The sequence below is a fragment of the Streptococcus parasanguinis genome, from assembly GCF_032163505.1.
Taxonomy (GTDB): Bacteria; Bacillota; Bacilli; order Lactobacillales; family Streptococcaceae; genus Streptococcus; species Streptococcus parasanguinis_V.
This window is the reverse complement of sequence record NZ_CP134147.1, coordinates 325,514-383,184: the sequence shown is the minus strand read 5'-3', so window position 1 is coordinate 383,184 and position 57,671 is coordinate 325,514. Positions and strand designations below refer to the sequence as shown.

At 38.3% G+C, this 57,671-nt stretch carries 49 protein-coding genes and 4 pseudogenes (1 of these 53 cut by a window edge); 9 read left to right on the top strand and 44 right to left on the bottom strand.

Annotated features, from left to right (window positions below):
- From RIN70_RS02005 to RIN70_RS01985, 5 genes and pseudogenes are all read right to left on the bottom strand, one after another.
- Positions 1 to 1,204: the 5' portion of a heavy metal translocating P-type ATPase gene (locus tag RIN70_RS02005; protein WP_002893754.1), read on the bottom strand. Its footprint begins 860 nt before the window's first position; the window shows 1,204 of its 2,064 coding nt (coding positions 1-1,204); its start codon is at positions 1,202 to 1,204; its stop codon lies off the left edge, out of view.
- Position 1,205: 1 nt separating this feature from the next.
- A complete protein-coding gene (locus RIN70_RS02000; RefSeq protein ID WP_002893755.1) occupies positions 1,206 to 1,484 on the bottom strand; it encodes a DUF6110 family protein in 279 nt (92 codons plus the stop codon).
- A 180-nt stretch (positions 1,485 to 1,664) separates the two neighbouring features.
- Positions 1,665 to 2,255 (bottom strand): annotated as a pseudogene (locus tag RIN70_RS01995) (IS256 family transposase); the annotation flags it as partial.
- 148 nt (positions 2,256 to 2,403) lie between these two features.
- Positions 2,404 to 2,737 (bottom strand): annotated as a pseudogene (locus RIN70_RS01990) (diacylglycerol/lipid kinase family protein); the annotation flags it as partial.
- A 3-nt stretch (positions 2,738 to 2,740) separates the two neighbouring features.
- Positions 2,741 to 2,884 (bottom strand): annotated as a pseudogene (locus tag RIN70_RS01985) (IS982 family transposase); the annotation flags it as partial.
- 350 nt (positions 2,885 to 3,234) lie between these two features.
- Here RIN70_RS01985 and RIN70_RS01980 point away from each other — a divergent pair.
- Both RIN70_RS01980 and RIN70_RS01975 read left to right on the top strand, forming a co-directional pair.
- A complete protein-coding gene (locus tag RIN70_RS01980; protein WP_002893760.1) occupies positions 3,235 to 3,843 on the top strand; it encodes a DUF1269 domain-containing protein in 609 nt (202 codons plus the stop codon).
- Between the two features lie 244 nt (positions 3,844 to 4,087).
- Positions 4,088 to 4,309, top strand: a complete 222-nt coding sequence (locus tag RIN70_RS01975) for a tyrosine-type recombinase/integrase (protein ID WP_002893762.1) — start codon at positions 4,088 to 4,090, stop codon at positions 4,307 to 4,309.
- Between the two features lie 375 nt (positions 4,310 to 4,684).
- Here the strand turns inward: RIN70_RS01975 and RIN70_RS01970 are convergent, their stop codons facing one another.
- From RIN70_RS01970 to pezA, 5 genes are read right to left on the bottom strand one after another with little or no spacing between them, the layout of a single operon-like run.
- Positions 4,685 to 5,275, bottom strand: coding sequence for a hypothetical protein (locus RIN70_RS01970; RefSeq protein ID WP_195228013.1), 591 nt, complete (start codon positions 5,273 to 5,275; stop codon positions 4,685 to 4,687).
- Positions 5,272 to 6,810, bottom strand: a complete 1,539-nt coding sequence (locus RIN70_RS01965; RefSeq protein ID WP_313790647.1) for a UvrD-helicase domain-containing protein — start codon at positions 6,808 to 6,810, stop codon at positions 5,272 to 5,274. Before RIN70_RS01965 ends, RIN70_RS01970 begins: the two co-directional genes overlap by 4 nt.
- Positions 6,803 to 8,560, bottom strand: coding sequence for an ATP-dependent nuclease (locus RIN70_RS01960; RefSeq protein WP_313790646.1), 1,758 nt, complete (start codon positions 8,558 to 8,560; stop codon positions 6,803 to 6,805). The genes RIN70_RS01965 and RIN70_RS01960 overlap by 8 nt, the downstream gene beginning before the upstream one ends.
- Positions 8,561 to 8,593: 33 nt before the next feature.
- Positions 8,594 to 9,355 carry a type II toxin-antitoxin system toxin PezT gene (gene pezT, locus RIN70_RS01955; RefSeq protein ID WP_313790645.1) on the bottom strand — a complete coding sequence of 254 codons (762 nt, stop codon included), beginning with the start codon at positions 9,353 to 9,355 and terminating at the stop codon, positions 8,594 to 8,596.
- Complete coding sequence (gene pezA, locus RIN70_RS01950; protein WP_175743795.1) at positions 9,355 to 9,831, bottom strand: type II toxin-antitoxin system antitoxin PezA; 477 nt, start codon at positions 9,829 to 9,831, stop codon at positions 9,355 to 9,357. The genes pezT and pezA overlap by 1 nt, the downstream gene beginning before the upstream one ends.
- 230 nt (positions 9,832 to 10,061) lie before the next feature.
- On the opposite strand from pezA, the gene RIN70_RS01945 reads away from it, so the two are divergent.
- Positions 10,062 to 11,054, top strand: a complete 993-nt coding sequence (locus tag RIN70_RS01945) for a hypothetical protein (protein ID WP_313790644.1) — start codon at positions 10,062 to 10,064, stop codon at positions 11,052 to 11,054.
- A 44-nt stretch (positions 11,055 to 11,098) separates the two neighbouring features.
- On the opposite strand, the gene RIN70_RS01940 is transcribed toward RIN70_RS01945, so the two are convergent.
- Positions 11,099 to 12,064, bottom strand: coding sequence for a polyprenyl synthetase family protein (locus RIN70_RS01940; protein ID WP_313790643.1), 966 nt, complete (start codon positions 12,062 to 12,064; stop codon positions 11,099 to 11,101).
- Between the two features lie 91 nt (positions 12,065 to 12,155).
- Here RIN70_RS01940 and RIN70_RS01935 point away from each other — a divergent pair, with 91 nt between their 5' ends.
- On the top strand, positions 12,156 to 13,055 hold the full coding sequence (locus RIN70_RS01935; protein ID WP_195228015.1) for a tyrosine-type recombinase/integrase: 900 nt from the start codon (positions 12,156 to 12,158) through the stop codon (positions 13,053 to 13,055).
- A gap of 906 nt (positions 13,056 to 13,961) precedes the next feature.
- Here RIN70_RS01935 and RIN70_RS01930 read toward each other — a convergent pair.
- The 12 genes and pseudogenes from RIN70_RS01930 to RIN70_RS01880 all read right to left on the bottom strand — a co-directional run bounded on the left by RIN70_RS01930 (position 13,962) and on the right by RIN70_RS01880 (position 27,805).
- Entirely contained in the window at positions 13,962 to 14,618 is a 657-nt protein-coding gene (locus RIN70_RS01930; protein ID WP_049492958.1) for an ABC transporter ATP-binding protein, read from the bottom strand.
- Positions 14,619 to 14,622: 4 nt separating this feature from the next.
- On the bottom strand, positions 14,623 to 16,809 hold the full coding sequence (locus RIN70_RS01925) for an ABC transporter permease (RefSeq protein ID WP_313790642.1): 2,187 nt from the start codon (positions 16,807 to 16,809) through the stop codon (positions 14,623 to 14,625).
- 21 nt (positions 16,810 to 16,830) lie between these two features.
- Entirely contained in the window at positions 16,831 to 17,124 is a 294-nt protein-coding gene (locus tag RIN70_RS01920) for a hypothetical protein (RefSeq protein ID WP_023919386.1), read from the bottom strand.
- 145 nt (positions 17,125 to 17,269) lie between these two features.
- A complete protein-coding gene (locus RIN70_RS01915) occupies positions 17,270 to 17,407 on the bottom strand; it encodes a hypothetical protein (RefSeq protein ID WP_313790641.1) in 138 nt (45 codons plus the stop codon).
- Positions 17,408 to 17,610: 203 nt separating this feature from the next.
- A complete protein-coding gene (locus RIN70_RS01910) occupies positions 17,611 to 18,483 on the bottom strand; it encodes a helix-turn-helix domain-containing protein (RefSeq protein WP_049496925.1) in 873 nt (290 codons plus the stop codon).
- 86 nt (positions 18,484 to 18,569) lie between these two features.
- A pseudogene (locus tag RIN70_RS01905) lies at positions 18,570 to 18,727 on the bottom strand (IS630 family transposase); the annotation flags it as partial.
- A gap of 176 nt (positions 18,728 to 18,903) precedes the next feature.
- Positions 18,904 to 20,445: a streptosactin export ABC transporter GggC gene (gggC, locus tag RIN70_RS01900; protein ID WP_313790640.1), complete on the bottom strand. Its 1,542-nt coding sequence runs from the start codon at positions 20,443 to 20,445 to the stop codon at positions 18,904 to 18,906.
- Positions 20,438 to 21,637 (bottom strand): streptosactin maturase GggB, encoded by a 1,200-nt coding sequence (gene gggB, locus RIN70_RS01895; RefSeq protein WP_023919393.1) that lies wholly within the window; start codon positions 21,635 to 21,637, stop codon positions 20,438 to 20,440. The genes gggC and gggB overlap by 8 nt, the downstream gene beginning before the upstream one ends.
- A gap of 57 nt (positions 21,638 to 21,694) precedes the next feature.
- Positions 21,695 to 21,802, bottom strand: a complete 108-nt coding sequence (gene gggA / locus RIN70_RS10375) for a streptosactin (protein WP_023919395.1) — start codon at positions 21,800 to 21,802, stop codon at positions 21,695 to 21,697.
- A 78-nt stretch (positions 21,803 to 21,880) separates the two neighbouring features.
- Positions 21,881 to 22,741: an Rgg/GadR/MutR family transcriptional regulator gene (locus RIN70_RS01890; RefSeq protein ID WP_313790639.1), complete on the bottom strand. Its 861-nt coding sequence runs from the start codon at positions 22,739 to 22,741 to the stop codon at positions 21,881 to 21,883.
- A 711-nt stretch (positions 22,742 to 23,452) separates the two neighbouring features.
- Positions 23,453 to 23,824, bottom strand: a complete 372-nt coding sequence (locus tag RIN70_RS01885) for a hypothetical protein (RefSeq protein WP_003004846.1) — start codon at positions 23,822 to 23,824, stop codon at positions 23,453 to 23,455.
- A gap of 141 nt (positions 23,825 to 23,965) precedes the next feature.
- Positions 23,966 to 27,805 carry an SEC10/PgrA surface exclusion domain-containing protein gene (locus RIN70_RS01880; RefSeq protein WP_313790638.1) on the bottom strand — a complete coding sequence of 1,280 codons (3,840 nt, stop codon included), beginning with the start codon at positions 27,803 to 27,805 and terminating at the stop codon, positions 23,966 to 23,968.
- Between the two features lie 160 nt (positions 27,806 to 27,965).
- On the opposite strand from RIN70_RS01880, the gene RIN70_RS01875 reads away from it, so the two are divergent.
- Positions 27,966 to 28,292 (top strand): helix-turn-helix domain-containing protein, encoded by a 327-nt coding sequence (locus RIN70_RS01875; RefSeq protein ID WP_003010093.1) that lies wholly within the window; start codon positions 27,966 to 27,968, stop codon positions 28,290 to 28,292.
- A 236-nt stretch (positions 28,293 to 28,528) separates the two neighbouring features.
- The gene (locus tag RIN70_RS01870) at positions 28,529 to 29,746 is read left to right on the top strand and encodes a tyrosine-type recombinase/integrase (RefSeq protein WP_195228018.1); all 1,218 of its coding nucleotides are present in this window, start codon (positions 28,529 to 28,531) and stop codon (positions 29,744 to 29,746) included.
- A 110-nt stretch (positions 29,747 to 29,856) separates the two neighbouring features.
- Here the strand turns inward: RIN70_RS01870 and rpsI are convergent, their stop codons facing one another.
- The 5 genes from rpsI to rlmB all read right to left on the bottom strand — a co-directional run bounded on the left by rpsI (position 29,857) and on the right by rlmB (position 32,989).
- Positions 29,857 to 30,249, bottom strand: coding sequence for a 30S ribosomal protein S9 (rpsI, locus tag RIN70_RS01865; RefSeq protein WP_002893764.1), 393 nt, complete (start codon positions 30,247 to 30,249; stop codon positions 29,857 to 29,859).
- A gap of 18 nt (positions 30,250 to 30,267) precedes the next feature.
- Positions 30,268 to 30,714 (bottom strand): 50S ribosomal protein L13, encoded by a 447-nt coding sequence (gene rplM, locus RIN70_RS01860; RefSeq protein ID WP_002876943.1) that lies wholly within the window; start codon positions 30,712 to 30,714, stop codon positions 30,268 to 30,270.
- Between the two features lie 152 nt (positions 30,715 to 30,866).
- Entirely contained in the window at positions 30,867 to 31,730 is an 864-nt protein-coding gene (locus tag RIN70_RS01855) for a DegV family protein (protein WP_003010076.1), read from the bottom strand.
- Complete coding sequence (locus RIN70_RS01850) at positions 31,730 to 32,242, bottom strand: NYN domain-containing protein (protein WP_014712893.1); 513 nt, start codon at positions 32,240 to 32,242, stop codon at positions 31,730 to 31,732. The genes RIN70_RS01855 and RIN70_RS01850 overlap by 1 nt, the downstream gene beginning before the upstream one ends.
- Positions 32,243 to 32,260: 18 nt before the next feature.
- Positions 32,261 to 32,989 carry a 23S rRNA (guanosine(2251)-2'-O)-methyltransferase RlmB gene (gene rlmB / locus RIN70_RS01845; RefSeq protein ID WP_003010074.1) on the bottom strand — a complete coding sequence of 243 codons (729 nt, stop codon included), beginning with the start codon at positions 32,987 to 32,989 and terminating at the stop codon, positions 32,261 to 32,263.
- Between the two features lie 96 nt (positions 32,990 to 33,085).
- On the opposite strand from rlmB, the gene RIN70_RS01840 reads away from it, so the two are divergent.
- Together RIN70_RS01840 and RIN70_RS01835 are read left to right on the top strand one after the other, a co-directional pair.
- A complete protein-coding gene (locus tag RIN70_RS01840; RefSeq protein WP_313790637.1) occupies positions 33,086 to 34,048 on the top strand; it encodes an aromatic acid exporter family protein in 963 nt (320 codons plus the stop codon).
- A 114-nt stretch (positions 34,049 to 34,162) separates the two neighbouring features.
- Positions 34,163 to 37,393, top strand: a complete 3,231-nt coding sequence (locus RIN70_RS01835) for an LPXTG-anchored zinc carboxypeptidase (RefSeq protein ID WP_313790636.1) — start codon at positions 34,163 to 34,165, stop codon at positions 37,391 to 37,393.
- A gap of 327 nt (positions 37,394 to 37,720) precedes the next feature.
- Here RIN70_RS01835 and RIN70_RS01830 read toward each other — a convergent pair whose 3' ends face one another.
- From RIN70_RS01830 to RIN70_RS01770, 13 genes are all read right to left on the bottom strand, one after another.
- Entirely contained in the window at positions 37,721 to 39,388 is a 1,668-nt protein-coding gene (locus RIN70_RS01830) for an alpha-glucosidase (protein ID WP_313790635.1), read from the bottom strand.
- A 66-nt stretch (positions 39,389 to 39,454) separates the two neighbouring features.
- Complete coding sequence (locus RIN70_RS01825; protein ID WP_048790010.1) at positions 39,455 to 40,585, bottom strand: ABC transporter ATP-binding protein; 1,131 nt, start codon at positions 40,583 to 40,585, stop codon at positions 39,455 to 39,457.
- 125 nt (positions 40,586 to 40,710) lie between these two features.
- The gene (locus tag RIN70_RS01820; RefSeq protein ID WP_048790009.1) at positions 40,711 to 41,571 is read right to left on the bottom strand and encodes a helix-turn-helix domain-containing protein; all 861 of its coding nucleotides are present in this window, start codon (positions 41,569 to 41,571) and stop codon (positions 40,711 to 40,713) included.
- The gene (locus RIN70_RS01815; RefSeq protein ID WP_048790008.1) at positions 41,571 to 41,966 is read right to left on the bottom strand and encodes a Mini-ribonuclease 3; all 396 of its coding nucleotides are present in this window, start codon (positions 41,964 to 41,966) and stop codon (positions 41,571 to 41,573) included. Before RIN70_RS01815 ends, RIN70_RS01820 begins: the two co-directional genes overlap by 1 nt.
- Positions 41,959 to 43,302 carry a cysteine--tRNA ligase gene (gene cysS, locus RIN70_RS01810; RefSeq protein WP_313790634.1) on the bottom strand — a complete coding sequence of 448 codons (1,344 nt, stop codon included), beginning with the start codon at positions 43,300 to 43,302 and terminating at the stop codon, positions 41,959 to 41,961. Before cysS ends, RIN70_RS01815 begins: the two co-directional genes overlap by 8 nt.
- A gap of 41 nt (positions 43,303 to 43,343) precedes the next feature.
- Positions 43,344 to 44,108: a nucleoside phosphorylase gene (locus RIN70_RS01805; protein ID WP_070449743.1), complete on the bottom strand. Its 765-nt coding sequence runs from the start codon at positions 44,106 to 44,108 to the stop codon at positions 43,344 to 43,346.
- A gap of 4 nt (positions 44,109 to 44,112) precedes the next feature.
- Positions 44,113 to 44,979 carry a GNAT family N-acetyltransferase gene (locus tag RIN70_RS01800; protein ID WP_313790633.1) on the bottom strand — a complete coding sequence of 289 codons (867 nt, stop codon included), beginning with the start codon at positions 44,977 to 44,979 and terminating at the stop codon, positions 44,113 to 44,115.
- A gap of 12 nt (positions 44,980 to 44,991) precedes the next feature.
- Positions 44,992 to 45,609, bottom strand: a complete 618-nt coding sequence (gene cysE / locus RIN70_RS01795) for a serine O-acetyltransferase (protein ID WP_313790632.1) — start codon at positions 45,607 to 45,609, stop codon at positions 44,992 to 44,994.
- Between the two features lie 24 nt (positions 45,610 to 45,633).
- Positions 45,634 to 47,856 carry a polyribonucleotide nucleotidyltransferase gene (gene pnp, locus RIN70_RS01790; protein ID WP_313790631.1) on the bottom strand — a complete coding sequence of 741 codons (2,223 nt, stop codon included), beginning with the start codon at positions 47,854 to 47,856 and terminating at the stop codon, positions 45,634 to 45,636.
- A 608-nt stretch (positions 47,857 to 48,464) separates the two neighbouring features.
- The gene (locus RIN70_RS01785) at positions 48,465 to 49,202 is read right to left on the bottom strand and encodes a hypothetical protein (protein WP_021154407.1); all 738 of its coding nucleotides are present in this window, start codon (positions 49,200 to 49,202) and stop codon (positions 48,465 to 48,467) included.
- A 104-nt stretch (positions 49,203 to 49,306) separates the two neighbouring features.
- Positions 49,307 to 50,608: a DUF6287 domain-containing protein gene (locus tag RIN70_RS01780; RefSeq protein WP_195623634.1), complete on the bottom strand. Its 1,302-nt coding sequence runs from the start codon at positions 50,606 to 50,608 to the stop codon at positions 49,307 to 49,309.
- Positions 50,609 to 50,686: 78 nt separating this feature from the next.
- A complete protein-coding gene (locus RIN70_RS01775; RefSeq protein ID WP_195327160.1) occupies positions 50,687 to 53,332 on the bottom strand; it encodes an SEC10/PgrA surface exclusion domain-containing protein in 2,646 nt (881 codons plus the stop codon).
- Between the two features lie 47 nt (positions 53,333 to 53,379).
- Positions 53,380 to 54,345 (bottom strand): hypothetical protein, encoded by a 966-nt coding sequence (locus tag RIN70_RS01770; RefSeq protein WP_195623635.1) that lies wholly within the window; start codon positions 54,343 to 54,345, stop codon positions 53,380 to 53,382.
- Positions 54,346 to 54,675: 330 nt separating this feature from the next.
- Between RIN70_RS01770 and pepF the strand changes: the two genes are divergently transcribed.
- A complete protein-coding gene (gene pepF, locus RIN70_RS01765; RefSeq protein WP_070594797.1) occupies positions 54,676 to 56,472 on the top strand; it encodes an oligoendopeptidase F in 1,797 nt (598 codons plus the stop codon).
- Positions 56,473 to 56,522: 50 nt separating this feature from the next.
- On the opposite strand, the gene trxA is transcribed toward pepF, so the two are convergent.
- The 3 genes from trxA to rpsO form a co-directional block, all read right to left on the bottom strand.
- A complete protein-coding gene (gene trxA / locus RIN70_RS01760; protein WP_003013593.1) occupies positions 56,523 to 56,837 on the bottom strand; it encodes a thioredoxin in 315 nt (104 codons plus the stop codon).
- 12 nt (positions 56,838 to 56,849) lie between these two features.
- Positions 56,850 to 57,074: a DUF4649 family protein gene (locus tag RIN70_RS01755; RefSeq protein ID WP_024054957.1), complete on the bottom strand. Its 225-nt coding sequence runs from the start codon at positions 57,072 to 57,074 to the stop codon at positions 56,850 to 56,852.
- A gap of 297 nt (positions 57,075 to 57,371) precedes the next feature.
- Positions 57,372 to 57,641, bottom strand: coding sequence for a 30S ribosomal protein S15 (gene rpsO, locus RIN70_RS01750; protein WP_003004251.1), 270 nt, complete (start codon positions 57,639 to 57,641; stop codon positions 57,372 to 57,374).
- Positions 57,642 to 57,671 lie beyond the last annotated feature (30 nt).

The following is a 57,671-nucleotide window of genomic DNA, read 5'->3' as shown; positions in this document are numbered from 1 at the left end:
AAGGAAGAACCTTTTCAACCAAAGGATAACTCGTCGTGATGGTACCCGTTTTATCAAACAAGAAAGTATCCACTTCCAGATATTTTTCTAATACATCACCATCTTTAATAACCATTTCTCGATTTAGACCTTCCTTTATGGCCGTAAGGTAGGCTACAGGTGTGGATATTTTTAGAGCACATGAAAAATCCACCAATAAAAAGGAAATGGCTTTTGAAAACGAACCTGTTAACAGATAAGTCAAACCAGCACCTAAGAAGTTATATTTTACAACCTTGTCTGCCATCCTAATAAAATGACGTTGTTTTGTCTTCTTACTCTCTTCAGATTTTTTCATCAGATTGATGAGTTGCAAAATACGACTGTTTATCTGATTATCAGTCACACGAATTCTTAACTCTCCTGTTTCCAAAACAGTATTCGCACATACAGAATCTCCCTCTTTCTTTTCAACAGGGAAGCTCTCTCCAGTCAAGGAACTCTCATTGACCATGCCTAATCCTGAAACCACTTGGCCGTCAAACAAGATTTCATTACCTTGGGAGACAACTAATACATCACCTACTTGAACATCAGAACTCTTGATGCTGATGACCATGTCTCCCCGCACTAAGAAAACATCACTTTCTTTAGCAAGAAGGCTTTGTTCCAAATCTGTTGCTGTTTTTTTTAAAGACCACTGATCCAGATGATTACCCAAATCAAGCATAAACATGATGTTGCTAGCTGTCTTGGATTGGTTCATAAACAAGGACAACAAAATGGCCGAACAGTCCAAGACCTCCATGGTTAGTTCCTTGCGCGCTAAAGTTTGATAGGCTTCTTTGACATAACCCAAAGCCTGATAACAAGTCCAAATATAACGAATAGGGTAGGGTACAAAACTTCGAAACAGCAAACGCTTAATCGCTGCACCCGATACAATTGAATAAGCACTCTCTTCTCTACGAATGGGAAGAGTCATCAAGTCCGAAACTTTCCCCTTGTCAATTTTTTTTAAAAAGGCCTCTGCATTTTCTAATACAGAGAAGCCTTCTTTCATACGTAGAGTAAAGTGCTGCTGATCCATATAAAACTGAATAGAGTCGATCCCTTTTTCATCTTTAGCCAAGGAACGAAGATAATCTTGAATATCCAAGGTCAGTGAAAACGAGGACGATAATCGGATATGTTGATATCCTCTGTGTAGCACTTTAAAAGACATATTATTCACCTGTCAGGCTATCTAATTGTTCTTCTTTCTTTTCCTGTTCGTATAAATATTTAGCGTCTTGTAAAACATCATCACCGTGTTGTTTTACAACAGAAACAGATGCATCCAGTCCATCTTTCAATTTGTAAGCTTTAGCCAAGGCCTTAGAATAGCCTTTCTTAGCTTCTTTACTTGCTAAGACTTTCAAGCCAAGCGTCCCAAATGCTACCCCTCCTAAGAAGAGAGATGATTTTTTCGCAACTTTTGCGACGTTTAATACTTCTTTTAACATGTTTATTTCCTCCTTGTAACTATTGTAGCGAAAAATGACAGCAAAAGCAATTGCTGATATCTGATATATAGATAAAATTCTCTATACTGATATTTAATTATATTATGATGAAAACAATATACTTTATTTTTTGATACTGTAAATAATTATGTGTAAACACTTAAGTAGAGTTACGGAGTGTTAATTAAATAAGCTTTCAAGTGTATCAGAACATTGACCAAACCCTTTATGGATTCGTTGACTTTGCTTGAAATTATAATCTTCAAACAACGTAACTAAGTAACGTTCCAGAGCCTCCTCATTAGGAAAAAGAACCTTCTTTTTCGTTTGATGTTTGATTTCTTTGTTAAGAGACTCAATGAGGTTTGTCGAATACATGCTGTGCCAAATCTGGTAGGGAAACTGATAAAAAGTTAAAAGATTATCCGTCTTCTCCAGACTTTCCATGACTTTCCTATACTTTGGTTTCCATTCGGCGAGAAAGTCCTCTAAAGCTTGTCCTGCCATTTCTAAATTTTCAGCACGATAAATCATTATAAATTGCCCCAGAATAACCGCTCTATCTGCTCGTTTCACTTTACTAGCTAGATTTCGACTAATATGAATTAAGCAACATTGTTGTTTAGCTAATGGGTGAGCCTGACTGATAATCTGCTCAAGCCCCTTAAAGCCATCTGTAACTACAAGAGAAATCTGTTGGATTCCTTGGTTTTGAAGCTTGTCTAACAGGGTGGACCAAGAAGCATTGTTTTCTTGAGGCAACTGTGCATAGCATATCTCTATGCGACTAAAGTCGCTAGAGCTATCCTAATTGCGCACCGCCAGTTCTCATAGAAAAAAACACCTTGCAAGATGCAAAGTGTTTTCGTTTGTATTCTGCTGTCCAGCAACGAATTAACGTTTAGAGAACTGGCTAGCTTTACGAGCCTTTTTCAAGCCTGTTTTCTAGTATTTTTATATCTATTGGCAGATTATCCGACTTATCCCCATCAACATCTGACTCTAACTCAACCTCTGAAGAAATCCTAATATTGCGTACTTTGATATATTCGATATTATTGTTACCTACTAGATCCCCTTTTTAATAAATCTGGGATAGCCGATAATTTAGAAATGATGGATGAATCCTTTAAAATCAAGATATTTCCATATTCATCTGTATTTTCATCAAATAGTTTTTTGTCTGCATAGTAATTGGATAGAAGAACTAAGACCTGAGTAGCTTCACCTTCATAATTGCCATTTTTGCTTTCAAAAGGTAATAATTGCTTGTTCATAGCTTGGCGAATCAGTTGCACCAGCCAAATTAATTGTCTTGACCGACGAATAAAGCGACTTCTTTCAAGGATTCGACCATAAGGAAACAGTTGGCAGATTCTATAAAAGTGTCGATGTGATTCGGCACGCTCATCAGACTCGCTACACAGAGCTGGTACATAATATCTGCTATAATTTTCTGGAAGATTTGGTCAAGCGGTCTTTTAGCCGTGTGACAGGCATACAGGAAAAACACTATTTATTTACTTTTTGCACGGGAGGCTTTAAGATGTTGCTGGACGCCTTTCTTGATAATCACTCAGAGTCGCCAGAGTGTCTGGGCTGGGATATGGCAAAGATATACCGCTGCCTGAAACTGTTCTTTGACGCTGATAAACGCGACATATCAATTAAAATGTCGCACTAAAATGATTGAAAAGTGATTGAAACTGTATTATAATGAACGTATATATTTAGAAAAGAGGTACTAACTATGGAAAACCTAGTAGTTTCAGTCTTTAACACTGAAAGCGAAGCTTATCAGTCCTTTGCGGATTTGAAGGCTTTCCGCCAAACTCAGACGACCAAGGTTGCTCAAATCGCCTTGGTCAAAAATGAAAACGGTCACATCGTTGAAAAAGAACGCTATGACTTTGAAGATTCAACGACGGATGCAACCCTAGAAGGTGGCTTGCTCGGTGCAGTTATCGGGCTTTTGGGTGGTCCTATCGGCGTCTTGTTTGGTTATGGTATTGGCAGCCTCTATGGTTTGGCTGCTGGTGATACCGTTGATACGGCAGAAGCTGGCTTGATTGACGTTGTGTCTCAAAAATTGATCGACGGCGAAACAGCCGTTGTCGCCTTGGTGCAAGAAAACAACGAAGCAGTCATCGATGCTTACTTCACCAAGTACGACACCCAAATCGTGCGTTGGGATGTAGCAACCGTCGTAGCCGAAATCGAAGCAGCTCTGCAAGTCCAAGAAGACCTCTACAACCAGGCACGTGCACAAATGAAGGCTGAACGTAAAGCCGAACGCAAGGCTAAACTTGAAGAATTCAAGGCAAATGTCAAAGCAAAATTTGACAAATTGAAAGCCTAACGTCTAAGCGTCTCATAAATTTAAATGTGACTGAGACGCCATTTAAAATTTATGTGCGTCGGATTCTCACAGTTAAATAATTGCGTTGACAAAGCCGTTACAGCCGTTCTTCCATTCTTTGAAAAGAATGTTTAATAGACAAGAAATCTGGACTAGTATTGGTCTGGATTTTTTTGTGAATATAGAGGTCATAGCTTTTTGACTATGCTTCGTTATAATTAGAAAAATTTTAAGTTTTATCAAGATGAAATCAGTCAGACGAAGACATCCCGAATTAGCACCAGCATCACCACACAAACTAAGACATACTGGTGCTACTCTTGCTAAACAAGCAGGTGTTTCTCTTGAAGCCTTCTCAGAAGCTCTTACTCATAGTGATAAAGAGATTACAAAAACTTACGTTAATATCAAAGATAAAGTCAATCAGACTGTAGGTGATATTGCTTTTCGTAGTTTAAAAAATTGATGGGGTGAATATGGGGTGAATTTTGGGGTGAACTTTGGTTATTTGAACAAAAAAGACATCCAAGAGAAAATTCTTGAATGTCTGTAAACGTTGATAGTATCGTATTGATTAACGTTTTGAGAATTGTGATGCTTTACGAGCTTTCTTAAGACCTGGTTTGAACATCTCGTATTTGAATGAATTTCAATATATGCTTAATATCAATGTTTCCCCACGTTTTAAGAAAGAAATATTTCATCTAATTTGAATAACTTTCAATTGAATGGTGTGAATTTCACCCTAAAAATACACAAATTGAGCTAGATTTTACCAAAAAGTTCACACCATTTGAATTGTTATTGTTTTGTACATTTGATATACGGAGTGCATTATAAATTATCGCAAATATTTCTCAATATACTCTATGAAGATAAAAGGTTCTATATCCTTGGAACGGAGACCTTTAGATAGAGCATGACATTGTTTTGCTGTACCTTTTCCTGGTCGATGGTAAAATGTTCTAATCCCTTGAAGGAATATTCCTAAACGCGAATGACGTTCCGAAGGCATCATCTCATCTAAATATCTGTCAACAGCTAAAGCGAATATGTTCCCGTAATACCTATCATCGTCAAACCTTGTTCTAGTCATATAATCTTGAATGTCATAAAGCATGGATTTCATATTTCGATAATTGGGTGCTCCCACCAATGCTCGACTAGCTCTTTTTATACCATCAACATAACTATAAGCATCGTTTAATGTACCAAAATCCCAAAACCTTTTAGAATCAAAATACTTATACTCTATGTCTAGTTGTGATTTTAATATTCGTAAAATGGACAGAGCTGTACTGTCATCATTATTTTTTATTGCAACATAAGCTTCTTCAACTCCAATATTATAAAAATCAATGTGCTGATTAATTTCAGAACCTAGAATACCTGTAATATCAAATTGCAATTTATCTTGATTTAAACTAATCATATATACCGTCTTTCTATAAAATCTTCAAAAGAAAATTTCTCATTATTGTTGCTTAATAATCTATTGATTTCATCAATATAAATTGTCTGATTATCAATAATAATAACCTTTGATTTTGCTCTAGTAATTGCAACATAATGATCTTCAAATTTCAACCCTTGTTTTCGATCAATCAAATATTCTACAAAAATTACTACAGTATCTGCAGCTAAACCTTTTGAACTATGAGTAGTCATTAATAAATTATTTTTCAATGAACTAGTATCAAATAACTTTCTATTCTCATCATCAATTAAAACGTCAAGTAATATTTGACTTTCTAATTTATCTCCAAACTGTGTAATTGATATACCTAGGTATGAAGCTATATCTTCGATAAGTAAGCGCTCAGGATTTTGACGCAAGTTTTTCAATTTTTTTAATAATCCTCTCCTAAAATCATCATTATAATCAGGAAAAAGATTGTTTAATACATCATACTCAGAAAAGTCTTCAACAAAATAATATTGAGCCAAAGATTGTAAAAAAATACTATTGGTACACTCTATAAAAGGATTTTTTCTGACATAATCAAATTGGTTTGGGAATATTCTACCTAGTTGTGTTGCTGTTTCAAAAATATGTTGATTATTTCCAATTAAAAAATAATTTTGCTCATTCAAATTTATGTCGCCATTCTCTATTAAGAATCTGATAATATCTTCTTTTAAAGAATACTGCTCAGCCTTTAAATATAAAATAGATCCTAATTTATTAATAAAATTTATTTGTACCCCTGGAGTTAGGGCTAATGAAAAATCTACAATTTTAGGTAAACTCCTAAAATTACCAATAAACCTCTCTTTTTTAAAATTATTATCGTTTTCCCATAAATTTTTAATATACCTAGGAGAAGCCCCTCTCCATTGATAAATTGACTGTTTATCATCTCCTACAATAAATAAACGAATCCCTAATTCAGCTTTCAAGTACATGAATAGATCATTCATAGATTGATCACAATCCTGAAACTCATCAATATAAAGTGAATTAAATTTATATTTTAGATACTCTGATGCCGACTTAGTGTGTATTAGAATATCTAAAGCAACTTCACATTTAAAATTCTTACCTAGCTGAGCGGTCTTATTATCATAAGTAGCAAAAATACCATTTTGCATTATTTGACTTAGTCCAATATCAAAATTATTAAACTTATATTCTTGCTGAAAACTAAACTGTAATGGCGTTGCAAGTTCATATCTTTGATCAAGGAAAGGAAGAATTATTTCTTTATCTAGAAATGAATCAATTGTTGATATGACAACATTTTCTGGAATATCAATTAATTTCTGTTTTATTTCTTCAGTTGCATTACGAGTAAAAGTTATCGCTGCTAGTTTTTGATAATTATCTAACTTTTTGGAGTCTCTTTCTAGCTTCTCAGCTAAAAAAGTTGTTTTTCCTGAACCTGCATTAGCTAAAATTAGAATGTTTCCTTGGTACTCTAATAATTCTTTTTTGACATTCTCGTCTTGTTTAGCAATATCATTCATAGTCTAAAAACTCCGATAATACTTTAAAATAATCTGACTTCACAATTTTATGTGCAATATCGAGAGACAGATAATTATCTATATATTCCAACATGTTGTACTGTTTACTACTTTGTAACCAATTTACAAAATCGAATTCACTCATTTCACTCCTCTCGCTATCGGATAAAACCTGAGCCAAGTCATTTTCTAAATCAACTTCTGATATAAAGATTCCCTCTGCATTTAATTGAGATACTAGACTATGGTTAGTCGAATATAATTCTTCTTTTTTAGACTTTATATTCTGTTTTCTCTCATCTTTTGAAGAGAAATCTATACGATAATTATCTAATCTAGGAGTCACACTTTGGTCAAGCAAGTCAATACACCTATTTAAGCCAATAGGAGAAAATACATGTTTATCACTACGACTAGCTTTTAAATCATTATCTGTCTTCACAAAAAAATCTATTCCTAATTCTCTATACAGTTTTGCATACGGTTTAAAATTAATACCGTCGACTTGTAACAAGTATTTTCCTTCCGCTTCAAAATCAGGGCTAAGATATTCAAAAATAGCAAAAAATAGGTAGTATTCTGATGGACCTTCAACCAAAAGAACCCTATCATAGAAGATAGACTGCGCTAAGGATTTATTCAATTTTTTCTTTAAATTTGAAAACTCACTTGGCACCTTGTAGTATGAAGAATGTCCTGTTGATTCCTGTTGATTAGTTATCTTTATGAGTTGAGTATTATTCATTTCATAAAGTACTTCTGCCGAATGCGTTGTTAAGAAGAAGTATTCGTATATATTCTGAATAAAAAGCTGTTTAGAAAGCGATACTTGTACTGATCTGTGTAAACTATTCTCTGGTTCCTCTATTAGATAAATTATCACTTTACTACTGTACTGTTTTTCTGAAATCAGATGATTAATAGCATATGATAAGAGTTTTTTTCGGCCATCTCCAGATGTTGGATAATTTTGAGTGTCTCCATTCCAATTGATGTATGGTGTAAGATTATCTAAATAGCCTGAAATTGATATTTCTGATTGAATTTTTATCTCTAAATCTTCTTTACGATAGCTTTTGTAGGCATCAGTTAGTTGTGATTGAACCCTCGTGATTAAACTTAAATTAGAAATATTTTTATTTAATTCACTAATACTACTCTCGATCGCTTTCTCAAGGTCCACATCTTCGTCAGTCTTAGTATCATCTGAGAACAATAATTTTCTATTTCGCTTAAAAAATGCATCCATCTCGATAGCAGGATTTACATAGACTATTTGGAAAATCTTATCAATATCACTTCTTGTACCATATTGAGGAACTTCCATTAAGTCATCTAAAGTAGAACCCCAACTTAATACCGGATTTCCAAACAACTCTTTCTCATCATATATCGCCTCCAAGGAAATAAAAAATGTATCTAAACTGGAATTTTTTCTTGCTCCAGCCACTGTTGAAATTAATAGACGTGAATGCGAAGACTTTAGTGATTCTTCATCCTCCTCCATTTTTCTATCAGACAAATCAAGTTCAAGTTGTATTCTGATAGGTATACTAGTATCATGTCTATGATAATCCGATTTAATAAAACCTTTATTTCTGATACTTCTATCTAACAGATATCTCATTGCAAACAAAAGATTTGTTTTCCCTGAATCATTCATTCCAAATATCACATTTCTATTTGATAAGTTAATTTCAATAGAATTAAAATTACGAAAGTTTTCAATTACTAGTTTTTTAAATTCCATTACTTCCCCTAATATATTTTATAAAATGTGGAACTACTTGATTTTTAATGAATTCAACCGTTCCTGTCCCAACTTCAACATCTCTTTTTCCACCTTGTTCCATTTTCCAAATAGGCATTCGTGTAGAACTCCTGCTGCTGAGATTTGATGTACTTCCGAATCGTAAACACACGATTGATCTCTTTGATAAATTTGAATTTGATTAAAAATTTTGTCATTTTCTAACTCTCGTAAGTTAGCAACTAAATGTTCTACAATTCCATCATGGTGCTCTTTGGGAGTCGCTCTCGCTTGACTAGGATCTATGGCGTAGAGCTCCTCATAACGTATCAAAGTACTGAGATAGGACAATTCTGGCTTTGTTGCAATCAGTGCAAGTGAGACTTGATATCCTCTAGTTGTCAATAATTGTGCAGTTTTTCTAGGGACTTCTGTTGTTCTCAAGGTACCCTCGATTAATAAATGATAACCTTTTTTACTCAACTCATCTACAAGATATTCAACCATTTGTCCCGCGAATACTTTGGTATAATCCACACTATCTTTGCCATACTTTTCCTGTAGGCCAAGGTAGTTCGGATGAAAAGAGCGATAACTGTCTCCATCAATGATAATGATATTTCCTTGAAATTCCCTTTGTTTAATACGATGAATCGTTGTTTTCCCAGCACCACTCTGTCCACCGAGCAAAATAGCCTTAGGATGAGATGAGGTTGTTTTTCCACGAGTTAAAGAACGAACGAGTCGTTTGGAGGCTTGTTCAAAATTATCTTGACTAAATTCTTCTAGTTTCATTAAGCCACCACCAGATGAGTAGCTTGTTCTAGCATACGTTCAATGCCATCCAAATAGCCATTAAATCGCTCTATATCCTCAAAAGTTGAAACAAGATAAATCCTCGTATTAATCAAATCAGACAAATCATCGCTCATTAGAACCCAAGGATTTGAAGTATCATCAAATGCAATTCCTTGTTCATCTTGAAAACGATAAAGTTGCGCTAAGATATTCGCCCCTCGTTCTTTAATCACTTCAATTTTCAGAGTTAACTGATAATCTTCTACTGGTGTGAGCATTTTTTCCTCCCCTACGATATCGATATAAGAAACATTAAATTTCTTGCAGATACGATCTATTAATTCTGTCGAAATTGAACTTGTCCCATTTTCATAACGACTCAAGCTATTTCGAGAGATACCAATAATCTTTGCAAACTCAGGCTGCGTTAATTTATGTGTTTTACGTAACGTTTTTATATTTTCTCCAATCATGTAACTCCTCCTTTTATTTATTTCTATTATAGCAAAAAAAAAGAGAAATGCACCATTTTTGGTGCGTTGTTGCCAATAGATAAAATACCACATATTCAGTTATTAAAGAAAAAGTATTATGAGGCTGTTCAAAAAGTCTTTGAGAATGAAAACTACAATCGAAAACATATTGGGGATAGGAATTTATGGTATACTAGTGATAATAAATAGTTATCGGTAGGAGAAACGGTGTGGAAATAAAAATAGTCGATAAAATTCTATCCCAAAAATGCTTTTGGACAATTATTTTTATTTGTTGGATTTTTATTGGAATTATAGTATCAATTTTTGATTCATCATTAAAATATAACTATGTGTATGTTCTTGGAGTAAATTCTCTATTGTTAGTCCAAGTTATCACATACAAAAATTTAATGAAAAAAGAAATAAAACTTAAAACATCTATTTCAGGTACTAAAGTCAACAATCTTCCACTATTTCCAATGCTTAGTAAGTATAGTAGTTATTTAAAAAAATGGTATAGTATATCTATTTGTTTTATAACTGGTTTAATTTATTTCGTTTCACTAATATTTTTAGAAGTTCTTACTCTGCACGAGCTAATCACAATCTATGGTGCAATTACTTTAATTCTAACGGTATTTATTGCAATACAACTGTATTTAAAGTACATACTTTATATTCTCTTATTAAGGAAAATTTCAAAATTTGATTTTATTTCATTAGTCCCATTTTCCCTACATAATCCATCTGAATCTGATTGGATAGTTAAATTTACCGATAGTATGAGTTCATTTAGTAATTATTTTGGAATTTTAGGTATTGCTTATACCACTCTATTCTATTTAACTACTCCATTATCTGCTATTAAATTTACTGATAATAAGTTAGTAATAGATACACCTAATAATTTAGTGTTTCTAATTACTTGGGGAATAATTTTTATACTGATTGGTTTTGGTTATTTAATTTTTGACTATCTCTGGAAGAAATATGTTAAAGAGATAATAAACAAAATAAAAGGAATGCAGTTAAAAGAATATGATATAACTGATCACAGTAATAAACAAGTTAATAAAGATTATGTTGAGCTATTTAAACTCTATAAAGATTCCCCTAACTTTCCGCAGTTATTCAATGGAAAAACACTTAATCCGATAGGTTACATCCCTATTTTGATAAATCTATATAGACTACTCCAGCCATTTTTATCACAAAACTAGCATTGTTAAAAAGACCAGAGAATCCCAATCTCTGGTCTTTTATCTTAGTAGATCCCTGCTCTCGCCTTTGCTAGTTCAATCGAATAATCAATAAAATAATTTAGTCTTTCCATAGAGTATTTTTTTTCTAAAGTTTCACATTGTTTTTTTATATCAGTCTCAATTAGCGAAACTTCATTTTTTATATATTTTAACACATTATATTTACTCAATAAAATTTCTAAATTAGTCGCTTTATCTTTATTATGAAGCTCTTTTTTTTCTTTATTAGAGAGAAACTGTTCAAGGTAAATGTAACATAAATTTTTCCTATTTTTATTAATATCAAAATTATAATTCCCTTTGTATTCTACAGTAAATTCAGGATTAAAGTAAGCTTCGCAATCATTTAGTAGCTGAAACAAGTAGCCTAATTTATAACCAATAATTGCTAAATGTTGATTGTCTAATTCAGGGTTATGTGATTTCATGCCAATCACTAAACAATTTTGAATAACTTGCGAAGTTTGGCTATCTAAGATTTCTTTTATTTTATCAATACTTACATTCATATCGATATTCAATTCTTGTATTGTTCCCTGGCACATTCTAATAATCATATGACTAAATACTCTAATTGTAGAACCATCAATCTCAGATAATAATTCAATACACTTCCCTAATAAAAAAACTGTGATTACTAAGGCTTCATTAATAGAATATTGCTTGTGTACTGTAGATATGCTATGTCTTTTATCATCTTGATCAATAATATCATCAATTATAATAGAGGATTTATGAATTAACTCAACAGCAATTGCAGAATTGTAAACTTTTTCATTCATATTTTCAGAAAACAACTTATAGCCATAATATGTTAATAACGGTCTAAATCGACTTCCGTTTACTACTTGAAGAATCTCATGATATTGTACTGGTAGTTCAAGTAGTATTGATTTAATCCTAGAATCAATCTGAATCAAAAAATTTTTTTCATCACTATTCAACATGATTATTGGTGTTTTTTCCATACCATTTCTCCTACCGATAACTATTTATTATCACTATACAAAGCATTCAAATAAGTTTATAATAGCATGATTATTGATAAAGGAGTTATTCATGGATTATAAACATATTTCTACTTTCTTAGACTACTGCAAAACCCATAGACGCTTGAGTTCACATACGATTCGAGCTTACAAAAATGATCTTTTGCAATTTTACAATTCAAATTACAGCAGTGTGGAAACCTATGTTGAACATTTGACGAAATCCAATATTAAATCTAATACATTACGTCGCAAAATTGCTAGTCTGAAGGTGTTTTACAGCTACTTAAAATATCATAATTTAGTTGATGAGAATCCTTTTAATCAATTACGTTTTCAATTTAGAACGGAAAAAATATTACCTAAAACGATTCCTCATGATATTTTGAAAAGTATTTTTTTACATCTAGAACAGAAAATTACCTATTCAAAAACTAAATATCAAAAACAAAAAGCTGAAAGAAATTTGCTAATCATTTCCCTATTGCTTTCAACTGGTATTAGGATTTCCGAACTTTGTCATATTCATCTTAAAAATATTAATCTTTCAAATAGGACTCTCCATATTATGGGAAAAGGTAAGAAAGAACGTATCCTATTTTTAGGAGATCAAATAACATTTAGCTTACTAGAAACATATATAAATAACTACTGTTTTCAACCCGGTAACTACCTATTCTCTGGAAAATATTCTTTCAAACCATTGTCAGAGCAAAGTGTACGTTTAATTCTAAATACCCTTGTTAAACAACATAACTTAACTACACCTATTACCCCCCATATGTTTAGACATAGTTTCGCAACAATGCTTCTAGATAGTGATGTAGATATTCGATACATTCAACAAATTCTTGGACATAGTTCTATCTCAGTCACACAAATCTATACTCATGTATCTCAGTCAAAGCAAAAAGAAATTCTAACTCTGTGTAATCCCATTGCTTCGATTCATTCACAGTCAAAAAAATAGAGCTACCTTCATAGAGGTAACCCTATCCTGAATAGTCAAGTCCAGTATCGTCACGGGCTTTGCTGTTATAAACAAAGGGATTCCCTGTTGTGTCTGTACTTGCCTTGCTTGCCCCATAGAGATGATAGCGACTGATCCTTGGATCATTGTCAACTGTAGTGGGTTGATATAAAGTTACAATCTGGAGAGGACTAAATTGGTTCTCTCCTTTTTAATGTTCAAAGTGATGAGAATTATAGTTCCTATAACCGTCAATTACTTGTAAGCCTTTTCATTTTTTGTATAATATATTTGAAAAAGGGTGACATAAAGTAGTAATACCCAATTTGTAAAATTAATAAGATGCGCAAGTTTTAATTAATTTGGGTATTTTTGATTACTCAAAAGGGCTGCCATCCGATATTGACTTCATTGACATGAAGGTGTTCATTATACTAAAAAAGCAAAGACGAGGTAATTACTTCGTCTTTGCTTTTTTACGATTTTCCGCTATATATAGTAGTATACTTCTCCTGATAAAATTCTTTTTCTTATATTTTAGTGAACTCCATGCTAAATCACTGAAGTCAAACAAGTTCTAAAATCCTGAAATTCTAACAAATGCCACGTCACCTCATCGTCATCTAAGACTGTCACAGTCTCGCCTTTAAAACAATGTGGGATAGGGACAGTTTTCTTTTGAAATGAATGTAAAACAACCATATCTACTAATTTATTGTTGAAAATTATATGCAGACAAAGGATGTCATCAATATGATTTTCAACTACTAGATAAGTTTATAACTCTAGATGATTGTACAAATTTGGCTGTTGTGTCATATAGTATTCAAAATTTTCATCCTTAAACTTCCACTTTCTTCGTTGTTCTATAGACTAAAATGATTGTCTCAGTTGCGAGTGAGTAGACTAATTTACAAAAGCTGATTTCAACGAGACAATTCGATCACATTGTTTCGCATGGTCTAAATTATGTGTGACGATTAGAATTGTTTTTCCAAACTGATCTCTCAATGACCGAATTAAGTCAAATGATTTTTGAGCCATATCAGGATCCAATGAACCTGTTGGTTCATCTGCCAAGATGATATCACCTGGTTTTAGAATAGCTCTCACGATGGCGATTCTCTGCTGCTCACCTCCAGATAATTCATTGACCTTGCTATCTAGTCTATTTTCCAAACCAACAAACCGCAAGGTTTCTTTAATCTTTTTCTCCTTCTCTTCCTTAGAGAAATTAGTAAAGTTCATAGCAAGCATGAGATTATCTTTTACACTGGATGTAGAGATGAGTGCATTTGATTGAAATAGATAGTTGATAACATTCTTTCGATAGTTAACCGCAGAACGCGAATTCACTTTTGGTAAGATCTTCCCGTTGATTAAAATCTTACCACTATCAATATTATCCAAAAGGCCAATCATATTGAGTAATGTAGATTTTCCAGAACCAGATGGACCTACTAAAGCTACAAATTCATTTTCCTCAACATCAAAACTTAAGTCTTTTAAAATCTCACGTGACCCAAATTTTTTTGATACATTTTGTACGGAAATCATAGACATTAAATCACCCCTTAAACGATTGTATGAGACTTTCTACTTCTTTACGGAATAGATTGAAGTAAAGAAGTAATAATTGGAAAGCAAATGTAACTAGTGTTAAAACTATTCCCAACTTAGAGCCTAGTAAGATAGAAACTAGTAGTTCTATCGCAGAAACACCAACTACAAGAGAAAAAACTCCGCTATACCTCTTCCAAGGAGAAAAGCCCATGAAGTATTGTACATACAGTTTTTCTTCGAAAAGCAAGCGATAAATCAAGACAAAACTCCAAAAGATAGCCATCATAGTAAAGACAATAATAGCGATGATACTTCCAAATAGGTAGAAAGTATAGCCTAGATCTTTCTGAAGTCCATTGATATAATTCTTAACCGTTGTAAATTTCAGTGCATTGTCTGATAAATCAGGGAACTCATTATCTAAAATTGATTTTACCTGATTCATTGTTTCCTTATCACGAACTTTCAAAATTCCGTCATATCCACTCACAGATAGGTTTGCTGATTCCATGAAGTACAAGTTTTCAGGAGCTGCTACAAAAATAACAGGTTCTTCACTAGTTACACCACGATCGATTGATCTTGACCAAGTAAAAATGGACTTAGATGGCTGATAGGTTCTAAATAAAAATCTTGGATTTTCTGTAAACTTAGTCCCTATATCCCCTGGTTTTACTCGAACAACTTCTTGTAAGTAAGCCTTCATGGTTTCAACATCCGCTGAACCTAGAGTATCAGGAATAAGGTACAATCTGGCACCATTACGTATTTCGGATAATTCTTCATTACTTAACTCAACTCCTAGTTCAGATAAGTAATTATAAGAATAGGTTAAATACCAAAATGGTTTTTTAGGAACATTTTGATACGTACCATAGATTGTATCAAGGTATTCTTGCCCGAGATATTCTCCCTGAGCAATATAAACACCTGGAATCTCTGAAATTCGTTGGTAAAAGTGATACATGCTGCTTTCTAATGAATTTGTATTACCAGAGTAGGTTCCTATATCATCCCCTTCTACAAAATCCGAAATAACATACATATTTTCGACACTTTTCCACTCCCTAGCTACTTTGACATTATCAATGAACTGATTCATTGGCGCATCTAAGGAATGACTAACTGCTATTAATAAACCAGCTACTAAAGTATAGAATAACAAACTGGTTGCCATTAATGGTTTCATTGGTAACCGTTTATGAATTGCAGCTAATGGAGAAACCAAATAAACAACAATACTTGGAATAATTAATGTTAGCAATAGTAACAAGATTGAAAGACTTGTACCCGCAAAGACTAACACAAATGATGATAATCCAAAACTAGCCCAACCTGACAAAAACCAAGTTGCTAGTGCGGAAACAGGTGCAATATAAATAGAAAACAGAATAGAATCCTTGAAGAGGGCAGACCACAACTCCTTCCTATCCCATCCAAGTAGTATCAATGTCCCAAAATGTTTAAAGGATTGTAAAACACATATTAGGAAAAGAACAAGAAGAACCATAGCATTTACTGCAATACTAGCAGCTAAAACGATTGGCACAATTCCCTCAACAGTATTACTGCCAAAACTCTCTCTAGTCAAGTCTTCAACAGAAATCCCAGTAATAGATGAGAGATTTGATAAAAACGTTTCTCTTGAGAGGTCGTCCTGAAGACCATTGATATGATATATCCCGTTTATTGTATTTGTTTCTTGAAAAATATGGTCTAACCGATTAATAACAACAGGGGTTGTAAATAACAAGCTCGGTAATTCATAGAGCATATTATCAGTTCCCTTATCAAGTCCAATAGTCAAGTTATTGTCACTATGGGATAATAAATCTGAAATTTGTTGGCGTGATAAAATTATTTTACCACCGTTTGTAAAATCTGAAAAACCTTCAGGATTGCCAAGAACATCTAAATATATTCTATTTATTGAACCATCCCTACTACTATTTGTAGTACGTTTCGTCCAAATAGACAAGTCACTTTGTTCCAAAAAGTATTGGTATACACTTTGCGCCTGTTCTTCAGATAATCTTTGAAGATAAACTGTAACTGTCCTAGAATTACGGTTATAACTTTGCCATGCCTCCTCATACTGAACACCTGTAAAAAAAATTGCCATCAGAGCAAGTAGTACGCTCTGAATGGCAATCAAAAACAGGATTAAGTACTTCATTTTACCTAATAACATGTTTTTGTATGTCATAGGCGCTTACCTACAATTCCAGTAACATTGTGCTGTACCACTTCCAATATATCTAGATGCACGTGCTTCAATTCCTGGCCGTTTCCAACCTGAGAAACCTCCGTTAGCACTTGCTGCGTGTTCATACACACCAGATTGAACGTGTGAGTAACTCCAAAGTCCTACTGTACGACCATAGTTCCAATAAACGGCAGAACCTTTATAATAAACTGTTGCGGCAGAAGCGATTGAACCACCTGCACCAGCTAGGGTAAGAGCAAGTAACGATGTTGAAATAATCTTCTTAATTCTTTTCTTCATAACATAGTTTCCATTTCATTTTTGACTAAAACTAACAATTACAACTCTTTTTTAGTAACTTATGACAACTTAGTACATTGGCAACTATCCTTTCTTTGAACTGGTAATACTACCAGCTTATTCATAAAATTGTACAATTCATATTTTAAAATTTTACAGAATATAATTCTCCAGGATCAAAGCCTAAAGGGGCGGGAGCGGGATTTATCGATGGTTTACAAACAATAACTAATAAACCCGCTAATAAAACTGCGACAACAAACTTTTTAGTTGCTTTCTTCATATCTTGCAACCCCTTTCATATTCCTTGATTGTATTCTATCACGCAGAAAATTATTCGTCAATTATATTTATAAAGATTTTTTTATTTTATTTTTTTATTACGAATAAGTTTATTTTAACCGTAGAAATAACTCGTTTCATGAGAGATGTTATAATAAATGCATATAAAAAACAACACAGTAAAGACTGAGTTGTCTATAACAATTATGCTGGGAATGTTTCATTGATAAAACGCTCAAGGTCTAAAGCCATCTTATCATTTCCCTCTAGCAGGTATGCATGCTGCGCTGTTACAAAGTACTGTTTAACGGCATCTTTATGGGCAAAACCTTCACTAACATTCCCAAGTAAACAGTAAAGATTAGCTAAACAGTAGAAACTATTATTTTTGAGACAAATACCAATCGTTTCAAAAGTCTCACTTATCGCTCTCTCTGTTTGCTGGTTTAACCATAGATACCGACAAAAGTTATACCGACATTTAATCAGAATTTCAAGTTCATCAATTGTCCGAACCTTAACACTCTTAAAAAGATTGGTCATGCGATTATAGACTTCTTCAAATTTTGAGAGTTCATCCGTCTGAAAGTAAAAGTGTAATAAACTATTTGAGATATTCAAATATTCCCAATCATATTCGCTATATTTTGACAAAATAGCTTCTAATTTTTTGATCGCTTCATTCTGTTTAAGGTCATGGTTAAACAACACAATAGCCTCTATCCACTGAAGGTATAACTGATCGGAGAGAGGGAGTTTTACTGTCTTCGCAGCTTCTAACTCATAGATATATTTTAGTGAATCATAATCTCGTAAGTCTAAGAATTTCTTAGATACAGCACGAAATTGAGTCAAAAACTCCGATTCGACATGGATATCCTCGTCAAAAAAGTAGTCCATTGATACATTTAGCTTTTTTGCAAGGGCATATATTAAGTCTGAGCCAGGACTATAGTCTGCATCTCGCTCAATTTTACTGATTTGGGCCTGTTCACAGATACCAGCAGCCAATTCAACCTGAGACAAATTCAGTTCTTTTCTCCGACTACGCATTCGGCTCGCCAATAGTTTCCCCATATGGCCACCTCTATTCTATGTAATATTTATCTTTATATCACAAATTATAACATTATGACTTTTATTTTTCAATTATTCATACTCACCTAAAATCTAAAACTAATCCAACTTCTATGAACAATAGTACTGTCCAATGCAAGCTCCTAATCACTTCTTGCAACTTATCAATGACTTCATTGAGAGTTTTAAACATCTTGTTCTTGAACCCTCGCTTCCGAATCTCTGCCCAGACTTGCTCAAGAGGTAAATTCTTATCCCCAAATTCATGGAATTTCATATTTCAACTCCTTACTGTAGGACTTTCACTAGCTACATCCCTAGTTTGATGTTATTGTACTGATATTTTTAGACAGAGTTTTTATTATCCAACCTACAAAAAAGAGAGAACTTGCCACTCCTTTCTGAAACCTATACCTCCACCTATTTCTCCAGTTTTATCACCTTATCATAGCGCTTCAAGTCCTCTTCACTATAGTGATGAATCACTTCTACGAGTGCTTGAGGGAGCGAGAAGAGAAGTTGACTGATTTTCTCTTGATTTTTAAGGTCCAGATTGGCTTTGACTTCATCAGCTAGGATAAATTGGCGATTGTGATAGAGAGCACGTGCAATTTCTAACCGCTGCTTCTCACCGCCTGACAGAGTCTGGTTACTAGGGGTTTTGCTTTGAAGAGCTTTCAAACCAGTTTGTCGCAGGATTTCATCCATCTTTACGGAATCCAGTTCTTGTCCCAAAGCAATATTTTCCTCTAGGCTCAAACCATCAAAGATATGACTAGACTGGAGAATGTAGGCTCCTGCCTGATAAAGTTCATCCGAGGTTAGCTCTTGCCCATGGTAGCGAATCCGACCATGACTGGGCTTAATTTCACCATAAATTAGGTTCAGTAAGGTGGTTTTCCCAGACCCACTTTCTCCGATAATAGCAATCTTTTCGCCTTCCTCAATAGTTAGGTCACAAGGGGCTAGAATTTCTTGACCATCACGCACTACACTTACTTGCTTTAACTGGATAGGAAAGACAGAACCTTCGAGAACAGAAGGCATTTCAAAGCCCACTCCCAGCAATTTTTGATATTTATCACAGAGAGACTTAGCTGATTTTCTAGTATTGATAAAATAAGACAACTCCTGAAATTGATAGCCAATATTATACGATACTAGGTAAATCCCTACAAAGCTGGCTGCAGATAGGTAGTTATAATAGGTCATGAAACCACCAATGACAATAGGCGCGACCGAGCAAAAAGCATCAATTCCATTGATAAAGAGACTATTTATGGTCCGTTGCTTCTCATAGGCGATTTCTTCCTTTAGAGTCTTATGCAAATCTTTAGAAAACAATTTGAAAAACAAACTTTGTCCCCGATAATACCGTATGGAACGAGCACCTGCGATCATATTGGTTGTTTGAGAGACATAGACTTGGTTCGCTAGGGACTTCTCCTTCGTAATTTCATCCAAACGTTTAGAGCCAATTCCACTACAAAGAGTAGGTATCGAATAAAAAACGATAAAGAGCAAGCCAAGATAAAAATTAGTCCAAAGAGCATAACAGATAGAGACGGTTGTAAATCCCAAAGAAGAAATGATAATAACAGTCGACTCAATATAATTATCTTCTAGCTGTTTTACATCATTTTCCAAGTCTGACAAAACTTCCTCATCCGCAATCCGACGACTATATAAGAAAGTCTGAAAGATATCCTTCTTAATACCCAACTTGAAGTCTGTCAGTACTCGTGCATAGTAATAACGTTTCCCCGCCAAACCCAGCAAGAGAATCAAATTTCCAATAATCCCCCAAACCAAGACTTGCCATAGCAAATGCAACTGGTGATTGGTAAAACTAGAGACAATATACTGAATCAAAGCTGGTGTAATGATAGCCTCCAGCCAAGTAATCATAATCGCCACAAAATAGAAGAATAAGTGCTTCTTGGTTACATAAGATCTAAGCATAACGTATAAACCTCCTGAAATTATTTACCAACTTAGATAGTCGCTCTTTATCTCTAGAAAGGTATATAATTTGTTGTATGCAGTATTCCATAAGTTCTGGCTTGTGGCATTCTATGAATTCTCCATTCTCGTTAATGACAGTGGAATAACCATCAATTACATTGGCAACACATTCTATACACATACCTCTACACCAGCAATCTTTACACTTAGAAAAATTATCCTTATTATTAAATGTTTCAACATTTGGACTATTATGACTCCCCCAGAATCTAAAGCACAACTTCTTACTTCCATCTACGTCAAAAGTAATTGTATTGGAAGGATCAATATCATCGCAGAAAGTATGGTTTGTACTCTTGTAAATCATAGATATTAAAACATCGTATAAGATTGGGCTAATAAATGCTTTCTCATTACAATCAATTACATTCTGAATAGATGTATCTATAAAAGTTTTTCTTTCAGATAAACTTTTTTCCATTTCTTTAACAATAAGTACTTTATTTTTACTGAAGACATCATTAACATTAAAATGAACATCCATCTCAGTAAAATATTTGAAAATAGCTTCTCTACTAATACCATTTTTTTGATGAATACGAGTATACGTTGATGCAATTTCGAAATTATCATAATCAATACTTTTTAAATACTTAATGAATCTCAGAGTCTTTCTGTGACTTCCTTTTCCCCTTAACCTATCATGAACAACCTCTGGTCCATCTAAACTAATTGTTAAAAATGGATGAAATTTATTTAACATATGCTTTACTCGATGATTCAAAACAGTACCATTAGTAACAGTCTCAACTTTTAATATATTTAAAAATTTAGATAATTTCTCAATAAAATATACAAACAACTCAATATTTAAAAAAGGCTCTCCTCCAAAAAGTATTAATCGATTAATTTGTTTTATTCCCTTACTTACAATTTCCTGAATTATCTTATCAGCAGTATCAAAATCCATTACTCGATTGTCCATGCCATAGTTTCCACCATCAGCATAACAGTACGAACACGATAGATTACAGCTATTTGAAATATTTATTACAACTTTCTTCAAGATTCCATCATCAAGATTATCCAAAGTATTAGACGTATTTTTATATTCAGGTGAAGAAGACAAAGTAAAAGAAATGGAATCAAAATAATATGTACCAAAATCAGTATCAATTTTTTTAATCATAGCAATCCTCATTAATGAAAACAGAGATGGGGAAATTTTTCCCCACCTCGGAAGAAACTATCGACCGCCACCACAAGAATGACTTGGTCCACAGTTATTATTAACAACATAACCTTGATCAAACTCTAAAAGATCTTCAAGGTTAATAACTTGTAGTTCTTCCATTATTTTCACCTCCTATGTTTTATATAGATATCATATTACCATTTTAGGAGCGCTATAAAAAATTCCCTTATACACAATTTATTCTAAATCGTTCAACACTTGTTCTAAATGATGTTCAAACGTACATGCTAACTGTTGACTATTTACTAATTTCATTGTTGCGATACATTTTCTCATCTCAATTAAAGCATATTGATTATGAGTTTTCTTTAAATCGTACAAATTTTTCGCATAATGAAACACTAGTTTTTCATAAATTTCAGTTTCTGAGAAGTTACAAAATTTTAGTTGTTTTTCAAAATAAAGAGCATCTATTAGCTCGTTTCGTTCAATACATGTTATATAGGCATTTAACAACATGGTCGATAGTAAACGACGATTATTTGGAATATCTCTATAAAATTCAGAGCGATGGCACATTTCTTTTGATAAAACCATCATAGTTTCATGATTTAAAACATCTAATGTATTCATAAACAACAACAATTCATAACACCCCCAGTATTCTACAGAAAATAAGTACTCACTGATAAAACTAATATCTTGATCTGTCACATAGATCTTTCCTGATAAGTCCTGTAAACGAATCTTAACCAAAATCGTATTTAGCTCATAAAAAGGGCCTTTCTTCTTTTTATTTTCCAACAAACTAATCAGTAAATTTTCCATACCAACGATATCTCGCTTTGCTACTAATAAACGAATTTTCTCTAACAATTCATTAAAGTCATCTCTATGAAAATCGCGCGCCGCGTATATAAATTCTTCAATTGGCATATTAATTGCTTCAAGTGCTAAAATGAATTTAGTAATAGTTAAATCAGCCTCTTCATGCTCAAACCTTGACAGGTGAGAACTTGATACTCCACATTTAGAAACATCTTTTAGTGACAGTCCTCTTGATTCTCTAAATTTTTTAAAAATTTTTCCGAATTTCATTTAAAGTACCTCTTAAATTGTGTATAAGGGAATTTATTACAATATCTTGAATAACATTATATCATAGGAGAAAAAGAAAAGAGGTTGCTATTATGAATAAAAAATTATTTTTTTACTTATCTTTAGTAATACTTGGAGGAATCATAGTTATAGGAGTTGGATAATTTCACTCTCTTATAAAAATTCTAGTGACAAGCATGTCGCTAGAATTTTTATAGTGTTTGACGTGCAAATAAATTAATCTAACGAAAACTATCTTTTTAAAATCAATTATTTTAAAGGTCTTTTTAATATCATTCGTAAAGTCATTCTCAAAGTTCCGTCTTTTAATTTAAATATATCTTTTTAAAATTTACCAAGCAATTTACTGATAAGCTCGTTCTCTGAGGCAAAAATAATATTACAATATATAAGGTTATCTATTTTATATTATCTACTAAAATCATTTCTCTCGAGCCTCACAGAGTTAGACAGACTAATAGTCTCACAATAAAAAAGAGCAATAGATAGATTGCCATTTTGTAGGTTGGACACCATATAGTTAAAAATCTTAAGAACACTGATGTAGCGCTATTCTTAAGATTTTTTTACTTTTTCTATTTGATAAAATCTCAATAAAAAAGACTTAGAATCATGTTAACAATAACATTAATTCCAAATCCTTTTATTATTTATCTTCTAACTATATTTAAGATAGATACTTAAATTATATTACTGTTTTTCAAAAGTTCCGTCTGCTACACGAAAATCACTGTTAACAGTTTCAATTGAATTAAATTGAATCTTTAAATATTTTACTTCTTTTTCATCTTTTCCAGGTAATTCAGCTTTTGCACTCGCTGCACTAGAAACCTTTAATTTGACATATTTTCCAGCGATTTTCCAAGTTCCATCTCTAGATTCGTCTTTATTATTTGTTACTTCTAGTGTTTTATCGCTATTGAAAACGATAGTTGAATCGTGTTTACTATCATACCAAGTACCAATAATTTGCTTCTCTGGTCCTGAATTTTGATTCAAGAAAAAGAATACCCCACCGGCAACCGCAAGTACTAAAACAACTAAAGCAATAATTTTTTTCATTATTTTTCCTCCTATAAATATCTAAAGATATTAATTATTTTTTTCATATACCTAGTTTCACTAAAATCATTAGTAAAAAATCAAATTTTGAATGATAAACTTTTATTCATTACTACAATAAGAAATACTTACCAGCTTTTATTAATCACGCTGTTTCCGTGATACTGAAATACCAAAACTACAAAGAACAATTCCCATTGCAAACACTAACCAATTCTCAATTGAACCTGTATTAGGCAAGGCTCTATTTGCAGCATATTTAGCTTGATTTCCAGCATAGCTATATACTTGTTCGTTAGAAGTATTTTCTGATATACTCTTTTCTAACGCAGGATTAAGAGAAATCATCTTGTGATCTACTTTATCGTTAAAGACTTCGCTTTGTCTTGTACGAGTATTTAAATAGGCTTCCCTAACAGCTTCATATTGTGCAGTTGCATCCAATTGATCTTGTAGAAGTGTTTTAAGTTTAGCTTCCTCTCTTGCTACATTCTCAAGTGTTAAACGGTGCTCTTCAACTGCATTGTCATATGCTCCTTTTGCTTTCATCAAATATGCATCTGCATTTTCAAGATGATCCAAAAGTGTTTCTAAAGCAACTAAGTTAGTCTTTAATTTAGAAATTTCATTCTTAATTTGACTTTCTTTAGCTTTTAACTCTTCAACTTTATTCTGACGGTTTCTGAGTTCTGCTTCATCCGTAGCTTTTTTAGCTTTAAGATCTGAAAGAACTTTAAGTTCTTTATCCAATTCTACACGCGCATCTGCTAAAACTTTTTGTTTTGTTTGAATATCTGCATTTAGATTTTCAACTGCTGATTGTGCTTTTGCATAACGAGTCTTGGCAGCAACTAATTGTTTAGAAGTTTCATCTAGATTCTTTTGTGCAAGAGGTGTCTTATCAGAGATTGAGTTTAATCTTGCAATCGTTTGACGTGTAGTATTTAAGGCTGCCAAATGTTTTTCATGAATTTTAGTTACTTCATCTAAATTGTTTCTTGCTGTCTTATCTGCTGCTATTGCTTTTTCAAGCTCCTCTTTTGCAGTTTCTAATGCTTTTTGCTTAACTTGAAGGTCTGCATTTAAGTTATCCAGAGCTGTTTGAGCTTTGATATATCTTGTTTCAGCTTCTTCTTTTAGTTGTTTCGCATTGTCGTATTTCTTCTGTGCACCTGGAGTTTGATCAGGAACTGACATCAATTCTGCTACTAGTTTTTGAGTTTGTTTCAGATTTTGATTTGCATTTTGATTTTCTACTTTTGCTTTTTCAAGATCAGATTTAGCTTTTACTTCTGCTGTTGTGGCCTGGTCTAAATTATCTTTTGCATTTGCTAAAGCTTGACGCTTGCTTTGAATATCAGCATTTAATTGATCAAGTGCATCCTGAGCCTTATTAAATTGGGTTTGTGCTTCATTATAATTTTGTGTAGCGATTTCCAATTTTGTAGTAGCTGCAGGTGTTTGATCAGGAGTAGCTTTTAGAGCATCTAATTTTGCTGTCGTTTCTTTGAGAGCTTTTGTACTTGAATCATTTTCTGATTTAGCTTTTTCCAAACGATTCTGTGCAGAATCATTTGCCGTATTTGCTGCAGTCTGTTTAGCTTTAGCAGCTGTTAATTCATCTTCCATTTTTGAAGTATCAAATGGAGTAGCTAGAGGTTTGGCAATTCCTTTATCATAATAGTCGTCAATGAACTTAGAGTGATACTCACCTGTTTGTTCATCTTTAATATAATCGAAATGGCTAGATTGACCTTTGAATTTAATAAAATGCATTCGACCAACGCCACTAGGTGTTAGGCTATTTGCTACCCCGACTGCTTGTATATTTGAAGGAGCTTTCTCTCCAATCATTAATCTCATATGTCCAAAATATGCATGTACATCATTTGCCATAAAGCTAATTACAGCATCATATACCTCGCGATACAATTGAGACATTGTAGCTTTTCGTGTTTCTTTTGCTTCTGAATAATAAGCACTAAAACCTAGTAATGTATTATTGAAGCTCATATTTTCGCCAGCCCAAGCGATTGAATCCAATCCATCTTTTGCAAGAGCTGTCACACTATGACTTGTACCAAATGGTTTATTCTCATCAGCATAAGCTTTTGCGATATTTTTAACACCTTGAACAGATTCTTTAGTAACTATAAAATCATGGCTTCCCCAGACTTGGTCTTGCAGATTGTTTGCGAGAAGCACATAATATTGACTCAAAGCTTCAATCTGTTTATCTGTAAGATTATCCAAATCGACTTCAGAGTCATCGATAGGCAAAACAATATCCTTATTTGGCCAACCTTTGATAACAATATTTTGGTGTTCAGGAGAATATTCCGTCTCTGGAGTACCAAAATCATACTTACTACCTGTGAACCATTTTTGAATAACATCGTTTAATGCATTTTTATTTGCATCAGAATTATCGGCAAGATAAGCCTTGTAAGCATCAATGACATCTTGAGGCAATTGAGGAATAGTGAGATTTTTAATTGCTGCAATTTGTTTATTCAGCATTTCAACTGATTGATCAGCTTTCTCTTTATTCTCTTTTGCTTCCTGAGCCGCTGATGTAGCACTCGCTAGCTCATTTGAAGTTTCATTTACTTTTGCCTCTTCTTGGTTTTTCTTAGTAGTTAAAGCTGAAATTTCTGAAGCTTTTTTAGCATCATTTTCTTTAGCTGTTTTGAGCTCTTCTTCTGCACGAATCTTACTATTTTGTTTATTTGCTAAATCATTTGCTTTACTATCTCGATTTGCAATTGTTTGGGCAAGTTGTGATTCAGAAGCTTCAAGATTACTTTGAGCTGAAACCTTATTTTCTTGAGCTTTCTTTAGATTCTCTTGTGCTTGTTTTTGTTTTTCTTCAGCAGATGACAAGTTTGCTGCCGTTTCTTGATTTTTCTTTATTTGATCCGCTTCAACTGATTTTGCATTTTTTAGTGCAGTAGCTTTTTTATCGTCCGCTTCTTTGGCACGATCAAGTTCTTGTTTCGCTGTATTTTCAGTTGCTGTTTTAGCATCTATATTTTTCTTAGCCGCATCACGTTCTGCTACTATTTCTTCGACGCCTGTACCGTCTAAAACCTTCTGAGCAGTTTCTTTCTCTTTTTGAGCCTTCACTAATGCACTCGCTGCTTCTTCTGCAACCTTTTTAGCATCTGCTAATTGTTTAGCAGAAACTTGACTAGCACTAAGTTGCGTTTTTTCATCAGCAGAAGCTTTACTGAGTTCTTCGGCTTTATTTTTGTCTTCGTAAATGGCATTTTCCAAAGCCTCTTTCGCTGCTGATTCTGCTGATTCTTTTTCAGCTACATCACTTTTTGCTTTGTCTCTTTCAGCAATGATTTCCGATGCTCCAGTACCATCAAGATTTTTTTGTGCAGTTGCTACTGCTCCCTCAGCTGTCGAAACTTTCTTTTCTTGCTCTGAAATTTTATCTTGATCTTTTTTAATAACATCTGATTGCTGATTACGTTCTTTCTCAGCTTCTAGAACTTTATCAGATGCATCTTTTAGTGATGTTTCCTTTTTCTCAATATCAGCTTTTACTTCTGATATTTCATTCTTCGTTTTTTCAATTTTTTCAGGCGTAGCTAATTCTTTATTCGCCTCAGCATTCTTTAAGTCAACATTTGTATCGGAAACTTTTGATGCAGCGGTTGCTTCCGAAGCCTTAGCGTTTTCTAATGCACTTTCTTGATTTGAAACCGATTGATCCGTTTCTTCCTTGATCGTTCTTGCTTCTTCTACAACTTCAGAAGTTGGCGTTTTCGTTACAGTTGCAATTCCATTATGGACAAATACCCCGTCTACTTGTTTTATATTTGTAGACGAAGGAGACGTCGATTCAACACTTAATGTTGACTCATTTGGCTGAGTTGCAGTTACTTCATCCGCTTGTACAACAGAAAATCCCGCAAAAGCTGTAGCTATTGATACAGCGGATACAGTTGCTTTGATCGTTTTCTTTTTCATAATTCCCACCTTTATGATTAAGTATTGAGCAATTTATCACTATCTAATTATAAACACCCGAATTATACTACATTTTATCAACTTTGTAAAGTTGTATCCAACCTTTTAAGAACTAGAATCTAACCTTCTAAGACTGTAAAATAGTCTTACGAGGTTACAAATGTCAAAATTACAAAAGTATATAAGCAAAAGAATACGGATTCTGCGGACCCAGTCAGGAATGACTCAGGAACAATTAGAAGAAAAAGCAGATCTTGGCACCAATTACGCGTATAAGTTAGAAAATTTAGAGCCCAATATAAAAATTAGTACGCTTGAGAAAATTATAGAAGCGTTAAATGTTGATCTACAAACCTTTTTTGATTTAACACTTAAAGAAGAAAGTACTGATTTAGCACAGCTTATTGACACTATCAAATCTTTACCAGAGTACAAACAAAATAAAGTCATTTCAGCTATTAACACAATTATTAACGAGACAAAATAAAAAGAGTGGAAAAGGATAAGTATAAAACTATTCCTTTCCCACTTTTTTTCAAAGAAAAAAAGGGTTGAAAATGAAATTTCAATCCCTTTTTGTTAACTTTTTTACATAAATTAGCATAGAAAATGAAATAAAGAATAAATTGGTCAGTGGTTACAAAATCAGTAGCATTATAACCGTGGTTTGATATAATTAAGCCACGGTATTTTTCTAGCTCAATTCAAAAAAAGGAGAATACTATGTCAATTACAAAAACTAAAAATGGAACTTATCGCTTACGTATCTATATCCCAGAAGAAGTCAAATCATCATTGGGAATTGATAAAAAAGTGATTGAAAAACGTTTCAAACTAAGGAGTGAGGCTAAAAAATACGAACTTGAATTACAAAACAGGATTGATAAAATTTTAAGCGGAGATTCAACCTCATTGGAAACAAATGGTTCAATCCTCTTTTCCGATTTTTATCAAAACGTTTGGTGGGAATCCTACAAAGCAGGTCAGACTACTTCTACTGCTAAACCACCTTCTCAAGCAACTATAGTTGGAACAGAAATTGCTTTTAGAAAACACATCTTACCCTTACTTGGGAATTATTCAATAGACTTTCTTAATCAAAATAAGCAAGTTGTACTAAATTTATTGACTCAAAAGGCTGAAGAATATGCCAACTTCAAAGTTATCAGGAGCTACGTTAACTCTATCTTTGACTGGGCAGAAGAATTAGAGTATATCGAAACTAATCGCCTATCAAAAACTATAAGCCGTATCAAAGCCACTAAGAAAATCAAGCTACAGGAATCTAAAAAAGATGAAGATTTATATCTATCTCAAGAAGAACTTCAAGCATGGTTTACAGCTTTTGAAAAGGATTTGGAGACTGAAAAAATTCTATTCAAAGACTATGTTTTGTTCTATACTACCTTCTTTTTAGGAGATAGAAAGTCAGAGAGCTACGCTTTGCAATGGAAACATATTGATTTCAAAAATCAACAAATTCAATTGCTTCAAGCCTTAGATCGATATAAAAATCGAAAGTCAACTAAAGGGAATAAAAAGACGATTTTTTCGATTCCACAAGAACTTACCGACTTGTTAAATTCTTGGAAGAAGCAACAAAAATCTGAACTGGCTTCATTTAACATCATGCAAACTCCTGAACAGTATGTTTTTACGTATATTGATACAAAGGGAAATGTAAACAGTTGTCTCCATGCTGATTATCTTAACAACAAGATGAAATCTGTTAAGCGTCGTCATCCAGAACTCACACATGCAACCCCTCATAAATTACGACATACAGGAGCTACACTCGCTAAACAGGCTGGAACCTCTATGGAAGCTATTTCTGAAGCACTCACTCATAGTGATACGATTACAACTAAGACTTATGTCAACACTTCAAACGTAATCCCAATGGCTGTTGGAGAGATTGCTTATCGCTCCCTAAATAAATAATGGTGTGAATTTGGTGTGAAAAGTGGTGTGAATTTTCCTAAAAATCATCAAAAAAACACTCCATGGTGTGAACCATGAAGTGTTTCGAAACGTTGATATAATCGTTTTGATTAACGTTTTGAGAATTGTGAAGCTTTACGAGCTTTCTTAAGACCTGGTTTCTTACGTTCAACTTTACGTGAGTCACGTGTAAGAAGTCCTGCGCGTTTCAATGAATCGCGGAAGTCTGGGTCTACTTGAAGAAGGGCACGAGCGATACCGTGACGGATAGCTCCTGCTTGACCAGCGTATCCACCACCTACAACGTTAACGAAAACGTCGTATGAACCTGCAGTTGAAGTAACTGCGAATGGTTGGTTGATTACAAGACGAAGGTCAGCGTGTGGGATGTACTCTTCAACATCTTTTTTGTTAACAGTGATTTTACCAGTTCCTGGAACAAGGCGAACGCGTGCAACAGCGTTTTTACGACGTCCAGTACCTGCATATTGTGCTTGTGACATACTTTATTGTTCCTTTCCTTAGATAAGTCCTGAAATATCAAGAACTTCTGGTTGTTGTGCAGCGTGAGTGTGCTCAGCTCCAACGAATACTTTCAATTTCATACCTTGAGCGCGGCCAAGAGTATTGTGTGGAAGCATACCTTTAACTGATTTCTCGATCAAACGTACTGCATTTTTAGAACGAAGTTCACCAGCAGAGATTGATTTCAATCCACCTGGGTGGTTTGAGTGAGTGTAGTAGATCTTATCAGTTGCTTTTTTACCAGTCAATTTAACTTTTTCAGCATTGATAACGATTACGAAGTCACCTGTATCAGTGTGAGGTGTGAATGTTGGTTTGTTTTTTCCGCGAAGCACGCTAGCAACAACTGCTGAAAGGCGTCCAAGAGGTACATCAGTTGCGTCAACAACGTACCATTTGCGTTCTACTTGGCCTGGTTTAGCCATGAATGTAGTTTTGTTCATGATTTCTCCTATATGAATGTCGTTTTTGTTTACAGGGCGGATGTTCCGGTCCGCAAGTTATTTGAAAGGTTCCGGGGCCTTACAAATGGGGTAAACAATACCGCCTACTATTGTATCAAAATTCTAAGATAAAAGTCAACCGATTTGGAAAATTATTTGCGATTTTCTTTTCCAATGACAAATCCGATCAAGGAATTCGGGCCGACGTGGGCTGAAATAACCGGTCCAAGAGGCATCACGAGAACTTCATCGATGCCTTCAAGCGCAAGCATTTCTTGCTTCAGTGCTTCGGCTCCTTCTAGATCGTTGGTATAAGATACCAAGGCTGTGCTTTCACCGATATCTGCTTTGATCAGCTCCAGTAATTCCCGGACAGCTTTTTTGCGTCCCCGAACCTTGCTAATAGGGACTAATTTCCCTTCCGCATCTATCCAGAGAATGGGTTTGATGCTGGCCAAACTTCCCATGATCGCGGCACTTTTTGAGAGACGGCCGCCACGCATGAGGTGGTAGAGGTCATCAACTAGGAAATAAGTCCGCAGTTTTGGCGCTAGGTCCATGATTTCTTCTTTGGCTTCTGCTAATGAACGACCTGCATCACGCGCAGCTACTGCTCGCATGACCAGATAACCCTCTCCAATCCCAGCAGCCTTCTGATCGACAATCTCGATCACGGCTTCCGGGTAGTCTTCTAAAACCAGGTCTCGTGCCATGACTGCACTCTGATAGGTCCCAGATAAGACTGATGAAAAGGCCACATAAAGCAGATCTTTTCCTTCTTTGGCAAATTGTTTAAAGGTTTCCTGAAATTGGCCCACATTGACCTGACTGGTTGTCGGTTTGGCCCCATTTTTCATGGCTTCTAAAAGCTCCGGGCTGGTCAATTGAGCTTGGCCTACTGTCTGGTAAACCGTCCCATCTAACTCAATGGTCAACCCAAGAATGGTCACCTGATGTTCCTTGGCCCAGTTCTGGTCTAAATCTGCGGTCGAATCGGTTAAAATAGCAAATGTCATTACTTGTCTCCCATCATTTCTTGTAATTGTCGCAATACTTGGTGATCGAGCGGTCGCATGGGTGGTTTTTGATCGTTGACCACTCGCTGCGCCTGATTGAGGTTTCCTTTGACGACTGCGACCCGTTTTTCTAACTCTCTGGCAGATACCCGAAGGGCCCCTTGAGCAAAGACGGTCCATTGCTCATTTAAGTCACTGGTCGCTACCGATACTTGGTGGAGGGGCGTGTTAAGCTCTGCCGCCAAGCGCTCGATATAGTCATCTGCCGTCTCATCCTCACCGGTAAAGACCACCTGAACATTGAACTCCTCATAGGTCTGCCGCACTCCTGGCATATACTGGGCATCAAAGACACAGATGACTTCGATCCCCTCAAAGCTAGCATAGTGGCTCAGTTTTTGCAGGAGGATATTGCGGGCTGCATCGAGCTCACTTTTTTGAAAGAGCTGGCGGGTCTCCTGCCAAAAGGCAATCATATTGTAGCCGTCAACCAATAAGATTTTTCGTTTCATATCATTGCCTTTCTAGAATTATAGTCGATTGCGAAAGACCTCATACATAAGGATAGCTGCTGCCACGCTGGCATTGAGGCTTTGCACATGACCATTCATAGGAATGGTGATCATCTCATCGACTTGTTTTTTGATGTTGGCCGAGATCCCTTTTCCTTCATTGCCAATGATCAAGGCTAACTTGCCAGCCGTATTCCACTGGTGAGATGGCGTGCCGTTCATGTCAGTCCCAAAGATCCAGAAGCCCTCTTCCTTTAGCTTGTCTAGAGTTTGACTGAGATTGGTCACACGCGCAATGGGAATGTGTTCCACCGCTCCGGTAGAAGTTTTTGAAACCACTGGAGTTACCCCGACTGCACGGTGCTTAGGAATGATGACGCCTGAGACATTGGTCGCATCAGCTGTCCGTAAGATAGATCCAAGATTGTGTGGATCTGTCAAACCATCGAGAATCAATAAAAGTGGGTTCTCTTCTTGGGCTGTCTGTTTCAGAATCGCTGCCAAGTCTGTGTAAGCAAAGGCTGCCACACGGAGAACGAAGCCTTGGTGAACAGCTCCTTCCGTCATTTCCTGCAGGGTTTTCTTTGGCGTCCAAGAAATCGACACTTTTTTCTCAGCTGCTAAGGCCTTGATTTTGTCGACATTTTTTCCTCGGAGGTCTTCTTGAATATATAATTTATTGCCTGTATTGGCTTGTAAAGCCTCGGTGACTGCGTGGACACCGTATACGATATCGTTATTTTCCATAGAACTAGTATACCACAAGAAAGGAGGAAGAGGCCAATTCATGATATAATGAAATCAACTCTATCTCATCGAAACCAGCAAAATAGAAAGGAAGCCATGCCTCTTTTTCAACGAACCATCAAACTCACCTTGGCCACCTGTTTAGCAGCGGCCCTGGCTTATGCTCTGGGCTTGACCTATGCCATCTCAGCTGGCGTCATTGCCATCTTGAGTATCTCTGATACGCGTCGCAGTACCATCAAGCAGGCCTACCAGCGCTTTATGTCGACCTTACTGGCCCTTGCTATCGGAAGTCTCGCCTTTTCTTTATTAGGGTTCAACCTCTGGGCATTGGGAGTCTTTATCGCTCTTTATGTCCCTTGTGCCTTTTTATTGGGTTGGCAGATCGGCATCACGCCAAGTACGGTGCTGGTCACCCATCTCTTGATTGAGCAGTCTACTTCCTGGGGGCTCTTGCTCAATGAACTTGCTCTCTTTTTGATAGGGACCAGCTTTGCCCTGCTGGCCAATCTCTATATGCCTTCTAATCAGGGAGCGATCGATCATTACCATAATGTTGTCGAAGACCAACTAAAGAAGATCCTTAGTCGTTTTGCGGAATTTCTTGGTAAAGGAGATGGTCGCAATGATGCTCGCTTGATTAAGGAGTTGGATGGTATTCTAAAAGACGCTTTGAATCTAGTCTATCTGGACCATTCCAACCACCTCTTTCACCAAACCAACTACCATATTCACTACTTCGAAATGCGCAAGCGGCAAAACGATATCCTGCGGGATATGGCAGAAAACGTCAACCGTTGTCAGTTAGCAGCGAGTGAAAGCATAATCCTGGCACAACTATTTAAGAAAACGGCCCAACAGTTAAGCCAGAAAAATCCTGCCCAAGATCTTCTAGATGATATTAGTCAGTATTTGGCGATCTTCCGTGAACGTCCTCTTCCTAAGACCCGTGAAGAATTCGAAACACGTGCCACCTTGCTCCAACTCTTAAGAGACTTAGAAACTTTTATCCAGGTCAAGGTTGATTTTTACCAACAATTTCATAAGGAGACAGAATAGACAAAGAAGCCCTTGCAAGATGCAAAGGCTTTTTTATTAGGGCAATTGTTGTAAACGCTTTCCTAAAATGGTATACTAGAACTGGAAAATAACTTTTTAAGGAGGGTCTTCTATATGAAGTCTTCGTATAAGAAACATTTGTACACTACAACACTCAGCCTCTCAGCGGCTGTCTTGCTTTCTGTTATCGGTCATGGCCAAGCTTCAGCCGATAGCGTAGAAACGCCTCAAACAGAACCGAGCACAGTCCTTGAAGCGACACCTACTTCTGAGCCACCTGTGACAGCCGAGACGACCAGTCCTTCTGTAGCTGAAAAAGAAGACACCGCAGTCACTGCCACTTCTGCGGAACCAGCAGCGACTTCTGATGTGGCTTCTACTACAGAAGTTGCTCCAACCCCTAGTCCAGTCACTAACCGTGCGACAACGACCGCTGACCAAGCGACACGATTGGCTGATAGCACCATTTATCTCTCTGAAAAGAGTACGATTGATGACAAAGTCCAAGAAAAAGCTCAAGCTGCTGGCAAGATCAACTGGACCTTAGACAATAAGCCTCTCTCTGAGTGGAAAACTTGGGATATGGAGACAGGAACACTGAGCAAGGATCCATTCCTTACCATCACAGAGACCGCAAACGGCAATGATCTGGATCTCCACATTGACGTGCAGGATCTCTTTGGTGAAGATCTCAGTCTTCGTAGCCCAAATAATATTCGCCGGACTTATCGCAACTACATCGGCAACCATGAACTAGTCGGGACCAATGCAGACTTGGGTGTGACCATCAATAAGACCCTTGTTTTTCGACCTTACCAAGACTACCATACGCATGAAGAGATGCTGGCTGCCATCGAAAAATCCAAGGAAGAAGCGAAACCCGATCGTTTAGTGCAGCTGGAAACCCTTGGCAAGAGTGCCCAAGGACGGGATATGAAGATGGGGATCGTGAGCAAGGACCAAGCCAGCATCGATCACTACCTGTCTAGTACCAACCCTACAGCCTTGACCAAGCCAAGCGAAATGCTGGCCGCACTAAAAGACAAGACCTTGGATTACAAATTACCTGTCTTAGTCCACAACACCCACGCAGATGAACAGCCAGGCATTGATATCATCACAGGCCTCTTCAATACCTTTGCGACCAAGGAAAAGGTGACCTTTAACACTACAGATGAAGCTGGAAATGCTAAAACTGTCACGCTAGATATTCCAAGCTTGCTCAATAAATTCATTTTCTTATTTGACTTCACGGAAAACCCAGATGGGGATGCTCTCAACCTGCGGGCCCTAGCAAACGGGCTCGATCCAAACCGGGATGCCAGCTACCAAACAAATCCGGAAGTTCGCACGGTTATCCAAATGATCAACAAGTGGAATCCGATTGCTCTCTACGACTTACACGGTTTTGTCAAAGAATTCTTAATCGAACCTGCAACGCCACCACATGATCCGAACTTTGAATACGATCTTCTGTCAGACCTGATGCTAGAAAATGCCCATCATATGGGACGGGCAGGAGTTGCCAATTCTAAATACAATAGTTACATCATTCCAAAACTGGATTGGGGCGATGGCTGGGATGACTCCTTCTCTGGCTATACAGGAGTTTATGCTGTCTACCATGGTATCTTAGGCCATACCATCGAAATTCCGGAAGGAAATGAAGAATCCTACAAAGCAGGTCGCAATGCTGTCCTAGGAGGGATTGACTTCCTCAACCAAGATCCGGACCGTCTCCTTGAGATGCGTCTCAACTTCTACCTGCGCGGTCTCAATAAAACCGAAGATCCAAAAGCCGAAAATGAACTGGTCGGCCCAAATGGAGAAATCGTTGGACGTGTGAAAAATGGTCGTCCGAAATTCTTCCCAGACTACTACGTCATCCCAATGAGCCTCGACAAAGACAACGATGCCCAAGAAGCCTTCAATATGATCGACTACTTCAAACGCAATGGTGTCCTCGTCAAGGAACTCAAAGAAGATATTGGCAACTATAAAAAAGGGGACTTAGTCATTGACATGGCCCAAGCCAAACGTGGCTATGCTAACCACATTCTCTACAAGGGTTCCAACGAATCTGCCTGGGCTGCTATGTACGCAGAGTTGCTGGTCAACTTCCCAGATATGAGAGGGTTCAAGTCCGAACCTGTCTTTGCGGATGGTCTTTTCAACGGAAAATTAGGAGAAGTCACCACCACCCGCGCCACTCGTACTTCTGAGATCGATCCAAAAGCTCCTTACTATGTAATCGCAAATACCTCAGCCAGTGCCGTTAAAGCTGTCAACCAGGCTATTGCACAAGGAAAATCCGTCTACCTAACAGATGATGGCTACATCGTTGACCGCGATACCTTTGCTTCGCTCCTACCAAACTATGCCATTTATGGGGATGCCCTCTACAAGGTGCCAAGCGGACCAACCTTGAAACCGATGAAGGTCTACTCTCCAAACTACCACTATAATTGGGCTGGAGTAGATGCTTCTGCTCATACTAGTCTAGTCCTTGAAAAATTAGGCTTCCAAATCGTCAATACTCCAGAAGAAGCGGATGTTGTTATTTTGGAAAGCAACCGCTTCGACGCTTCCATTTTTGGTAAGAAACCAACCCTTGTCATTGGTGGGGAAGCCATGCAAAAATTGGAAAAATTGGGAGTTCTTACAGGATTTGACGCTGAAAAATTAAAAGGCGGTAGCGACTACGAAGGCTTGATGAAAGCGATCATTGATGATCAGGATCCATTGACCAGCGGATACAAGAAGAATACCCTCTTCTACTCCAACTCAGGAAACTGGATTGAAAAGGTTCCAGAGCATTTCAAAACCTTGATGAGTATCGCTCCGAGCGACTACTACATTGCTGGCTGGTGGCCACATAACGATGTTCTAGCCAACAAAGTCATGGCGATCTCTGGAGAACTCATGGGACAACCACTCTTTGTCTATGCAGGAAATCCAACCAACCGTCAACACCCTGTCCACTTCTTCCGCTGGGTAACCAATGCGATCTTTGGCAGCAAGTTGGCAAGTTTGATGGATTACGTTCCAGCTAAAGAACCAGATCAAGTAGTGGTTCCAATTCATAACCAAACAAGCAATCCACAGCCAATCTTAGCCAAGAAGGACACTCCTAAAGTGCTCCTTCCACAAAAAGAAACGACAACTGAAAATGGAGAAAGCGTGCAAGCCTTGACTTACCAAGTAGGACAAAGCTTCCAAGAAAGTCCAGCCAAGGCACAATTGCCACAAACTGGAGAAGACACAACTGCACACTTCATTCTTTCAGGCTTCTTGTTAGCTGTAAGCGGAGGCTTCCTCCTCTTGAAAAAGAAAGAAGTTGAGTAAGTTCCAGCTTTAGACTTGGATGACATGAAAAGAACCTTCGCATCTGCGAAGGTTCTTTCTGGAGATAAAATATCTTTCAAAACTTTCCTTAGGTGAGTACGGACGTCAGCGAACTTCTTCGAAGTTCCATGACTTAGTTTTGAGCCTAAGATCTCAAAACTCCCGAGTGTTTGAAACAATAATGTTTCAAACACTTTTCTCACAGCGGAAAGCTTCAGTTTATACTTGACTGATTCTAAAGTATAGAAAACTTTTGTAAATTTCTCCAGAATATTTAATGAACATACTATTCTACATTAAATCCTAACACTGATGCAAAGATTCTCCTTATTCCACCAATTCCAACACAAGCGTTTGGTAAGGGGTCAATTCTAGCACTTGATTTCCTTCTTGGAATAGTCCTGCAGTGTTATTTAAAATGACCGTTTTAATCGTAGCTGGCAACTCCAGGGTGGCCTCACGATTTTGGAAATTGCTAATCACCAAGAGACGCTTGTCCCCACGGCGTTCGAAAGCAATGATGTTTTCACGGTCCCGATAAGCCGGGATCATATCTCCAAACCGAATGGTATTTCCGTATAGGGGATGGCGGTACAAGGCGGTCAGCTGCCGATAATAATTCAAGATGGAATTGGGATCCTTTTCCTGATCTTCCACATTGATGGCAACATCTGGTTTTGGACTGATCAACCAGGCTGGCCCATCGCTAAAGCCCAGACCTGGCTCTCTTGACCACTGCATGGGTGTCCGTGCATTATCCCGGCTGTATTTGGCGATAACTGCTAAGGCTTCTTCCTCGCTCAAACCAGCTTCTTTAGCCACATGGTAGCCATTGATAGTCGCGATATCATCAAAATCCTCCACCGATTCAAAGATTTGGTTTTCCATTCCAATTTCTTGGCCTTGATAGATAAAAGGAATTCCCTTGCGCAAGATTTGAATGGTTCCCAGGGCTTTTTTACTGGTATCGTTTACTGGACCTTCCGCGATATAGTGGGACACACCACGAGGTTCGTCATGATTCTCGATAATGGTAGAGAGGATCCCAATGCTATCCGCGCGCTCATAGGCTTGGAAAATACTTTCCTTGAGTTCATCTGCTGTTGGAAGAGTATGGTCAAACCAGCCCTTTCCTTCCTGCCCCAAGCAGGTTTGCTTGAAGTCAAAGATAGAAGAAAAGACACCGTCTTTTCCAATGAAGAAATGCAATTCTTCATCGGTTTCATTGAAAACTTCTCCTACAGTGAAAGCATTGTACTTGGCGAAGGTTCGCTCCTTTAACTCTTGCAAGAAAGGTTCAATCGATTGGGCATTCACTAGAGACTCCAGTACTGGGACCAAGCCATTTTCGCGATCAGACGGAAGCGAACGCCATTCTAGATCTTTTTTGATATTGATAATAGCATCGATCCTAAAGCCCGCGATTCCCTTGTCCAACCACCAATTGATCATCCTGTAAATTTCTTCGCGCAAGACAGGGTTTTGCCAATTGAGATCAGGCTGATCCTTGTGGAAAGAATGAAGATAGTATTTGTTGGTGCCAGGAACCGGCTCCCAAACACTGCCCCCAAAGTAACTTTCCCAGTTGTTGGGTTCTTTGTCACTTTCGATAAAATAAAAGTAATCCGCATAAGGGCCATCTGGATCCGCTAAAGCCTTTTGGAACCACTCGTGATGACTGGAGCAATGGTTAACCACCAAGTCCATAATGATAGAAATTCCTCGCTTCTTACCTTCCGCAATCAACTCTTCCATATCTTCCATGCTCCCAAAAAGGGGGTCAATGGCATAATAATCGGAAATATCATATCCCTGATCAATAAAAGGGCTCTTGTAAACAGGCGATAACCAGAGAATATCAATCCCCAACTGTTGAAGGTAATCGAGTTTTTCCGTGATTCCTTTTAAATCACCAACACCATCGCCATTGCTGTCCTTAAAGCTTTTTGGGTAAATCTGGTAAGCGACCTTCCCCTTCCACCAATCTTTTTCCATGTCTTGTCTCCTTAAAATGAAAGAGACCGAGACAAATCGTTTCAGTCTCTATAGTGTCAGTAGATATTAGTATACTGTCTTTTCAGTTTCTTTGTCGAAGAAGTGAGCTTTGTTCAAGTCAAATCCAAGCTCGATGGTTTCACCAGTTCCAAGATAGTCACGCGCATCCACTTTCGCGATGAATTCGTTGTCACCAACTTGGCAGTACAAGTGTGATTCAGAACCAAGCAACTCAGATACAGAGATGGTTGCTTTCACGACTGATTCTGGGAAAGTTTCAAGGAAAGCAGCTTCTGTATTCACGTCTTCTGGACGGATACCAAAGATCAATTCTTTACCATCATAGCCTTTTTCTTTCAAGACTTTCAAAGCACCTTCTGGAACTTTCAAATTCAAGCCGTTAGTAACGATGTAGCCACCTTCCAACTTGACGTTAATGAAGTTCATGGCAGGGCTTCCGATGAATCCAGCTACGAATTTGTTAACAGGGTTCTTGTACACTTCTTGCGGAGAACCAATTTGTTCCACACGTCCAATTGTACCAGTACCAGCTGGGTTTTTAGTCGCAGACATGATAACGATACGGTCAGCAAGTGTCATCGCTTCTGTTTGGTCGTGAGTTACGTAGATGGTTGTAGCTCCGATACGGCGGTGGATTTTCGCGATTTCAGCACGCATGGATACACGAAGTTTCGCATCCAAGTTTGACAAAGGTTCGTCCATCAAGAACACTTTTGCATCACGGACAATGGCACGTCCCATAGCCACACGTTGACGTTGACCACCAGAAAGGTCAGCTGGTTTACGATCCAAGAATTCTTTCAAGCCAAGGATTTCAGCTGCTTCTTGTACACGTTTGTCGATATCTTCCTTGCTGTATTTACGCAATTTCAAACCAAATGCCATGTTATCGTACACAGTCATGTGTGGGTAAAGAGCGTAGTTTTGGAATACCATGGCGATGTCACGGTCTTTAGGTGCTACGTTATTTACAACAGTACCATCGATGGAACATTCACCTTCTGTGATATCTTCAAGACCAGCGATCATACGAAGAGTTGTTGATTTACCACATCCTGAAGGACCTACGAAAACGATAAACTCTTTGTCTTTGATGTCCAAGTTAAAGTCTTCAACTGAATAGTGTTCGCTGTTGGGATATTTTTTGTAAATATTTTTAAGATTTAATTCTACCATGATGGTACTCCTTTGATTTTTATAGTTCTATTGTAAATGAAAACGCTTTACAATGCTATGGCAGATCTCACAAAAAAGAAAAAGAGTTTTGTGCAAGTTGCACAAAACTCTGGATTTGATTCCGTTTAAATCACATCTTGTAAGACCAAATGATAGCACAGGGCTAGATCGGTCAGATTTTTCAACTGGAGACCCGTCAACTCCTCCCACTTGTCAATCTTGTATTGAAGGGAATTGCGATGGAGATAAAGTTGCTGGGCCGCCTTGGTTACAACTGCCCCGTTGTCCCAGAGGGCAACAATGATATCCTGCAACTGGTCTTGACTCCCAATCAACTGATGCAAGCGTTCTTTGATAGGATGGAGATCCAAATCTGCCTGCTCAATTCCCCATAGGTAGAGTTGAGAAAAGCGGTAAACACCTTGATGCCCTTCTCGGATCCAGGCTCGAAAGGCTGCCCGTTCTGCTCGGATGACCGGGGATACTTTCCCAGCTTTTGACTCGGTCCATACCTGCCCGACCATGATGGATAAGCGAATATTAAAATCATACTCCATGGCAGAGACGGTATCTTTTAAGATATCAGCCACAGTCAGCGACTGCTCTTGATCTAGAATGAGTACATAGTCCTGTCCACTCAGTTGCAAGACTGCCCGAAAGTTGGGCAAAAGCGTCTGCATCATCTCTAACCAGGAAGCCGTCCCTTCCGCTGTCGAGTGCGAGAGGTGGCAATAGACAAGTTGCATTTTTTTAATGACTTGAGGGGCTTCTCCCTTTCCATCAATCAAGTATTGGTACCAAGGGTTGGGGGCAAAATCTTCCTCACTGCCCAACCAGGCAATCAATTGTTTCTCTCGTTCGGTTAGCTCTTCTTCCTTCAGTAGCAACCATTGCTGGGCCTGCAGAGGAATGGCTACATAACCAGCTGGTGGATTGGGGTGTTCCGTCACCTCTGCCTGAGGGAACCACTCTCTGATATTTTTCACTATTTTGTTCCTTCTTCCACTTTTTGGATACACCAAGCTACCAATTCCTCTAAGCGGTTGATTTCATCCATCAGATGCAGGTAACCCATGACCGCTTCAAAACCCGTCGACATGCGATAGGTCACGACATCTGCATTTTTTGCCTTGGTATGGCTATTGGTATTGCGACCGCGCTTATAGATCTCGACTTCTTTCTCTGTCAAAAGCTCTTCTTCCAACATCATCGCAATCAGACTAGCCTGGGCCTTGGCAGAGACGTAGCGGGTTGCAGCTTGGTGAAGTTTATTAGGCTTGGTCATCCCTTGAAAAATCAGGTGCTTACGAATATACATGGAATAGACCGCATCTCCCTCAAAGGCCAGGGCGATTCCATTGATTAGATTGACATCAATCACGTGTCCACCTTACACCTTCTTTTGTATCCAAGAGCTTGATTCTTTGCGCAGCCAATTCATCGCGAATGGCATCTGCTCGCGCAAAATCTTTCTTAGCCCGCGCTTCTTGACGTTCCGCGATCAAGGCTTCAATATCTGCATCCAAGACTTCCTCGACAAAGACCACTCCAAAGACTTCTAGCATCTTGGTCAAGGCATCCTTAACGTCTTGGTTGTAGTGACCTGAATTGATCCATTTGGTCAATTCAAAGACGACAGTAATTCCGTTCGCTGCATTGATATCTTCATCCATCGCCGCGATAAACTTGTCCACAAAGCCTTGCAAGTCTGCTGGATCCACTTCTCCTGTGAACGGTTGCTCATAGGTATTTTTCAAATACTTGAGGTTGGTCTCCGCATCGCGTACCGCTTTTTCTGTGAAGTTAATGGGCTTGCGGTAGTGCTGGGTCGCAAAGAAGAAGCGAAGGACTTGGCCGTCGATGGTCTTCAATGCATCATGCACAGTAATGAAGTTACCTAAGGACTTGGACATCTTGACATTGTCGATATTGACAAAGCCATTGTGCATCCAGTAGTTGGCAAAAGTTTTGCCTGTTTTGGCTTCAGACTGGGCAATTTCATTGGTATGGTGTGGAAACTCAAGGTCAGCTCCACCACCATGGATATCAATGGTATCGCCTAAAATCCCCGTTGACATGACTGAACACTCGATGTGCCAGCCAGGACGACCAGGTCCCCAAGGGCTGTCCCAAGAAACTTCACCCGGCTTCGCAGCTTTCCAAAGGGCAAAGTCGACTGGATTTTCCTTGCGAGCAGTTTCCTCATCTGTCCGACCAGAAGCGCCTAGCTCTAGGTCTTCCAAAGTTTTATTGGCTAACTTAGCATAGTTGTGAGATTTTTCCACACGGAAATAAACATCCCCTTGGCTCTCGTAGGCATAGCCTTTTTCGATCAAATCAGCGACAAAGCGAATGATGTCGTCCATAAACTCGACCACACGAGGGTGGCGGGTTGCAGGTTTGACCCCGAGAGCCGTCACGTCTTCACGAAAAGCCGCAATGTACTTGTCTGCCACTTCCTGAGGACTAATGCCTTCTTCTTTAGCACGGTTGATAATCTTATCATCCACATCTGTAAAGTTGGAAATGTAGTTAACCTCGTAGCCACGATACTCAAAATAGCGACGAATCGTGTCAAAGGCTACCGTTGAACGGGCATTCCCAACGTGGATATAGTTGTAAACTGTTGGCCCACAAACATACATGCGGACCTTTCCTTCTTCGATTGGGACAAATTCTCGCAAATCACGAGACATGGTGTCATAAATTTTTAACACGCTTCATTTCCTTTCTGTTTCTAGCTTTTGAATCTATATTCTCATTTTTCCAACTCTAACGCAATATCGACAGCAATCTTAAAGAAAGTCATAGCATCTGCTTTTCTATCTTCACGTCTAGCATCCCATTCATGATTGTGATGATCCACATAGTCAGCCGTGTAGAAAAATTGATAGACCTTGGCTTGTCGATATTGAGCCCAAGCCATGATAGCCGAAGCTTCCATATCTACAACTTTCGCTCCTGCTGCAAGTCTTCGTTTAACCTTAGCAGCTGTTTCACGGTAGAAGGCATCTGTCGTCCAAGCTTTAGTCCGAATGTGATCAATACCAGATTTGTTCAAAGCGTTCTCCAGAGTTGAGAGAAGCACTTCATCATAAGAAATTTCATCACTTGCTGGAGCATAGTGATAACTAGTACCTTCATCACGTAAAGCTGAACTTGGTATAATAATTTTATCTGCTTGAATAGACTGATCTAGAACTCCGCAAGAGCCCAAAACGATAAAGTTCTTAAAGCCTCTCGCTTTGAGTTCTTCTAAGAAACCCACAACCATTGGAGCTCCAATAGTAGCCATAGCAACTGCAAGTTTAAGTCCATCTACTTCATAGATATACCATGAAAATTTGCCATTTAGGTTGGTAAGATAGCCACCTTCATAGACTCCGTCTATCTGCTTTACTCGTTTAAGGATTTCTCCATTAAAAGACAGAATTATAGTATCACAGATTTCTCCACTACTAAGAAGGCTTCGGTCAGTTGGCTCGATAACAGCAGGTACATTTTCAAATTCTTCTAGTAACATTTATTCACTCTTTCCTATCTAGATAAACCACCTGAGTCTGTTTGACAAAGCCAATCTTTTCATACAAACGTTTGGCACCTACATTGCTGTCTTCCACGGCAATCTGAAAGGCCTTGTCATTTTGCTCAATGAGTTGGTTGACAAGGGATTTTGCCAGGTAGCTCCCATAGCCTTTGCCACGTTCAAGTTCGGCTATTGCTAAACCATAGAGGTAATTCGTATTACTCGATAAATCAACTGTACAAGTTCCAATAACCTGACCGTTTTTTAATAAAATATATAGGCGACTTTCTGGATCCTTCAGAGCTTTAGCGACATATCTATCCACAACTTCTCTAGATTCATGTTCCTCTGAAAATGCCTGAAATTTCAACTGACTAATTTGATCCTGATACGAACGATCTGCTAACAAAACGTCCAGATTGGAAACAGTTGCCAACGGATAAGGTCTTCTATCCTTACCTAACCAGGTTTCTGTCTCTTCATCCTCGACCAGTCCCCAGTTGTTGACAAAATCAGGATGGCGCTCTAGAAAAACACGCTCTGTCTGAAAAGTCACAGACTCAATGGGATAAGATGCCGTTTCTGTCTCAAAACTTCTATACAAAGCCCGCGCAATGCCTTGACGACGATGATTGGGGTGGACCAGAATCGCTACTTCCACATCTGGGTCATCTGCATAAACCGTTAATAGGCCAACAAGTTCACCTTTTTCATAATAAAGGAAAAAGGCGGGCATATCGGGATCAAAATTGAGCATATTGGAGAGATAAGGATCCCGAAAAGTTCCGTCATACTTCTGACAGATGGCAATAAGGGCCTTTGCTTCCAGTAGTTGGTGGTCATTCAATGTATGGGTTGAGTGAATCACGTAGCGATCTCCTTACAAACTCGAAGACCGATGACTGGCTTCCTTGGCATGCTCCAGCTTGTTCATGTAGTATTCGCGTTTTTCTTCTTCTTGGTGAATGACTGGCTCATCCTTCTTACCGTGAACACGAACAATTTTAGCAGGGATTCCGACAACGGTCACATCACTCGGTACATCGGAGACCACGACCGCTCCCGCTCCTACTTTGGCCTTGGCCCCAATCTCAATCGGACCGATGACCTGAGCATGAGCGGAGACCAAGGCTCCTTCACGAACCGTTGGATGGCGTTTACCGACATCCTTCCCTGTTCCCCCAAGGGTCACCCCGTGGTAGAGCATGACGCCTTTTTCAACAATGGCCGTTTCCCCGATAACGAGGCCCGCTCCATGGTCGATAAAGACACCAGAAGCAATGGTCGCTCCTGGATGGATTTCAATCTGGGTCCAAAAACGCCAGAACTGACTATGCATCCGCGCCAAGAGCTTAAAGCCATGATTCCACAAAAAGTGGGAAACACGGTGAGCTGCCAGTGCTTTGACGCCCGGATAGGTCAAAAGGACCTCCAGCGAGGTACGCGCTGCTGGGTCATTTTCTTTTACAATATCGATGGTTTCACGCCACCATCCCATACCGTGCTCCTCCTTTTCTAATGATTATTCTGAATCTTTTTGTGTAATAGTAAAGTCTTTTTTAGGTTTGTGGTCTTTATTGTGGTGACGAGGACGATCGCCATGGCGATGAGTTTTTTCACCTTTTTCCTCGCTGTTTTCTGCTTTTGGCGGACGAGGGAGAAGAGCTTTCATAGAAGCATCAACACGACCTTTTTCGTCAATCTTTATAATCTTCACATCGACTTCATCACCGATGGCTACCAAGTCTTCGACACGATTGGTGCGCGTCCAAGCCATTTCAGAGATATGAACGAGGGCATCCGTCTTGTCAAAGAGGTTGACAAAAGCACCAAATTTCTCGATCCGAACCACTTTAGCATGGTAGACTTCGTCCACTTTGGCTTCACGAACCAAGCCTGCAATGATTTCTTTAGCACGGTTAATGGCAGCTTGGTCGCTCGAGTAGATAGATACGTTACCTTCTTCGTCGATATCAATCTTAACGCCTGTTTCAGCGATGATCTTATCGATGGTTTCTCCACCCTTACCGATGACAATCTTAATCTTGTCCACATCAATCTTGATGGTATCAATTTTCGGAGCAGTTGGCGCCAATTCTGGACGAACTTCTGGAATGGTTGCTTCGATCACATCAAGGATTTCAAAACGAGCTTTCTTGGCTTGGGCAAGAGCCTCCGTCAAGATTTCTGCAGTAATCCCTTGGATCTTGATATCCATCTGAAGGGCTGTAATCCCGTCACGCGTACCTGCGACCTTGAAGTCCATGTCGCCAAAGTGGTCTTCCAAACCTTGGATATCTGTCAATACTGTATAGTTATTTCCATCAGAAATGAGACCCATTGCAATACCTGCTACTGGCGCCTTGATTGGCACACCACCCGCCATAAGGGCAAGTGTTCCCGCACAGATAGAGGCTTGAGATGAAGAACCGTTTGATTCCAAAACTTCTGCTACCAAACGAATCGCATATGGGAATTCTTCCAAGCTTGGCAAGACTTGAGCAAGAGCACGCTCCCCAAGAGCACCGTGACCAATTTCACGACGACCAGGTGCACCGTAACGTCCAGTTTCCCCTACAGAGTATTGTGGGAAGTTATAGTGGTGCATAAAGCGTTTCTTGTACTCTGGATCCAAACCATCGATGATTTGCGTTTCACCCATTGGTGCCAAGGTCAAAACAGAAAGGGCTTGCGTTTGTCCACGAGTAAAGAGGCCTGAACCATGTACGCGGGGAAGGTAGTCGACTTGTGCATCCAAAAGACGGATTTCATCAACCTTACGACCGTCAGGACGTACCTTGTCTTCTGTGATCAAACGGCGCACTTCTGCGTGTTCCATTTGTTCCAAGATTTCAGCCACATCCCGCATGATGCGGTCAAATTCTTCGTGGTCTGCATATTTTTCTTCGTAAACTGCTGTTACTTGATCTTTCACTGCTTGAGTTGCAGCTTCACGCGCCAATTTTTCTTCAACTTGAACAGCTTTTTGAAGGTCGCTGTTGTAGGCTGCGATGATTTCAGCTTGCAAGTCAGCATCTACATGAAGCAATTCTACTTCTGCTTTTTCTTTCCCAACTGCTGCTACGATTTCTTCTTGGAAGGCAATCAATTCTTTAACAGCTTCGTGCCCTTTCAGAAGAGCTTCCAACATGATTTCTTCTGACAATTCTTTAGCGCCAGACTCTACCATGTTGATAGCGTGTTTGGTACCAGCTACTGTCAATTCAAGAAGCGAGCGCTCAGCTTGTTCTTGCGTTGGGTTGATGACGATCTCCCCATCCACATAACCTACTTGTACTCCAGCGATTGGTCCGTCAAATGGAATATCTGAGATAGACAAGGCCAATGATGAACCAAACATGGCTGCCATTGGTGCAGAGGCATTTTCATCGTAAGAAAGTACTGTGTTAATCACCTGCACTTCGTTACGGAAGCCTTCCGCAAACATAGGACGGATTGGACGGTCGATCAAACGCGCTGTCAAAGTCGCATCTGTTGAAGGACGTCCTTCCCGTTTCATAAAGCCACCAGGAAACTTCCCAGCCGCATACATTTTTTCTTCGTAGTTGACTTGAAGTGGGAAGAAATCCCCAGTTGCCATCTTCTTAGACATGACAGCTGCCGTCAAGACAGTTGACTCACCGTAACGTACGACAACAGCGCCATTTGCTTGCTTGGCAACCTGACCAGTCTCTACGATTAACTCACGACCCGCAAAAGTCGTTTGAAACACTTGTTTTGTCATTGTAATCCCCTTTGGATTGATAAAATTATACGACTTGCCTACAAAGATCAAGATATTTTGGACGGTTCGGCTTGCCGAACATTTCTGTAGAAAAATAGGAAGGTGACACCGCACTCGATGAGTGCTAGGAAGCTTATCTTTTTTCCTAAGAAATGAGGCCAAAATTCAGTTCATCAGGATACAAAGGGCGTGAAGAATCCCGTATGAAAATAGGAGATTGGCGCAGTGTGCCACGCACACTAGGAAATCTATCTTTTTCACTAGGAATTTAGCCCGTGTTCAACTATCAAGATACTTAGGCCGCCAAAAGCAAAGTAAAAATAGGAAACTGACGAAGTCTTCGATGAAGACAAGACAGTTTATCTTTTTTACACAGCTTTTCGGCCGGGTTCAGTTACTCAAGATACCAAGGCGTCAAGCAACTCAACGAGATAGGAATTTCAACAGCCTATCTGTATGTTATATCCTCATCTTTGTATCCAAGCACGTATACCTTTTATTTTAACATATTCAAGCCCAAAAGAAAAAGGCTTTGAGGGCCTTTTTCTTTGATTCTTCAGCAAGTTCTATATAAAAATTTTAGAGCTGGATATAGCTTTTGATTATTTTTACGATTTTGCGAATTCTGTACTGTCGACATAAAAGCGTGTTTTATGGCTTCCACCCTTGTAGTTCTTATTGTTACGTTTCAAGACAAAACGTCTGTATGGATCGGAAGTACCTTGGATAGTCGTTGTCACTTCAACTGAATCTTCATTGACCACCCATTCATCAGGCGAAGGGATTTCCATCGGTGGCATCGCTCCTCCACGACCACCAGGTACAATTTCGTAGAAGGCCTTGTCTTTTGTCGAATAGAGCCAGCCGTCCTTCTTTTCGTTTGTCAGTTGGATCAGCTTGTCTTGTGACAGACTGCGGATAGAGTCCGATGTCTCTTCTGCATTCAATTTATCAATGACATCTTGCAGATTATAGGTTCCCGGCGTGTAGGTATTGTAGTAATCAATGAACATGTCTTGCGGGTAACCATCAACCGCACCGTGATCATTGTTCAACTCTAGCAAGCGAGTCGGTTGCACCTGAAGTGAATAGGTCAAAGACGCACTGTTTTCAATGATCGAGTAGATATCCGCTTGGTCCGCTTTTGACAAGGTCCCAATGGCTTCTTTATCATGCTCATCTGACTTAGCTTCTTCTGACTGTTCTTTTTCTTGCGCCTTGTCAGATGATTTTTTGACCGATGAAGCTCCTACTGGACTGTGCTTACGCTCATAGCGTTTTGGGGCGCAGGCTGCTAGGGAAATTACCGAACCAACTGTTAAGAATAAAATAATAAATTTTTTCACAATATCTCCTATTTTTTTATCCTAGTCTATCAAAGGAAATCTATTTACTCAGTATCAATGAAGAGACCACTAGCAAATATAATTTTTTGTTTTTCTAACCTTTTTTAGTCTTCCTTATAGAACAAGTCGCTTTGATCTGAAATAACATTCTGACCCCAATAAATAATATCCTTACTATTATCAACAGAAAAATTTCCATATTTTAATGATGCAGGAAACTCTTGACCTGCTGGGAAAAAACTCATTGCTGAAGCACCAGCTGGGGCAGTTGAATGAACACTACTACTTAAGTATCCAAATTCATGATTAAAGCGGTCTACAACCTGATCTGTTGGTGCACCATTTATCTTTGATATACCGTTATCATCAAATGTTACACTCATTCCTTTCCCATTTCTCCAGGTCCCTGCAATACTTGAAAAATCACCGTTCTGAATTTCTTGAATATTCATTCCACTGCTTTTCTTACTTGTGCTTGCTGATTTAGAACCATCCACACGCGTTGTATAGTCAAGGGCAATCCAGCCTTGTCCAGATTCCAATTTGCCCCAGGTATGACCATCTGCCTCTACGGTTTCCGTGATGGTGTGAATACCTTTTGCGATCATTCCTGCAGAGGGAGCTGAGGTTGAGGGCTCTTTTCGAATACGGAGATCCGACACACTGACTTGTACTTGGAAGCTTTCCGATTTTTTCTCTTCTGCTTTCGCTGTTGATTTGGAATCCCCTGAACCTTCAAAATTTTTCCAGTCCAGCTTACTGAGATCCAACTTCTTAGCTGAAATCCCAAGAGCTTGTTCTGCTGTTTCCTTCCCACCGATTTGAATGGTTGCTTTCTTTTCTTCCTTGGCTTCCCCTTTTCCTAGTGAATAAAGGGTTAATTCCATTTCTGGATTAAGGGATTGCCAAGTGGCGTAGACGATTTGTCCATTGTCAAAAACATCTAAGCTGGAGCGATAGCCACCTGCAGAAGCTACATAGGCTACATGGAGCAAGGTTGGCTGGTTATCTTTCAAATAATACACAGCAGCAATCGTTTTGCCATCCCCTATCAGCAGTTCGTCATTACCATCACGATTAAGATCATCAAAAGCATATTGCCACTCATTGGTACTCCCAAGTGTTTGAAGGTTAAAGACATACGCATATTCTTCTGAAGTTGCTTCGATCTTCTTCAGTTCATTTTGTAAAGCTGTTTTGTCCTTAGTATGAATGGCAACCGCATAAGACTTATAGCGATCTAATACCTCTTGATAGTGCTTTTGACCTGTATCCTTCTTCTCTTTTTTGACCGACGAAGAGCTTGCCGTTTTCGGTTTGCTTTGGCGTTCATAACGTTTGGGCGTGCAAGCTACTAGAGATAGCACGGATGCACCTGCTAATAGTGTAATCATAACCTTTTTCATAAAAAATTCCCCATTTAACTATCTTTTTCTTAAAATTATATCATTTTAGGCTGGGTTTCCCCAGCCTAAATAGAATTTTTATTTTGATTCGCGTTTGCGTTTCAATCCAACAAAACCTAGAGCTGCCATTGCTAGCCCCATAAGTCCAAGTGTACTTGTAGTTCCACCAGTTGATGGCAATTTCTTCATATTTGCTTGTTCTTCTTGAGCTGCAACTGGTGTGTTTGCACCAGGAGTTCCTGTTACGATTGGGACGATTGTCTTCATCACTTTGTTTTGAGTGGATTCATGACGAACTGGTTCGTTGCGACGAGTTTCTTCTTCGTGTTTGATACGTTCTTGTTCGAGACGAATTGCTTCTTCCAATTGTTTCGCTTTAACGAGTTTTTGATAAGCTTCGAAGACGCGAGTGTAATCTTCTTGAGCCACTTTCGCTTTTACTTTCAAAGCTTCAAGTTTTGCAACTTCTGTTTCAAGAGTTGCTTTAGCTTCAGCTGTTTTAGCTTTTGCTTCAGTTAGTGCTTTTTCAGCTTCAGCAAGTTTTGTAGGAGCATTCTTGAGCAATTCAAGATAATCTTTTGCGTCTTGTACGGCTTGTTCTGCTGATTTGACAGCTTGTTTAGCACGTTCAACTTTAGCTTTAGCTTCAGTTGTTGCAAGACCTTTTGCTTTCAAATCGTTTTCAGCGTCGATTGCTGTTTTAAGAGCAAGTTTAAGATCTTCTTCTTGAGCAACCAATTTAGCTTTAGCGTCTTTTAATTCAGATTCGCGTTGTGCACGAACTTGTTGCAAGTTTGCAAGATTTGATTTAGCTGTTGCAAGTTCATCTTTAGCTGTTTCAAGAGCTTTTGCAGTTTCAACTACTTTAGCTTGAGCTGCTGGAGTTTGTTCTTTGACCGCAAGCGCGTCATCGTATGCTTTTTGAGCTTTAGCAATAGCATTTTGAGCAGCGTTCAATTTTGTTTGAGCGTCAACTTGAGCTGATTTTGCAGAAGCAAGATCATTTTCAGCAGATTTAACGGCTTTATCCGCTGCTATTTTCTTATCTTTTGCTGCCTGAAGTGCTTGTTCTTTCTCTGCAATCGAAGAAGTAAGGGAGGATTTGTATTCAGCATCAGTACTAATATAGTCTGCCTTATCTTCGTTCATAGCACGGCTTGTTGACAAAATGTGAACCGCACCAGAACTTATACCGATACCAATACCAGTTCCTTGAAGTGTGATTAAATGTTTTGTGTGACCGTTAGATTGGTCACCATCGGCAAACATCATTTTACGGATTGCGCTCGCAATGTCTTGTTTGATATTTAACATAGTGTATCCGTCAAAGTTTTCTTTATGCCATTCTGGTAAAAGTCCCCCAAGAGATTCTCCCGCACCGTATTGTCCAAGAATTGAAGATAGGTGTTCCCAATTTTTAAGAAAATTAAACTTATCTGGTGTCCCTCCATTATCCGCATAGAACTTAGAATATCCATGAGCAATAGTGTCAGCCATTTCTTGACCACCTACTGTCAATTGAAGAGGTTCTATTGTTTTACCTGGTTCGCGTTTAGACCAATATTGTTGGTTAAGGTCATTCAACATTTGAGCCGTAAATTCAGCAAGTTCTTTACGTTGAGCTGATGTAAGATTTGCAAGATCGACGACTTCTTTATTAGAGCCAATGCCTGTTTGGCTATAAGCATCCCAGTCGATTTCTGGTTGCAATTTCATGAACTCATCTTTATGAGAGATGAACCATTCGTAGTCCTTAATATCGTGTTTTGCATAGTCAGCAGGAACGAAGATTTTACGGAGAGCTTCGTCTTGTTTCAACTTAGCAACTTTTTCTTGATAAGCGGCGTTTGCTGCATCAAGTGCTTTTTGAGCTTCATCAACTTCAGCTTGAGCGACACCTGCTTTAGCTTTTGTTTCAGCAAGAGCTTTTTCTTTTGCTTCTACGTTAGCTTTTGCATCAGCGAGACCTTGTTCAAGAGCAGGAACGTTCTTTTCAGTACGTTCTTTTTCGAGAGCTGATTTTGTTTCATCAATTTTAGCTTGACGGGATGCGTCGAATTCTTTTGCACGAGTCAATTCATCTTGAGCGGCTTTATTCACAGACTCTGCATCTTTCAGTTTATTTCCCGCAATCGTCACTGTCTCCTGTGCTCTGGTCAGTGTTGTCTCATTAAGAGCTTGTTCTGCCTTCTTCACTTCTTCCTTGGCTAATGCGACTTTTGCTTTTTCATCTTCTATTTTTTTAGTAGCCTCTTCATATTTTTTTCCTGATTCGGCTTCTGCTGTCTCAGCTGATTTCACACCTTCTTCAGCCGTTTTTACACTTTCTTCAGCTGATTTCACACCAGCCTCTTTTGTTTTAATGGCTTCTTCAGCTTTTGCAATATTTTCAGGAGTTGCTTCCCTCGCAGCTTCTTTTGTTTTTTCATAGGTTGCTGCTGCCGTTTTTTCAGCAGCTTCCGCTTCCTTAGCCTTTTGATCCGCTGCACTGACAACCTTTTCTTGTTCTGTTACCGTTTTAGCCGCAGCATCAGCTTGCTCTTTTGCTGTATCAACTGCCTCTTTTGTAACCTCAGCAGTATGGTCAATATTTGAAACAGTTGCTGATGTCCCTGTCTGAGGTTGAGCAACTGGCGCTTCTTCAGCTTGTACAACTGAAGTTACAGCAGTAGCGGCAATAATAGTAGCACCGATAGCAATACTTTTCTTTGTTGTTTTATTCATAATCATATTCCTTCTATTTACTTCCCTACCTATTTATCCCGGATTTCTTATCTTCCATAACGAATATTCTCAAGTTCACTTGCTACAGCACGTGATGCAGCAGCTGCTTCTTGTGTTTCTGCAATTTGTCTAGCACTTAAAATATTTGCATGTTCTTGAAGCTTGATCATTCGTTCTTGATTAATAATCTGCTCTTTTTCAAGTTCGATCATCTCTGCCTCAAAGGCTCGACGGGCTGCACGGTCTAAATATGTATCGTATAGATTAATTGCTTCCTTTATATTATCTGCTTTGAAATTATTAAACGCGTGAATAAGATAGTTCACTGCATCTAGTGCATAATAATCTTTAGGGTACCATCCTTGACCAATTGCTACAGCTTGATTCCGGAAATTTTCCATCAAACGTCCCTCTTGCTGATAGGCCAATTCTAATCGTTGATTTTCTGCAACTACTGCTTGGTAATCTCTTAAATGCTGCTCATTTTTATTACGAATACCTTTATTCACAAACGCAATCATGAGTTCCAGCTTATTTTGAATGATGAAATAGGTGGCTACAATTGATACTCCAAGTAGAATTAATGTTATAGGATTAGGAGTCAAAAGCAAACGTAGAGGGAATACCAGTAAGATCCCTCCCATAATCAGTGTCGCTGGATAAATCCAGCTATCCTTTGAACCTTTCATACGACGATACAATAGAAATAAAAATCCTGATAAGAATAATACTTCAAAGATAATATCTCCGATTAATCGATTCACAGCACCAAGTAAGATGACATACAATAAATCCCCTAATAGTATCGAAATACTTGAAAATACCATAATTGAAAAAGCAAGCTTGAGGGATTTATGAGACAATGTGTTGTCGTTATATTCATCTTGTTGAATCAATTTGGATGTTCTCATTTGATTAACAAGTGTAACCTGACGTGAACGGGCTTGAATAAATCCCAATATATTCTCACGAATGAGTTCTAATTTAGAGACAATTTCTTCTCTTGTTTCCATATATAACCTCCCCTATCACTAATTAGCAACATTTTACTAAAATTTTGAATACAAGAATTGCCACAAAAAATTATCAAACAATCCTTATATTCTTTATAGCTATTAGTGTTGAGTATTGCATGAAATGCAATACTCTGATGTACTTAGTATATCAGCAAAATTTCAATCCATGTCTTACCTAAATATAGTAGTTAGAATTGAAATTTTAATCTAAAATGTTTTCCCAGCTCTTTTCAAGATTTTTACACAAGCATTTTCCCCTCTTCCTCTATGTTTCTGCCCTTTTTTCTGATATACTTAGTATAGTTATTTGATCAAAAGGAGAACACTATGGAATTAAAAAAACGTTCTGAATTTCCTGAGAACGAACTCTGGGACCTCACAGCCCTCTACCAAGACCAGGAAGACTTCTTGCGTGCCATTGAAAAAACACGTGAAGAAATCAATGAATTTGTCCGTAACTACAAAGGCAACCTCCACACCTTTGAAGACTTTGAAGCTGCCTTTGCAGTCTTTGAACAAATTCAGATCCAACTCAGCCACATTGGCAACTACAGCTTTATGCCCCAAACGACGGACTTTAGCGATGAAGCTTTTGCGGAAATTGCCCAAGCAGGGATGGATTTCGAAACTTGGGCCAGCGTTGAACTTTCCTTCTTTGATGATGCTTTGGTAGAAGCGGATGAAGAAGTCCTTGAACGTCTGGGACAACTCCCTCACCTCACTTTTGCCATTCGTCAGGCTAAAATCAAAAAAGCTCACTACTTGGGAGCTGATGTGGAAAAAACTCTGACCAACCTTGGTGAAGTCTTCTACGGACCGCAAGACATCTATACCAAGATGCGGGCAGGTGACTTTGAAATGGCTGATTTTGAAGTAGATGGAGAAGTTTACAAGAATAGCTTTGTCACCTATGAAAACTTCTACCAAAACCATGAGAATGCGGAAGTCCGTGAAAAAGCCTTTCGTTCCTTCTCAGAAGGTCTCCGCAAGCACCAAAACACGGCTGCTGCTACCTATCTAGCCCAAGTCAAATCTGAAAAACTAATCGCAGATATGCGAGGCTACGATTCCGTATTTGACTATCTCTTAGCTGAGCAGGAAGTGGATCGTGCCATGTTTGATCGTCAGATTGACCTGATCATGAAGGACTTCGCTCCAGTAGCTCAAAAATTCCTCAAACACGTGGCCAAGGTCAACGGCCTTGAGAAAATGACCTTTGCTGATTGGAAGTTGGACTTGGACAGTGCGCTCAACCCAGATGTTACCATTGATGATGCTTATGATTTGGTCATGAAATCTGTGGAACCTCTTGGCGAAGAATATTCCCGCGAAATTGCCCGCTACCAAACCGAACGTTGGGTCGACTTTGCTGCCAATGAAGGCAAGGATTCCGGTGGTTATGCAGCCGATCCATACCGTGTCCATCCTTATGTCCTGATGAGTTGGACAGGACGGATGAGCGATGTTTATACCCTGATCCATGAGATCGGACATTCTGGTCAATTCATCTTCTCAGACAACAACCAAAGCTACTTCAACGCCCACATGTCGACCTACTATGTGGAAGCTCCTTCTACTTTTAACGAGCTCCTCCTCAGCGACTACTTGGAACACCAGTTTGACGATCCTCGTCAAAAACGCTTTGCCCTAGCTCACCGTTTGACAGACACCTACTTCCACAACTTCATCACCCACTTGCTGGAAGCAGCCTTCCAACGCAAGGTCTACACCCTGATTGAAGAAGGTGGAACCTTCGGCGCTAGCAAGCTCAATAGCATCATGAAGGAAGTCTTGACCGAATTCTGGGGAGACGCTGTTGAAACAGATGACGATGCGGCTTTGACCTGGATGCGCCAAAGCCACTACTACATGGGACTTTACAGCTACACCTACTCAGCTGGATTAGTAATCTCAACAGCGGGTTACTTGCATTTGAAAAACTCTGAAAACGGAGCTAAAGATTGGCTGGACCTCCTCAAATCAGGCGGTAGCAAGACACCACTTGAGTCAGCCATGATTATCGGAGCAGATATCTCAACTGACAAACCACTTCGTGATACCATCCAATTCCTTTCAGACACTGTCGATCAAATTATTGCTTACAGTGCAGAATTGGGAGAATAAGATTCAAAAAAAGCTAAAGAAGGTTCATTCCTCTTTAGCTTTTTTGCTTTTTAACTCAACTCTGCCACAATGGCCTTAATTTGTGCTGCGGTATGCACTCCTGCTACTTGTTTAACAACCTGCCCATCTTTTTTAAAGAGCAAGGTTGGAATGGACATAATGCCGAAAGCACGCGCTGTTTCTGGATTTTCATCCACATCCATTTTTAGGATTTTTAACTCATCTTCCGAAAGTTCTTCCGATAATTTTTCTAAAATAGGAGCTTGCATGCGACATGGACCACACCAGGTTGCCCAAAAGTCTACCAAGACCAAGCCTTCTTTTGTTTCTGCTTCAAATGTTGCGTCTGTAATTGCTTTTGCCATTTTCTTTCTCCTTTAGTTTTGGTACTGCGTCAAATCTTGCTTCATCAAATAGAAGAAGACATCTCCGTAAGTCCCTTGGTAATCCAATTCATGCCCATTATAGGTCAGTTTCACAACAGGATAAAAATCTGCTACCCCAATCAAGCAAGCTTGTTGGGAGCGTTCAAACTCATCGTAGGAATCAAAATGCATGACTCTTTCTTGTTTTGCACCATCTAGATATGTAATATCAATCATATCGATAACCTCTATTTCTTAAGATGTGTCTATTGTAACTCTGTCAATTACATCTATCAAATAAAACGACTTACTCAGAATCATGAATCTTGTCCGAAAAAAGATAACAAAAAAGCCCTCTGAATCCAGAGAGCTGTTTTGAGCTCGGGCTAAAATCTTGGTGAAAACAAAAAATCTCCCCGAAGGGAGATAGATCTGGTCTATTTTACCTTACGATGCTAGGAACCGTAGCCGAAGATTATACTCGAGTATATCGAGGCAAGGTGACAACGCAGCGTAAGTGGAAAATAGAGCAGATTAACGACGAAGTCCAAGAGAGTTGATCAACTCACGGTAACGGTTAACGTCGTTTGTACGAAGGTAAGCCAACAAGTTACGACGGCGACCGATTTTCTTCATCAAACCACGGTAAGTAGCGTGGTCTTTTTTGTGTTGTTTGATGTGTTCGTTCAAGTGGTTGATTTCCCAAGTAAGGACAGCAACTTGTACTTCTACTGAACCAGTGTCACCTTCGTGACGTGCGTATTGTGCAATGATTTCATTTTTTTTCTCTTTTGAGATTGCCATGATAAGCTCCTTTTCTTTATGCTCTATCCG

Excerpts from the sequence above, each read along its gene's own strand:
- RIN70_RS01755 (WP_024054957.1), bottom strand. The coding sequence starts at position 57,074 with ATGATTGATATTACATATCTAGATGGTGCAAAACAAGAAAGAGTCATG.
- RIN70_RS01855 (WP_003010076.1), bottom strand. The coding sequence starts at position 31,730 with ATGACATTTGCTATTTTAACCGATTCGACCGCAGATTTAGACCAGAAC.
- cysE (WP_313790632.1), bottom strand. The coding sequence starts at position 45,609 with ATGGGATGGTGGCGTGAAACCATCGATATTGTAAAAGAAAATGACCCA.
- rpsO (WP_003004251.1), bottom strand. The coding sequence starts at position 57,641 with ATGGCAATCTCAAAAGAGAAAAAAAATGAAATCATTGCACAATACGCA.
- RIN70_RS01965 (WP_313790647.1), bottom strand. The coding sequence starts at position 6,810 with ATGAATGATATTGCTAAACAAGACGAGAATGTCAAAAAAGAATTATTA.
- RIN70_RS01975 (WP_002893762.1), top strand. The coding sequence starts at position 4,088 with ATGAAATCAGTCAGACGAAGACATCCCGAATTAGCACCAGCATCACCA.
- RIN70_RS01880 (WP_313790638.1), bottom strand. The coding sequence starts at position 27,805 with ATGAAAAAGAAAACGATCAAAGCAACTGTATCCGCTGTATCAATAGCT.
- RIN70_RS01980 (WP_002893760.1), top strand. The coding sequence starts at position 3,235 with ATGGAAAACCTAGTAGTTTCAGTCTTTAACACTGAAAGCGAAGCTTAT.
- rplM (WP_002876943.1), bottom strand. The coding sequence starts at position 30,714 with ATGAACAAAACTACATTCATGGCTAAACCAGGCCAAGTAGAACGCAAA.
- RIN70_RS01885 (WP_003004846.1), bottom strand. The coding sequence starts at position 23,824 with ATGAAAAAAATTATTGCTTTAGTTGTTTTAGTACTTGCGGTTGCCGGT.
- gggA (WP_023919395.1), bottom strand. The coding sequence starts at position 21,802 with ATGGAAGAACTACAAGTTATTAACCTTGAAGATCTTTTAGAGTTTGAT.
- RIN70_RS01920 (WP_023919386.1), bottom strand. The coding sequence starts at position 17,124 with ATGAAGAAAAGAATTAAGAAGATTATTTCAACATCGTTACTTGCTCTT.
- rpsI (WP_002893764.1), bottom strand. The coding sequence starts at position 30,249 with ATGTCACAAGCACAATATGCAGGTACTGGACGTCGTAAAAACGCTGTT.
- RIN70_RS01930 (WP_049492958.1), bottom strand. The coding sequence starts at position 14,618 with ATGTCTATGATTTCCGTACAAAATGTATCAAAAAAATTTGGGTCACGT.
- RIN70_RS01780 (WP_195623634.1), bottom strand. The coding sequence starts at position 50,608 with ATGAAAAAGGTTATGATTACACTATTAGCAGGTGCATCCGTGCTATCT.
- pnp (WP_313790631.1), bottom strand. The coding sequence starts at position 47,856 with ATGACAAAACAAGTGTTTCAAACGACTTTTGCGGGTCGTGAGTTAATC.
- RIN70_RS01890 (WP_313790639.1), bottom strand. The coding sequence starts at position 22,741 with ATGAAATTCGGAAAAATTTTTAAAAAATTTAGAGAATCAAGAGGACTG.
- pezA (WP_175743795.1), bottom strand. The coding sequence starts at position 9,831 with ATGATTGGAGAAAATATAAAAACGTTACGTAAAACACATAAATTAACG.
- RIN70_RS01970 (WP_195228013.1), bottom strand. The coding sequence starts at position 5,275 with ATGATTAGTTTAAATCAAGATAAATTGCAATTTGATATTACAGGTATT.
- RIN70_RS01805 (WP_070449743.1), bottom strand. The coding sequence starts at position 44,108 with ATGTTACTAGAAGAATTTGAAAATGTACCTGCTGTTATCGAGCCAACT.
- RIN70_RS01875 (WP_003010093.1), top strand. The coding sequence starts at position 27,966 with ATGTCAAAATTACAAAAGTATATAAGCAAAAGAATACGGATTCTGCGG.
- RIN70_RS01840 (WP_313790637.1), top strand. The coding sequence starts at position 33,086 with ATGCCTCTTTTTCAACGAACCATCAAACTCACCTTGGCCACCTGTTTA.
- pezT (WP_313790645.1), bottom strand. The coding sequence starts at position 9,355 with ATGAAACTAGAAGAATTTAGTCAAGATAATTTTGAACAAGCCTCCAAA.
- trxA (WP_003013593.1), bottom strand. The coding sequence starts at position 56,837 with ATGGCAAAAGCAATTACAGACGCAACATTTGAAGCAGAAACAAAAGAA.
- RIN70_RS01870 (WP_195228018.1), top strand. The coding sequence starts at position 28,529 with ATGTCAATTACAAAAACTAAAAATGGAACTTATCGCTTACGTATCTAT.
- RIN70_RS01770 (WP_195623635.1), bottom strand. The coding sequence starts at position 54,345 with ATGGAAACAAGAGAAGAAATTGTCTCTAAATTAGAACTCATTCGTGAG.
- RIN70_RS02000 (WP_002893755.1), bottom strand. The coding sequence starts at position 1,484 with ATGTTAAAAGAAGTATTAAACGTCGCAAAAGTTGCGAAAAAATCATCT.
- gggB (WP_023919393.1), bottom strand. The coding sequence starts at position 21,637 with ATGATTAAAAAAATTGATACTGATTTTGGTACATATTATTTTGATTCC.
- RIN70_RS01775 (WP_195327160.1), bottom strand. The coding sequence starts at position 53,332 with ATGAATAAAACAACAAAGAAAAGTATTGCTATCGGTGCTACTATTATT.
- RIN70_RS01830 (WP_313790635.1), bottom strand. The coding sequence starts at position 39,388 with ATGGAAAAAGATTGGTGGAAGGGGAAGGTCGCTTACCAGATTTACCCA.
- pepF (WP_070594797.1), top strand. The coding sequence starts at position 54,676 with ATGGAATTAAAAAAACGTTCTGAATTTCCTGAGAACGAACTCTGGGAC.
- RIN70_RS01940 (WP_313790643.1), bottom strand. The coding sequence starts at position 12,064 with ATGGAAAAAACACCAATAATCATGTTGAATAGTGATGAAAAAAATTTT.
- RIN70_RS01835 (WP_313790636.1), top strand. The coding sequence starts at position 34,163 with ATGAAGTCTTCGTATAAGAAACATTTGTACACTACAACACTCAGCCTC.
- gggC (WP_313790640.1), bottom strand. The coding sequence starts at position 20,445 with ATGCTTAGATCTTATGTAACCAAGAAGCACTTATTCTTCTATTTTGTG.
- RIN70_RS01915 (WP_313790641.1), bottom strand. The coding sequence starts at position 17,407 with ATGAAGAAAGCAACTAAAAAGTTTGTTGTCGCAGTTTTATTAGCGGGT.
- RIN70_RS01850 (WP_014712893.1), bottom strand. The coding sequence starts at position 32,242 with ATGAAACGAAAAATCTTATTGGTTGACGGCTACAATATGATTGCCTTT.
- RIN70_RS01910 (WP_049496925.1), bottom strand. The coding sequence starts at position 18,483 with ATGGGGAAACTATTGGCGAGCCGAATGCGTAGTCGGAGAAAAGAACTG.
- RIN70_RS01935 (WP_195228015.1), top strand. The coding sequence starts at position 12,156 with ATGGATTATAAACATATTTCTACTTTCTTAGACTACTGCAAAACCCAT.
- RIN70_RS01960 (WP_313790646.1), bottom strand. The coding sequence starts at position 8,560 with ATGGAATTTAAAAAACTAGTAATTGAAAACTTTCGTAATTTTAATTCT.
- RIN70_RS01825 (WP_048790010.1), bottom strand. The coding sequence starts at position 40,585 with ATGGTAGAATTAAATCTTAAAAATATTTACAAAAAATATCCCAACAGC.
- RIN70_RS01925 (WP_313790642.1), bottom strand. The coding sequence starts at position 16,809 with ATGTTATTAGGTAAAATGAAGTACTTAATCCTGTTTTTGATTGCCATT.
- rlmB (WP_003010074.1), bottom strand. The coding sequence starts at position 32,989 with ATGGAAAATAACGATATCGTATACGGTGTCCACGCAGTCACCGAGGCT.